The 57,671-nt window shown below is 43.9% G+C and carries 44 protein-coding genes and 1 pseudogene; 39 read left to right on the top strand and 6 right to left on the bottom strand.

The window, feature by feature from the left end; translation table 11 throughout:
* Positions 1–274 precede the first annotated feature (274 nt).
* The 23 genes and pseudogenes from bglS to RF007C_RS17590 all read left to right on the top strand — a co-directional run.
* Positions 275–895: pseudogene (gene bglS / locus RF007C_RS15815) on the top strand (beta-glucanase); the annotation flags it as partial.
* A 133-nt stretch (positions 896–1,028) separates the two neighbouring features.
* Positions 1,029–1,799 carry an HAD family hydrolase gene (locus RF007C_RS15820; RefSeq protein WP_037301623.1) on the top strand — a complete coding sequence of 257 codons (771 nt, stop codon included), beginning with the start codon at positions 1,029–1,031 and terminating at the stop codon, positions 1,797–1,799.
* A 491-nt stretch (positions 1,800–2,290) separates the two neighbouring features.
* Entirely contained in the window at positions 2,291–2,854 is a 564-nt protein-coding gene (locus RF007C_RS15825) for a hypothetical protein (RefSeq protein ID WP_019680444.1), read from the top strand.
* Between the two features lie 35 nt (positions 2,855–2,889).
* Positions 2,890–4,359, top strand: coding sequence for a DUF4474 domain-containing protein (locus tag RF007C_RS15830; protein WP_037301626.1), 1,470 nt, complete (start codon positions 2,890–2,892; stop codon positions 4,357–4,359).
* Between the two features lie 5 nt (positions 4,360–4,364).
* On the top strand, positions 4,365–5,216 hold the full coding sequence (locus RF007C_RS15835) for a DUF5104 domain-containing protein (RefSeq protein WP_037301629.1): 852 nt from the start codon (positions 4,365–4,367) through the stop codon (positions 5,214–5,216).
* A 44-nt stretch (positions 5,217–5,260) separates the two neighbouring features.
* Positions 5,261–6,529 (top strand): hypothetical protein, encoded by a 1,269-nt coding sequence (locus RF007C_RS16775; protein WP_051456737.1) that lies wholly within the window; start codon positions 5,261–5,263, stop codon positions 6,527–6,529.
* Positions 6,530–6,544: 15 nt separating this feature from the next.
* Positions 6,545–7,324, top strand: a complete 780-nt coding sequence (locus RF007C_RS15845) for a hypothetical protein (protein WP_037301632.1) — start codon at positions 6,545–6,547, stop codon at positions 7,322–7,324.
* 70 nt (positions 7,325–7,394) lie between these two features.
* Positions 7,395–8,459 carry a hypothetical protein gene (locus RF007C_RS16780; RefSeq protein ID WP_051456738.1) on the top strand — a complete coding sequence of 355 codons (1,065 nt, stop codon included), beginning with the start codon at positions 7,395–7,397 and terminating at the stop codon, positions 8,457–8,459.
* Between the two features lie 11 nt (positions 8,460–8,470).
* Positions 8,471–8,950 (top strand): hypothetical protein, encoded by a 480-nt coding sequence (locus RF007C_RS15855; RefSeq protein WP_019680438.1) that lies wholly within the window; start codon positions 8,471–8,473, stop codon positions 8,948–8,950.
* A gap of 101 nt (positions 8,951–9,051) precedes the next feature.
* Positions 9,052–10,803, top strand: coding sequence for a polymorphic toxin-type HINT domain-containing protein (locus RF007C_RS15860; protein WP_152537185.1), 1,752 nt, complete (start codon positions 9,052–9,054; stop codon positions 10,801–10,803).
* Positions 10,804–10,805: 2 nt separating this feature from the next.
* Positions 10,806–11,231 carry a hypothetical protein gene (locus RF007C_RS15865; RefSeq protein ID WP_037301635.1) on the top strand — a complete coding sequence of 142 codons (426 nt, stop codon included), beginning with the start codon at positions 10,806–10,808 and terminating at the stop codon, positions 11,229–11,231.
* Positions 11,232–11,435: 204 nt separating this feature from the next.
* Positions 11,436–12,956: a tetratricopeptide repeat protein gene (locus RF007C_RS15870; protein ID WP_037301637.1), complete on the top strand. Its 1,521-nt coding sequence runs from the start codon at positions 11,436–11,438 to the stop codon at positions 12,954–12,956.
* Complete coding sequence (locus tag RF007C_RS15875; RefSeq protein WP_019680434.1) at positions 12,953–13,270, top strand: hypothetical protein; 318 nt, start codon at positions 12,953–12,955, stop codon at positions 13,268–13,270. The genes RF007C_RS15870 and RF007C_RS15875 overlap by 4 nt, the downstream gene beginning before the upstream one ends.
* A gap of 19 nt (positions 13,271–13,289) precedes the next feature.
* Positions 13,290–13,619 (top strand): WXG100 family type VII secretion target, encoded by a 330-nt coding sequence (locus tag RF007C_RS15880; protein ID WP_019680433.1) that lies wholly within the window; start codon positions 13,290–13,292, stop codon positions 13,617–13,619.
* Between the two features lie 24 nt (positions 13,620–13,643).
* Positions 13,644–13,940: a hypothetical protein gene (locus RF007C_RS15885; RefSeq protein ID WP_019680432.1), complete on the top strand. Its 297-nt coding sequence runs from the start codon at positions 13,644–13,646 to the stop codon at positions 13,938–13,940.
* A gap of 76 nt (positions 13,941–14,016) precedes the next feature.
* Complete coding sequence (locus RF007C_RS15890) at positions 14,017–15,489, top strand: hypothetical protein (protein WP_019680431.1); 1,473 nt, start codon at positions 14,017–14,019, stop codon at positions 15,487–15,489.
* The gene (locus RF007C_RS15895; RefSeq protein WP_037301640.1) at positions 15,486–18,740 is read left to right on the top strand and encodes an FtsK/SpoIIIE domain-containing protein; all 3,255 of its coding nucleotides are present in this window, start codon (positions 15,486–15,488) and stop codon (positions 18,738–18,740) included. Before RF007C_RS15890 ends, RF007C_RS15895 begins: the two co-directional genes overlap by 4 nt.
* The gene (locus RF007C_RS15900; RefSeq protein WP_037301642.1) at positions 18,737–20,476 is read left to right on the top strand and encodes an FtsK/SpoIIIE domain-containing protein; all 1,740 of its coding nucleotides are present in this window, start codon (positions 18,737–18,739) and stop codon (positions 20,474–20,476) included. The genes RF007C_RS15895 and RF007C_RS15900 overlap by 4 nt, the downstream gene beginning before the upstream one ends.
* Before the next feature lie 5 nt (positions 20,477–20,481).
* On the top strand, positions 20,482–20,793 hold the full coding sequence (locus tag RF007C_RS15905) for a hypothetical protein (RefSeq protein ID WP_019680428.1): 312 nt from the start codon (positions 20,482–20,484) through the stop codon (positions 20,791–20,793).
* Between the two features lie 6 nt (positions 20,794–20,799).
* Positions 20,800–20,976, top strand: coding sequence for a hypothetical protein (locus RF007C_RS17585; protein ID WP_019680427.1), 177 nt, complete (start codon positions 20,800–20,802; stop codon positions 20,974–20,976).
* The gene (locus tag RF007C_RS15910; protein ID WP_037301646.1) at positions 20,951–22,822 is read left to right on the top strand and encodes a protein kinase domain-containing protein; all 1,872 of its coding nucleotides are present in this window, start codon (positions 20,951–20,953) and stop codon (positions 22,820–22,822) included. The genes RF007C_RS17585 and RF007C_RS15910 overlap by 26 nt, the downstream gene beginning before the upstream one ends.
* A gap of 6 nt (positions 22,823–22,828) precedes the next feature.
* Complete coding sequence (locus tag RF007C_RS15915) at positions 22,829–23,179, top strand: hypothetical protein (RefSeq protein WP_019680425.1); 351 nt, start codon at positions 22,829–22,831, stop codon at positions 23,177–23,179.
* A gap of 60 nt (positions 23,180–23,239) precedes the next feature.
* Positions 23,240–30,676 carry an Ig-like domain repeat protein gene (locus RF007C_RS17590; protein WP_082316806.1) on the top strand — a complete coding sequence of 2,479 codons (7,437 nt, stop codon included), beginning with the start codon at positions 23,240–23,242 and terminating at the stop codon, positions 30,674–30,676.
* A 75-nt stretch (positions 30,677–30,751) separates the two neighbouring features.
* Here RF007C_RS17590 and RF007C_RS15930 read toward each other — a convergent pair whose 3' ends face one another.
* Positions 30,752–32,029 (bottom strand): hypothetical protein, encoded by a 1,278-nt coding sequence (locus tag RF007C_RS15930; protein ID WP_037301655.1) that lies wholly within the window; start codon positions 32,027–32,029, stop codon positions 30,752–30,754.
* A 234-nt stretch (positions 32,030–32,263) separates the two neighbouring features.
* Between RF007C_RS15930 and RF007C_RS15935 the strand changes: the two genes are divergently transcribed.
* The 9 genes from RF007C_RS15935 (at position 32,264) to RF007C_RS15975 (ending at position 41,164) form a co-directional block, all read left to right on the top strand.
* Positions 32,264–34,684, top strand: coding sequence for an ABC transporter permease (locus RF007C_RS15935; protein ID WP_037301658.1), 2,421 nt, complete (start codon positions 32,264–32,266; stop codon positions 34,682–34,684).
* Between the two features lie 13 nt (positions 34,685–34,697).
* Positions 34,698–35,456, top strand: a complete 759-nt coding sequence (locus tag RF007C_RS15940) for an ABC transporter ATP-binding protein (RefSeq protein ID WP_037301660.1) — start codon at positions 34,698–34,700, stop codon at positions 35,454–35,456.
* A gap of 15 nt (positions 35,457–35,471) precedes the next feature.
* Positions 35,472–36,863, top strand: coding sequence for a C45 family autoproteolytic acyltransferase/hydolase (locus RF007C_RS15945; RefSeq protein ID WP_152537186.1), 1,392 nt, complete (start codon positions 35,472–35,474; stop codon positions 36,861–36,863).
* A gap of 18 nt (positions 36,864–36,881) precedes the next feature.
* Complete coding sequence (locus RF007C_RS15950) at positions 36,882–37,562, top strand: response regulator transcription factor (protein ID WP_037301667.1); 681 nt, start codon at positions 36,882–36,884, stop codon at positions 37,560–37,562.
* Positions 37,559–38,863: a sensor histidine kinase gene (locus RF007C_RS15955; RefSeq protein WP_037301669.1), complete on the top strand. Its 1,305-nt coding sequence runs from the start codon at positions 37,559–37,561 to the stop codon at positions 38,861–38,863. Before RF007C_RS15950 ends, RF007C_RS15955 begins: the two co-directional genes overlap by 4 nt.
* A 254-nt stretch (positions 38,864–39,117) precedes the next feature.
* The gene (locus RF007C_RS15960; RefSeq protein ID WP_019680417.1) at positions 39,118–39,450 is read left to right on the top strand and encodes a PadR family transcriptional regulator; all 333 of its coding nucleotides are present in this window, start codon (positions 39,118–39,120) and stop codon (positions 39,448–39,450) included.
* Positions 39,437–40,090 (top strand): DUF1700 domain-containing protein, encoded by a 654-nt coding sequence (locus tag RF007C_RS15965; RefSeq protein WP_037301673.1) that lies wholly within the window; start codon positions 39,437–39,439, stop codon positions 40,088–40,090. The genes RF007C_RS15960 and RF007C_RS15965 overlap by 14 nt, the downstream gene beginning before the upstream one ends.
* Positions 40,083–40,958: a DUF4097 family beta strand repeat-containing protein gene (locus RF007C_RS15970; protein ID WP_037301675.1), complete on the top strand. Its 876-nt coding sequence runs from the start codon at positions 40,083–40,085 to the stop codon at positions 40,956–40,958. The genes RF007C_RS15965 and RF007C_RS15970 overlap by 8 nt, the downstream gene beginning before the upstream one ends.
* A 5-nt stretch (positions 40,959–40,963) precedes the next feature.
* Positions 40,964–41,164 carry a hypothetical protein gene (locus RF007C_RS15975; RefSeq protein WP_019680414.1) on the top strand — a complete coding sequence of 67 codons (201 nt, stop codon included), beginning with the start codon at positions 40,964–40,966 and terminating at the stop codon, positions 41,162–41,164.
* Between the two features lie 153 nt (positions 41,165–41,317).
* Here RF007C_RS15975 and RF007C_RS15980 read toward each other — a convergent pair whose 3' ends face one another.
* Positions 41,318–42,622, bottom strand: a complete 1,305-nt coding sequence (locus tag RF007C_RS15980; protein ID WP_430344454.1) for a GGDEF domain-containing protein — start codon at positions 42,620–42,622, stop codon at positions 41,318–41,320.
* A 284-nt stretch (positions 42,623–42,906) separates the two neighbouring features.
* Here RF007C_RS15980 and RF007C_RS15985 point away from each other — a divergent pair, with 284 nt between their 5' ends.
* The 6 genes from RF007C_RS15985 (at position 42,907) to RF007C_RS16010 (ending at position 51,381) form a co-directional block, all read left to right on the top strand.
* Positions 42,907–43,734: an NUDIX hydrolase gene (locus tag RF007C_RS15985; protein WP_051456739.1), complete on the top strand. Its 828-nt coding sequence runs from the start codon at positions 42,907–42,909 to the stop codon at positions 43,732–43,734.
* 22 nt (positions 43,735–43,756) lie between these two features.
* Positions 43,757–44,281, top strand: a complete 525-nt coding sequence (locus RF007C_RS15990; RefSeq protein WP_019680411.1) for a cysteine hydrolase family protein — start codon at positions 43,757–43,759, stop codon at positions 44,279–44,281.
* Between the two features lie 41 nt (positions 44,282–44,322).
* Positions 44,323–45,525: a nicotinate phosphoribosyltransferase gene (gene pncB, locus RF007C_RS15995; RefSeq protein WP_037301679.1), complete on the top strand. Its 1,203-nt coding sequence runs from the start codon at positions 44,323–44,325 to the stop codon at positions 45,523–45,525.
* A gap of 174 nt (positions 45,526–45,699) precedes the next feature.
* Positions 45,700–47,427 carry a dockerin type I repeat-containing protein gene (locus tag RF007C_RS16000; RefSeq protein ID WP_037301681.1) on the top strand — a complete coding sequence of 576 codons (1,728 nt, stop codon included), beginning with the start codon at positions 45,700–45,702 and terminating at the stop codon, positions 47,425–47,427.
* A gap of 196 nt (positions 47,428–47,623) precedes the next feature.
* Complete coding sequence (locus RF007C_RS16005) at positions 47,624–48,214, top strand: helix-turn-helix domain-containing protein (RefSeq protein ID WP_037301684.1); 591 nt, start codon at positions 47,624–47,626, stop codon at positions 48,212–48,214.
* Positions 48,215–48,384: 170 nt separating this feature from the next.
* Positions 48,385–51,381 (top strand): glycoside hydrolase family 9 protein, encoded by a 2,997-nt coding sequence (locus tag RF007C_RS16010; RefSeq protein WP_051456740.1) that lies wholly within the window; start codon positions 48,385–48,387, stop codon positions 51,379–51,381.
* A gap of 50 nt (positions 51,382–51,431) precedes the next feature.
* Here the strand turns inward: RF007C_RS16010 and RF007C_RS16015 are convergent, their stop codons facing one another.
* The 4 genes from RF007C_RS16015 to RF007C_RS16030 are packed head-to-tail and all read right to left on the bottom strand — an operon-like array spanning position 51,432 to position 56,067.
* Positions 51,432–52,460: a DNA polymerase beta superfamily protein gene (locus RF007C_RS16015; protein ID WP_051456741.1), complete on the bottom strand. Its 1,029-nt coding sequence runs from the start codon at positions 52,458–52,460 to the stop codon at positions 51,432–51,434.
* 5 nt (positions 52,461–52,465) lie between these two features.
* Complete coding sequence (locus RF007C_RS16020) at positions 52,466–53,818, bottom strand: CCA tRNA nucleotidyltransferase (RefSeq protein ID WP_037301687.1); 1,353 nt, start codon at positions 53,816–53,818, stop codon at positions 52,466–52,468.
* 1 nt (position 53,819) lies between these two features.
* Positions 53,820–54,809, bottom strand: coding sequence for a WYL domain-containing protein (locus RF007C_RS16025; protein ID WP_037301690.1), 990 nt, complete (start codon positions 54,807–54,809; stop codon positions 53,820–53,822).
* Positions 54,793–56,067, bottom strand: coding sequence for a WYL domain-containing protein (locus RF007C_RS16030; RefSeq protein WP_037301692.1), 1,275 nt, complete (start codon positions 56,065–56,067; stop codon positions 54,793–54,795). The genes RF007C_RS16025 and RF007C_RS16030 overlap by 17 nt, the downstream gene beginning before the upstream one ends.
* 148 nt (positions 56,068–56,215) lie before the next feature.
* On the opposite strand from RF007C_RS16030, the gene RF007C_RS16035 reads away from it, so the two are divergent.
* A complete protein-coding gene (locus RF007C_RS16035; protein ID WP_037301695.1) occupies positions 56,216–57,451 on the top strand; it encodes an RtcB family protein in 1,236 nt (411 codons plus the stop codon).
* The last annotated feature ends 220 nt before the right edge of the window (positions 57,452–57,671 follow it).

Genomic DNA, 57,671 nt, shown 5'->3' on the forward strand with positions numbered 1-57,671 from the left:
GTGGAACAACCAGAACAATGACTGGAATCAGTGGAACAACCAGAACCAGAACAATGACTGGAACCAGTGGAACAATCAGAACCAGAACAATGACTGGAACCAGTGGAACAACCAGAACCAGAACTATGACTGGAACAACCAGAATAACAACCAGCAGAACGCATGGAACGGCTGGGACAATAACAACAACTGGAACCAGTGGGATCAGAACAATAACCAGCAGAATCAGAACAACAATCAGCAGAACAACAATTCCTCAAATGCATCTGCTACAATGTTCGATGATTTCAGAACAGGCTCATCACGTTACTTCATAGCTTCAGACGGCTGGGAGAACGGCGATCCCTTTGACTGCGGCTGGTATAAGTCACAGACAGCTTTCAGAAACGGAGCTCTTGAACTTACTATCGACAAGGATAACACAGGCAAGTATCACTATGCAGGTGCTGAGTACAGAACAACTGATTTCTACGGATTCGGCTACTATGAGACATCTATGAAGCCTATCAAGAACGTTGGTGTAAACTCATCATTCTTTACATATACAGGTGCTTCTGACAATAATCCCTGGGATGAGATCGATATCGAGTTCCTCTGCAAGGATACAACAAAGGTACAGTTCAATTACTATACCAACGGACAGGGCAACCATGAGAAGATCTATGACCTTGGCTTCGATGCTTCACAGAGCTACCACACCTATGGCTTTGACTGGCAGCGTGACCATATAACATGGTATGTTGACGGAAAGGCTGTATACACAGCTTACAATAATATCCCACAGACTCCCGGAAAGATCATGATGAATGTTTGGCCCGGAAGAGGCGTTGATGAGTGGCTTGGTCACTATGACGGAAAGACTCCTCTTACCGCAAGCTATCAGTGGGTAAAGTACAACAAGCAGTAAAATATCATAAATGATATATGCTTTATCGCGTCCCGTATTCCGGGGCGCGATTTTTTTCTTGACAACCGCAGGATACAGTGGTATAATCTTTCTTATTATAATAAGAAAGGTGAGTGATCATATGAAAGAAAAGGTACTGCTTTTTGATTTGGACGGTACTTTGCTGACCGGTGAAAAAACAATTTCTCCGCGTACACTGGACGAGCTGCGCAGATGCAGGGAGAAAGGCTATATCATAGGCGTGGCCACATCAAGGAGCGCAGGCAATTCCACCCGCTTTACCGTGGCACTTTCACCCGATCTGGTCATCTCCGACGGCGGTGCTTTGGTCAGAGAGAATGGCAGAGTTATAATATGCGAGGCCTTTTCGGGAGAGGAGACATCAGGCATAATCGCCTGCGTAAGGGAAGTATGCGGCAATGTGTCTATTACTGTGGATACCCGTGAAGGTGAGCATCTGCGCAATTATGTGCCCGAGCAGGACGCTCTCGAAGCGAGCTGGGGACAAAGCAGCTTCAATGACTTTTCGGACTTTGCGGAGAGCTCTCTGAAGATATGCGCAGAGGTTTTCGATGAAGCTGATGCTGCGAAAATGGCTGAGGCTCTGCCCCAGTGCGATTGTATACGCTTTACGGACGGTTTCTGGTACAAGCTGACAAGAGCAGGAGTCAACAAGGAAAGCGCTGTTATAAGGCTCTGTGAGCATATGGGGATAACTCCTGCGGACATTGCAGCCTTCGGAGACGATCTGGCGGATATAGGTATGCTCAGACTCTGCGGCAGAGGGATAGCTATGGGTAACAGCTGTGACGAGGTAAAACAGATTGCTGATGAGGTTATAGGTTCCAATGACGAGGACGGCATTGCGGACTTCTTACATAAATATATATAAAGGACATTTGAGAGGAAAAATGTCCTTTTTCTGTTTATTGCGATGTTTTTTGGTCAAAAAAGTGATGTAAAAAACAGCAATCAAGAGGGTAAGATACAGCTTTTTGAGTGGTAAAAAACAGCAGGAATTTTTTTATGTGCCGTTATACCGTTGTTTGCGTAAGGTGCTATGATCTATAATACTTAAAATATAAAGTTTGTCATCTTTTTCAGAGCCGTTTTTCGGGTTGTGGTATAATATATACATATTAAAACCAAGGACGAAAGACAGCAAAAATTGGTCTTTGAAATTTATTTATTGACTTGACTAACAGAAAGAAGTGTGGTAAAATATATAGGGAATAATTTGGAAAAGTGCTGAAAAAGGCAGAACTTGTTCAGTATTTTTGATCTTAATTGTCAAAAGAATGAAATGTAAATATTTACAGCGGCGGTCCTGCGGACGCAGCGGCTGTATTAAATGTATATAAAGTTTTATCAGGAGGTATGTGCATGGACTACGAAAGCTGCTATAACCAAGCAAGAGATCGTTATTATAATGCTTGTGACGATATAAATTACTATGAAAACCATATCGAAGATCTCAAAAGCCAGAAGTCCGAAAAGGTTTCCGAGCTCAATGATCTCAAGGTTCAGCTCAGAAAATTCCGTCAGGCTTCACGTGATCTGAAAAATCTCATCAGACGTGAGGATGATCTTATAACATGCTATAACAGCGTTGAGGAGGATATGGACGATGCTTCCGAGAACTTCAGCAGCATGGCTGATTCGTCGGATTCCTCTTCGGTAACTATCAATGACGCTTTCAGCGATGAGATGACCGATACAAAGAATATCATCAGAGATGCGATAGATGAGTTCAAGGATAAAAAGAGAGCTGTCGATGACACCATCGAAGAGCTCGAAGACGAGATCCGAAGGGTACAACAGGAGATCGATGATATTAAGGACGAGATCGCAAGATCACGCAATAATCTCAGCGATGCCCGCAGCGCTAAATGGAGCGCTTCCTGTGATATGAACTACTATAAGAGAAGAATGCAGGAAGACGATTGACGATAAACCAAGGCTTTTAGCAAAGGAGAAGCTTTATGGCTACCATTACCTTATATGCGCGCAGAGTCAATAAGATGCCGTCTCTTATGAGGGCACTCAGGCGTTCCATTGGTTCTCTGTCAGATGAAATTGACAGCGTGAGACTCAGTGCACTCGGTATTGACAGCGATGTCTGTGACCTTGAGGACGTAATAAGTTCACTCAGAGCATCTTCGGATACTCAGGATGACCTTGTGGAGTTCTGGGAAAACGTTCAGGAGACTGCCGAGGAGTTTATTGAAGACGTTGCCGAGATAGATGAGGAAGTTTCGGAGCTGATCGAAACAGCTGAAGAGGATTTCTACTCAATGTATGAATACCTCAGACCCGAGGCTGAATCGTGGCTCGATGCCGTAGGCGATTTCTTTGGCAGCCTGTGGGATTCGGCAAGCGATTTCTTTGAGGCTGTATGGGAAGAGATCGCAGGCTTCTGCCAGTCTGTTACAGAATGGATCAGAGATCACAGAGATCTGGTAGCTCTCGGATGCAGGCTGCTGGCTTCGGTAATTGAAGCTTTCGGCGATCTGATCATAACAATTTGCCCCTGGATGCCGGCTGCGTTTGCACTTCTGAAAGAAGGAGCGTCACTGTTGTATGAATATGTGCTTGCTCCCCTCGGAACGCTCATAATGAATTCTCCTCTGGGAGATCTTATAAACAGTGCGGCTACAAGGTTTATAAGTGCCGTAGGTAAAATAATCGCCACGGAATGGTTCGGTGATATAGTTGACGGCTTCATAACACTTTTCGGTCCCTTCATTGAGATCGGTAAGATCTGGACAGCTGAAAAGCTTCCGGGTGCTGATTTTGTAGTAGGACTTATCGGTGCTGTCGATCCTGACGGTGACGGCGTTTACCACATCAAGCAGGATACATGGCAGGGCTGGGGACCCGTTGGTTATAACACCGGTTATGACAATGTATTCAACAGAGGAGTCAGTGCAAACGGTAACAGTATTGATGTTTACCAGACATATGATTTCGAGTTTGACGGACAGCAGTTCGTTATCTGGGCTTGGAAGGGCGATTATATGAACCTCGGCGCAGGTACCGAAACTGGTATATATATAAATTCAGGTGATAATTCACACTATGTCACCGGCAGAGAGTATGCACTTGATATGAGTCTGGTGCTTGAATATGACGATGACGGAAACTGGGACAACGGCGGCAACGAAGTGCTCTTCAATTACAATCCGTTTACTGATAATTCTCAGAACGGTGGTAATGACTGGTGGAACGGCGGACGTCAGTGGTGGGTAAACGGTTTTGATACCAATCACCAGAATGTTCAGGCAGATCAGCTCCGTGCAACGACAACTATCAGATTTGACAGTCTTGATAACGGTGCGGAAATGTATGAGGCACTGAAGAAAAGTGTCGGCGTGACAGGTACTGTTTCACGCGAAGGCAGCGGTCACTGGGAATTTGACGATGAAACTCATGTTGCAACACTTGTATGGTAATATAAATGAAAAAAATCCTTTTGATCTGTCTGTCGGCAGTAATGCTGAGTACGGTTTCGTGTTCAAAGCTGTCACTGCTGGAAGATAGCGTAAAAAAACAGAGAAAAGCCATGAAGGATTTCGAAAGCAAATTCTTTCAGGCACTTGAGAATAAAGATGCTGAGCTTCTGAAAAGCTGCTTTTCAGAAAGAGCTGTTGAAAGAGCTCCTGATCTTGACAAGGGAATAGCTTATGTGCTCGACCTTTACAGGGACGGAAAAGCGACTATTTCGGATGATAACCAGTCTTGCTACTCTCATTACGGTGAGAACAGGGATTACACTGTTATGCACTGCTACTGTGAGTTCTATGCCGGAGAAAACAACTATAAGGTCATGTGGACTGACTGGCTCAGCAATAAAGCAGATCCTTCAATGGTGGGCGTGTACAGCGTTGAACTGTTTGAAGGCACAGGCAATGACAAAGAGTATTTTGATATAGCTGGGATAGCTTATCCCGAAAGAGAGTTTCTTGATAATTCCATAAGTACACTGTTCGATTATAACGGAGTACAGGAAGATACATACGATATTTTTTCAGAGGATGTACTGAAAAATTCAAGCAAAGTCCAGCTTGATGCTCTGGAGCGTTTTATAGACGATAATCAGAGCAAATCCTTTGATAAGATGTGGATCAGCACGGAGGACGGCGGATATACGGCTTATGCGGACGTAAGATTTGCGCTTGACTATTATGTGCTCGGTCTGAAGTATAACGATGACAAGAAGATCACGGCAATGTCCATGGGAAAGGACATCAGTCGTCTGGATCTTGATGAGCCTGCGATAACAGGCATAAGCGAGATCATCGATCAGTAATATACATTTGTTTATGACAGAATAAGAGTAAAGGGGGAAGGATCATGTCAACGATAACTTTATATGCACGTAAAGTAAATCGTATGCCGTCACTGATAAGAGATGTCAGATCATCGGTAAGAGAGTTCAGATCCGAAGTTGAAGATCTGCGGAACAGCACTATGTCAATCGACAGCAGTGTCTGCAATCTTGACGATGTTATAGCTTCTCTTCGGGCTTCGTCCAATACTCAGGAGGAAAAGCTTGAAAAGCTTGAAGACATAAAAGAAGAAGTTGAGGAATTTATTGATGACGTAGTGAGCATCGATGAGGACGCTGCGGAGGCAATAAATCAGAGCAAGGATGATTTCTACGATGAGTACTATTACCTGAAGCCCGACTGCGAAAAGAGCGGCTGGGAAAAATTCAAGGATGGTCTCAAGGATTTCGGTAACTGGTGTAAGGAACACTGGAAGCAGATAGTAATCACAGCTGTTATAATAATAGGAGCTGTTATAACTATAGTTGCAGTTGTTGCGACAGGAGGTCTGGCACTCGTGCCACTGCTTACTGCATTGGGTATTTCAGCATCTACGGCTGCAATAATAAGTGGAGTGATCGGCGTAGCGGCCATAGCGTTTGCAGGATTATCTGCTATAGTAAATGTGGTCGATGTATGGAATCCGCTGGAAGGCTTCTGGAAGGGTGCTCAAACCGTTTTGAACTGGGGAAATCTCATTTTTGGTGGTCTGTATAACATTGGAAGTATTTACAATGCCTTTAATGGTATAACTACCGCACAGCTCAGGGCATTCGGTCAGGCGCTGAGAAGACCTGAATTTGTAGAAGCTCTGAAGGGCGCACAGTCGTACAGAACAATATTCAGCGGAGCTAAAATGGCTAAAGACGGTTCGATGCTCTGGGCAGGTCTTGGAACAGACGGTGCCAATGTCTCGGCTGGTCTGGCAGGAACTTCACGCGAAACACTTGGTCAGCTGATGGCAAGAGCAGGTGTTGCAGAGAGTTCCGTTACTAATTGGGCGTCACCTTCTGTGGCTTATGTTCTTGAATCTTCCGGACAGGTTACTGCTTATATCGGTTCTGAAACAGGAATGGTTCTTTCCAATGGATCTGTTGTGGGAAATATCTTCCTTAATTATGAGAGGATAGTTGCTCCGATAACCCCCGGAATAACAGGCCTGACGATAATGAATCAGACAGCCTCTGGTTGGGCTGTGGCTGCAGGTGGTTTTTCAAGAGTAGTACAGATTTCACCTATGTTAAACAATGGACTTGCATTTTTGGAAAAACTGCGTGAAGTGTTCTGTCACTGAAAATAGGAGCCTTAAATGAATATCAAAGGTACAAAGTGCTATGTGGATATAGAATCGGAAGGTAATACCGGACGATTCGGCGGAGAGCTCGGCGTTGACGGTTTCTATGCTGATACAAGTGATTTCAGCTGGATAAGTCACAATGGCGAAGCTTCCGATGCTGAACGCATAAAGCTCATTTACGATACAGTAAAACACTGTGAGAACAGTCAGTTCAAGGTTCTGTTCCTCCGGTCATCAAGCATAACGCTTAAGCTTCAGGGTGATTTCATCGTACTGGGTTCGCCGGCGCGTGACAGACTGGAGCTGATATACAAGGGCAGAATGCTTACACTCTGTGGGGAATGCGGAGGTTCATACAGATTCGCGGCGTACACCGAGAAGATGTATTGGGCTGACGGACAGTATCTTACCGCTGAAGAAAAGCTTGAGCTTATCATTGCAGCATATAACGTTTTTTCAGGCCGTGAAGAGATATGCTTCATTGACGATGAAAGAAAGGGCATATTCACAGACTGGCGCGGAAAGCCTTTGGTACATATTGAAAACGGCAGGATCATAGCACAGAAATTCGACTGTCCCTGCGGATGGATACCGCAGCATCTTCAGCTGAAGGATACCGCAGAACAGAAAAGTTTTAAAGATAAGATAATTATTAGTACAAATAATGGATTGCTGCTGAAAAAGTCTTCATTTTTCGGCAGGAAGAAAGAGTATGAATGTCGCTACTGTGGTTCGAGCTGGTCTGTACAGGACGGCGCGGACGGTCTTATCTGGAAAAAGAATATAAAATGATTATTATCATTTAGAAAAGAGATGATAGAAAATGTCGACCATAACTTTATATTCACGGAAGGTAAACCGTATGCCTTCACTGATAAGAAATGCAAAGAGATCGGTTAAGGAGCTCAAATCCGAAATAAACGATCTCAGAAAAACAACGGCAAATATCGACAGTAGCGTCTGCAACCTTGATGATGTAATAGCTTCACTCAGGTCTTCTACTTCCACACAGGAGGAAAAGATCGAAAAGCTTCAGGAGATCAAGGAAGAAGTTGAGGATTTCATCGACGATGTCGTTGAAATAGATGAAGAGGCTGCTGAGGCTATAAATCAGAGCAAAGATGATTTCTATGATGACTATTACTATCTCAAGCCCGATAGTGAAAAGAGCGGCTGGGAGAAATTCAAGGACGGCTGCAAGAAGGTCGGCGAATGGTGTAAGGAACACTGGAAGGTCATCGTAACAGTAGTACTTGTTGTTGCTGCTGTAGTTTGCCTCTTTATCCCCGGCGTCAACGCTGCTGTTGCAGGTCTGGCATTTGGAAAGCTTATACTTGATCTGGCAGCGGGTGTGCTGATCGGAGCTGTGATAGGCGGAACCATCGGAGGTGTGATAGGTGCTATATCACCTAACAGCACATTCCTTGAGGGACTTGAAAACGGTGCCTTCGGCGGTGCTGTCGGCGGTCTGATAACAGGCGGTCTCGGAGGTGTTGTATCATCATTCACAGGAGCTGAGCTTACTCTGGCACAGTCGATGCTTGTAGGCGGCGGCGGTGATGCAATTACATCGATCATAACAGATCTTGGTGACATTGCCTTCAAGGGAGATAATATATCATTCTCTACGATCGTTTGCAACGCTTTGTTCTCATTCGGTACAGGTGCACTCTTCTCGGGTCTTAGTGGTAAGTTGGGTGAACTTCTCCCTATAAAGATAAGAGGACTGAACAAGGGAAGAGACAGCTGGAAGTTCACATGGAATTACGAGCTGGCTAATGTGGGAAGAAACAGAATAAGCTTAAAGGCGATATTCAAGGGCATTGGAGCCAAATTTATAGACGACCTCTGGGATAACACGATTGAAATCTTCAAGGGCGGAACCGGCGAAGGCTGGGAGAGCTACAAAAAGGCAGTATCTGCATAATATAAGGCTTTATGAAGGATATATTTACAGTAAGATACTATAAATCGGATCTTCTTCTCACTTACCTTAGTGTGGCTGCATTGATGGCATTTTTCTTCTTTATACTGATATTTACTTCCAATAAAGCTTTGGCTGTGCTGATGATAGTCCTGCTTGCAGCAACGGCTGTGGTAATGACTGTTCCTACCTTCCTTTTCTATCTGAAGGTGGATAACGATAAAATGTATGTACGTTCAAGGTCCGGAAAAACATATGATTTTTCCCTGAACGATATACAGAATGTCGAGCATATACAGCAAAGCCGTGGAAAATACGGTTCAAGGTTTTTCCTCAGGATAAAAACAGCTGATAATGAGGTCATTCTTCATCGCAGCATGAAAGGTTTCAAAGAGCTTGCAGCGTATCTGCTGAACAAATACGATTCAGGCGAGATAAGTACTTCGGTAATTTCGAAAAACTGCATTAAAAGCTTGAAGCAGTATATTCAATAAGACAGATATTCATTAAAAAATAACTGTATAAAAATTTGTTGCAGAAAAGAGATGATAACAGATTGTCTACAATAACTTTATACGCAAATAAGGTCAATAAAATGCCTGATCTTATAAAAACTGCAAAAAGTTCGGTCAAGTCATTAAAAAGTGAATTAAGTGCATTGCGTAGCAGTGCACGTGGCATAGACAGCAGTGTCTGTGATCTTGAAGCTGTCATTGGTTCAATCAAAAGTTCATCGGACACTCAGGAAGAAAAGATCGAGAAACTCGAAGAGCTCAGAGATGAGATCGAAGAATTTATCGATGACGTAGTCGAAATTGATGAAGATGCGGCGGAAGCCATTAATCAGAGCAAGGAAGACTTCTACGATGAGTACTATTACCTGAAACCCGAATGTGAGAAGAGCACATGGGAGAAGTTCAAGGATGGTCTCAAGAAGGTGGGCGAATGGTGTAAGGAACACTGGAAGCTTATCGTTACTATAGTTATTGTTGTCGCAGCTATTGTTTGCCTCTTCGTTCCGGGTGTCAATGCTGCAATAGCAGGTCTTGTATTCGGAAAGATCATACTCGGAGCGGCGGCAGGCGCCTTGATGGGCGCCATATCGGGAGGCCTCCTTGGAGGCATCATGAGTGCTCTGACCGGCGGCTCGTTCTTCGAAGGTTTTGAAGACGGTGCATTCTCGGGAGCACTTACAGGAGCTCTTATGGGCGGACTTGGCGGAGCAGGTGAAATACTCGGTCAGTCAATTAAGTGCGTAAGTACTCTTGGAAAGGCAGTAAAGATTACCGCTAAGGTTTCAGCTGTTCTTTCAGGTGGTATGGGATTATTCGATATGTCAGCAATGGTCATTGGAATGTTTGATCCCAACAATGCTTTTGTACGCTTCAATCAGAGGCTCCATGAAAGCAAGCTTTACAACGGATTCCAGTTCGGTGTTGATGCACTTGCTGCTCTTACAGGCGGAATGACCAAGACTATGAAGTGCTTCGTTGCAGGAACCATGATAGCAACAGCTTCAGGACTTGTAGCAATCGAAAACATCAGAGTTGGCGACAGGGTTATGGCAACTGATCCGGAGACAGGTATTACTGCTGAAAAGTCAGTTCTTGAGACCTATATAAGAGAAGCAACTAAACTTATTCATATCGTTGTTAACGGTGATGAAATAATAACGACTGAAACTCATCCATTCTTCGTAAAGGGACGCGGTTTTGTAGATGCCGAAGAATTAATTGAAGGGGACGAACTTCAGGATATTAACGGTAAGGTTGCTGTTATCGAGCATATTGAAATTGAGGAAACAGAACCTACGAAGGTATATAACTTCCAGGTTGAGGATTTCCATACATATCATGTCGGCGAGAATGGTATACTTGTTCATAATGCCGAGTATCCAAGCCATATGAATGCTGACGGAACATTGAAGCCTAATACTGAATATACAACGGGTGAGTATGATTACACATATAGAACCAATGCTGATGGTTATATTGAAAGTGTTCATGCAGATGAATTACATCTTAAGAATCATGAAGGACGACTTCATCATAATTCACATACTCCAGGTAAAATTTCCGGAGACCATGCAGGACATCTTATCGCTGATCAATTTGGTGGTTCACCAAAGCTGGATAATTTAGTTTCTCAAAATGGTTTTTTGAATACACACGAATATAGAGCTATGGAGAGAGAATGGGCTAGTGCTTTAAGTAATGGTGGATCCGTTACAAATGTTGATATAAAGCTTAATTATTCGAATGGTTCCTCAAGACCAACATCATATAACATATCATATATGATTGATGGAATAAAGAATACAATTGAATTTATTAATGGAGGTACTTAAAATTGATTATTGGATTTGAAGATGCTTTTACAGATATACAATCAGAATACATATCATTGTGTTTAGAATATGTTAATAATGATGTAGATGAAGTATTTGCGTATATATATCAGACGAGAAGTATGAAAATGTTCAATGCTTTTTTCAAAAAAGACGGTAAAATCCTTTCGGCAGGTCAACTTGGAACTGAAGAAGCATCGGATGAGTTTTTAGAGGTCGGACGTGATGATATTTCTAAAATAGTAGATGTTTGTGATAAATATGAGCATAAGTGTCCTAATGAATTAAAGTTGGTTTATAATGTTAAAACTAAAAAATTTGATGCTGAATTAGGATATGAAGACTATTCCGAAAAAGAAAAAGTAACACCGTTTGAAGTGTTTTTAAATTGGTTCCGTGCTGAGAAAGCAAAGTGCAGTAAAAGCTGATAAGAAAAAAAGTGATACAAATTTAAACCGAAAGGCTTCAAATAAAGGGAAATTCTTTCAGATGCTGAAACAAAGTATCTTGGATTATTGCTCCACTTATATAAAAGTGTAAGGTTAAAATTGTAAAATGTATGGGTAAAAAAGAAATCTAATTATTATTTTTTGAAGAGTTAAGTTCAATTTAAACCGAAAGGAGTCGAATAAATGACATCAAATCAGGAAAGAGCACAGCAGCTCATGGCCGATTCACGCTTTGCATTTATGAACGGCCAGAACCGTGAAGCTCTAAATTTAGCAAAGGAAGCAATACAACTCGCTTCAAAGGATCCCGACGCATATCAGTGCGCTGGTAACGCTTGTATGTCTCTGGGGGATTACGAAAACGCTATTGACTATTACAAAAAGGCGGTAAAACTTGAGCCGAACAACGGCAACAGGTACTTCAACATAGGTTATGCCTATGCTTCCGCCGAAAAGGCAGGCGAGGCTGTAAAGAACCTTGCCAAGGCTGAGGAGCTCGGTTGTACACCGGAGAATACGGTTCAGCTTTACAATCTCCTCGGAATTATATGCTTTGACATCGGCCGATACAACGATGCTCTTGTAAACCTTAACAAGGCTGAGGCGATCATCGGCATTGACATGGACATCATGCGCCGAAAGGCTATCATCTACGGTATGAAGGGCGAGATCAAGAAGGGACTTGAGGTCTGCAATCAGATGAAGCTCATCGCACCGTCAGAGTATATAGGTTATCAGTACGCGTTCAAGCTGCTGTGCCAGGCGAACAGACTGGATGCTGCAAAGCGCGAACTTGAGATAGCAGGAAAGTTCTCTGCGCCTTCCATGGATTACTATATGGACTGCGTATCATTTGAACTTCAGAATTATGAAAGAGACAAGGATAAGGAACATCTTAAGAAGTCCCTTGGATTGCTTGTCAGCGGTCTTGACAGGCTTGAACCTTCTGTCAGGGAGGTAGCCGAGACATATATCAGCTCAGCAGAGCTCTGGCTCCAGCTCGAGGATGCAGACAGAACTATTGAGTGCCTCAATGCGGCACAGAACCCTGCTTCATCCTACAATAACGAATTCGAGATCGTTCCTCTGGATCACAGCGGTAAAAAGCTTACCGAGTACGATATAGAGGATATGCTCGAAGCGGATAATATCCGCATCGAAAATGAGCTTGGCGAATACGGAGTGGATGAGCTTGCCGAAAGCATAGAGCCTGATGAGAATGGACAGAGAGATTATCTCACTGTCATAGACGAGGGTGAGGAAGAACCCAAGGATAGGTATACTCTTGACGAAAGTGAAGAGTTCGAGCTTACCGCGGATAACAACGATCAGATCAACAGACTCTACGTTGGCGCTTACACTCTCAAGAATGACTTCAAGAAAGTCATTGACTATGCAAGAAAATTACAGAGCAGCGAAAGCACTCATAACAAATATATCGGTATTTACAGCGAGACCAATGCTTACAAGAAGCTTGGATCAGACGAGGCGGCTAAGAAGTATGAAGAGACCATCAAGTTCTTCAGAAACGCTATGATCAAGGATCCCAGCGATATTGCAGCAGTGACCTTCCGTATTCAGTGTTATACCGACATTGAACAGTATGGGGAAGCAGAACAGCTTTGTAATTTGCTTACACCCGAGATCAAGAAATCTTTCCTCGCTAAGATTAACGAGGCCAAAGGCGGAGGTGATAATTATTGAGTTTGGATCAGGATATCAAACTTGACAGTGAAGCTTTTAACACTGCTGCGGCTGATATGGCTGCACTGAAGACAAGAGCGGAAAATCTCAAGGACAAGCTGGAAAAGATGTACGAAGACATTACAACAGCACTTGACACTCCCGCAGGTCATGCGATCGAGATAACAGCTAAAGATGTGCTGTTGCAGCCGATCGAAGATCTTATTCTTGTGATCGACCAGATGTCAAAAACGCTTGATGATATAATTTCTACACCGTATTATCAGAGCGTATTCGACAAATATGATGAGCTTGTAGAAAGCATCAATTTTTAATTAACAGGAGGAAAAAATTATGGCAATGGGAAGTACTGGTACAGTAAACATTACACCCGAAATGATCAGCGCTGCATTAAGCGCAGTTGAAGAGTATGAGGCAACATCACAGAGCCTCTATCAGAGACTTGACACAGAAGTTAACAACCTTATCCCCGGAAGCTTCAGCGGTAGTGCTGCTTCAGGTTTCCAGACATTCTATACAAATCAGATAGAGCCTATCACAGGTAAGGCTGTAACAGATATCATCGAGCTTCTGAGAAACATCCTCAACGGCATCAACGACGCTATCCCGAAGGACGGCGACGGTCTTGATGATCAGCTCGGAACACAGAATGGCCAGGGTTAATTATATACAGGAGGTAAAGTAAAAATGGCAGGTTGTAGAATAGTAAATGAGGCTGTAGTAAGCGCAGTATCAGAGATCAATAACATTTCATCAGCATATCAGGATGCAGGTGACGCTCTTATCAGCGGACTCACCAGCGCTCTTGCCGACATGGAAGGCGAGGCTAAGGATGCATTACAGACTCTTATCGATGGTGATATAAAGAGCTTCGTAGCAGAGAGCCTTTCTGCTGCAGTTAAGGGTATGGCTGATCTTCTCGAGCAGAACAGAGAGCAGTTCGAGAACGTTGACGCACAGATCGCTGCAAGCATTAGCGGCTGATAAACTCGTATGTGCAGTCCCGGAATAAGTCATGCAAACTTCGGGACTGCACTTATTACGTTACGGGAGGTAGACCATGGCTTTCAGAATACTGAATGAAGAAGAAAAGCTTTTTTTAAACGAAAAGCAGCTTGAGAATTACGAAAAGGAACTCAGACGCTATAAGGAACGCCTTGCATTTGTTGAAAAGATCGAAAAGATCGAAAATGCAGAAATAAAGAAGTATTCTCCGTCAATGCGTACTGTAGGAACAGTTGATGCTCCTGAGATGGCTCCCTTCAGGAATGAAGGCATAGGCAGAATAGAGCTCAGGAAAGCACCTAAGGCTTCTTTTGATGCAGAGCGATTTGCGGTAGAGGGTATTTCCTCGACAGACATTACAGGCTTTATAAATGCGAGCAGCCCTATCAAGGAACGCATATCTCTTGGCAAGGAGCTCAGCGGAGGTCTGTCTGAGAAGATCGGCGGTCTCAATGAGTTTGGCGGAAGAAAATACAGTGTCAGAAAGGCCGGTAAGCCTGTTGTTGTAAGTAAGAGCTTTGACAGCTCTTCAGCTGATATCAATGTTTCACTTGTGAAGAAGCCAATTGCACAGTTTGCTCCCAAGAGCTTTGAAATGCCTGAAAGAAAGCCTCTCGCACTTACAAAGAAGACTGTAGATCCAATGGCGGCAGCAAGAGAATTCTTACAGCCTGAGCTGGCGTCTGTAAAGCTCAGCGTACCCAGAAAAGCAAGAACAGCATCAGCAAGCTTCAAGATGCCTGCGATGAATGCAGTAAAGCTGCACGTTCCTGCAAAGGCAGATACGCTGTCAGCCGAATTCAGACTGGCGGCTACAGGCGCACCTTCGCTTATGAAGCCGGAGATAAGAAGCTTTGGTAAAAAGGGCTTCGATATGCCGTCTCTGAGCAAGCCTGCTCTGAGGACAGTATCAGCATCCGCTCCGAGATCAAGACGATTCAGCAATCCAGAAGTCAAGATAGGCAAGCGTCCGGACATTGCTATGCCTGAAATGAAGAAGAGCAGCTTCCGCAAGCCTGAGGTAAAGGCAGGAAAGCGACCTGACATCGCTGTACCCGAACTTAAACTCAGCAGCTTCAACAGACCCGACAGGGCACAGGTAAAGCTCAGAAAGAGAGCTGTTCCCGAAATGCTGCACGCTGAATTCTCTATGCCTGAGATGAATGCTCCCAAGGTAAATAAGAAGGGCGTCGTAAGAGTAATCGCTAAGAATTTCGAGGCTCCCGAGATGCCTGGTATCAGACTCAAGATAAATGCCAAGGCGGCAGTTCCACAGCACAATGTAGGAAATATGCCCGACGGAAGAGCAAATATCAGAAAGCCTGATATAATCAAGGTAGAGGATACCGAGCGTATCAAGCAGAATCTCAGCGGAATTGTAATAAATAACGACGGTATAACACAGGACGGTATAACTCAGGAGGATATATGTGCCGTTACTGAAAAGATAAGATCCTTTGATGCAAAAAGTGCACAGGATAGTATCCTTTCAATGTTCAAAAATGAATACAAAGGAACAGGAATATGAAAAACAATGAGATAATGATCTCGGCAAGGTTTGAATTCAGTGACGAGAACAAGAACAGAGAACTGTCATTTCTTGTACTGAAGGATATTACCCTTAAAGCATTCATCGAGTCGTTATACTACGGATTGAAAAAATCACAGGACCTGGAAGAATGCTCCGAGCTTTTCGAGATGTATATCAAGAAACGCAAGGAGCTTCAGGTGCTGTATACGGCAAAAGGAAAACACAGCGTCATAGATTTCACCGATACTGTAGGGAAGGGCGATGAAAAGACGAGAATATTCGATCTCGGACTTGACAAGCTCGGCTTTGTTACTTCCAGCTGCGTCCTTATAACTATGGACAGAAATGTAAGGACCACATCCCTCTTCAAGGATGAAGAGAGCAGCTACATCCTCAAGGAGAAGGATTCGCTGGAATACAATATCAGTACCAGACGACTCAACGTTATAGAATCGTCGGTAGTTGATATTATCCCTCCTAATGAAATGCCTCAGAAGGATAAATCGTCGCTGCTCGACGTTATTATCCCAACAGTGCTTTCAACAGGCGGTATGGTAGGCGCACGTTTTCTCATAATGAAGTTTGCCAGAGGCTCGGCTGCCATGGGTAATACCATGCTCCTTATGTCAGGAGCCATGGGTGTTGTTTCTCTTGTTACCACGCTTTACAATTATATCAAAAAGCGCAGAGAGTACAAGAAGAACATTGCCGAGTGGAAGGAGAACTACGAGAATTATATCTCGCGTATAATCCACACCATCAAGGAATGGCAGGAGAGCGATATCGTTTACCTCAACAGTGTTTACCCGGGTATGGAAAAGCTTTTCAAAAACACTGCTGAGATCAATGGTATAATTTTCTCGCGTTCTCAGAACGATAATGACTTCATGATGATCTCTCTCGGTACTTCCGATGAGGTAAAGCCTCTGTTTGAGATCAAAGCAGAGAAAAAAGACAATATCTATTATGATATTTATTATAAGATGAAAAAGGGCAGGGATGAGATCGAGATACTTATCCCCAATGCAAAGAACGACAGGAAGCTTAAAAAGATGTCTCCGGAGGAGATAGTTGCGCGCGACAGAAATAAGTTCCTGTTGACTGATCTTGCCTATAACTTTGCAAATAAGGGCGTTGACAGCAAGAACGGCGATGAAGTACTTGGCTTCAACTACCTCAGGAGCGATACAGGCAAGAAGCCTCCTCTCCTCATAGACCTGAAGGATTGCGGAGCTCTCGGCGTGATTTCGAATAACGCTGAGACCTCACACAGCTTTATCCAGCACGTTGTCTTTGAGCTGGCTTACTATCATTCCCCTGAGGATCTGCAGTTTGTCTTCTTCTTTGATAAGGAAAAAGACATAAACAGGCAGAACGAGATATTAAACAATTATAAATACCTGCCTCATACCAATGAGCTTTTCGACGGACTGTCACAGTTCGTTTTCGATAAGGAAAGCTCGGGACTTGTATTCGGACAGCTTCTCAGTCTTATGAATGAAAGAAATCAGGTAAAGACCGAAAGCGATGATTCAGCTCCCGATAACTCAAAGCTCACTCAGGTAGTATGCGTAGTCTTCTATGATTACGACATCAAGGAAACAGGTTTTTCAAAATTCCTTCCCGAGGTTCCGAAGGAGGGCGAGCCCTACGTGAATGCACTGGGGCTTACATTCATATTCATACAGTCCGTAAAGGACAAGCTGCCGAAATACTGCGGCAACATCATCAATATCGACCACGACAACGAGCGTGAGAGAAAGGTAAGTCTCCGTTACAATATCCTCAGCCGTGAAACGCTTAACGTTCTCAGTGAGGATAATAACGACCGCACAAAGGTGAATGATACCGATAATCTTATCGAGTATAAGTATTTCCAGAACAAATTCATCTTCGGCCCGGAGAGTTACGATGACTCTTTTGCTCTGGCATACAAACAGCTCAGTGCTATCTACTATACACGTATAGCTGAAAACGGTAAGGTACCTTCCATGGTAACACTTTTCGAGCTCTACGGGTATAACTCCGAAAAAGTCGAAAACGGCGAGGTAAAGGAGAGCATAAGAGAGAGCTGGCAGGACGTTGACAAGAACGACGTAACAAGAAATCTCAGGATACCCATAGGAAAGAACGAGCACGGCGCTATGTGCCTCGACCTTTACGAAAAGGCCGATGGACCGCATATGCTTGTTGCGGGAACTACCGGTTCCGGTAAGTCGGAGACCATCATTACCTATCTTATCGGACTGTGTATGAAGTATTCGCCTATGGATCTCAACCTCATGCTTGTTGATATGAAGGGCGGCGGCTTCTCCGACCGTCTCGGCGGACTTCCTCACTGTGTGGGCGTTGTTACCGATACAGCAGGTGAGGACGAGGGAACCTCTGCGGCATATATGCTCAAGCGATTCCTTGAGACTCTGAATGCAGAGATAAAGAAGCGTAAGCTCCTGCTTTCAAGCTTCGGCGTAGATACTGCGGATGCTTACATAAGAGCGTTGCGTCTTATAAGAAAGATCAAGGCTCTTGAGGACAATCCTGAAAACAGTGAGAAGATCGAGAGCATGAAGAAAAAGCTCAACGATAAACAGAAGGAAATGCTTAAAAAGGAAGTTTCCGAGCTGCCTTCACTGTCGCATCTGGTACTTGTCGTTGACGAGTTTACCGAGCTGAAGCGTTTCTCCAGCGAGAGCGACGACGTTGACTTTATTGCAGAGATCACTACTATCGCCCGTGTAGGACGTACACTGGGCTTCCATATCATACTGGTATCTCAGAATATCGAGGGTGCTATCACCGACGATATCCGAGTAAACTCAAAGGCGAGAATATGTCTTAAGGTCGCTACAAAGCAGGCTTCAAAGGAAATGCTGGGAAGTCCTGCGGCTGCGGCTCCGACTATGCCTCTTAACGGCCGTGCTTACCTGCTGGTAGGTACCGGAAGCAGATTCGAGTATTTCCAGTCCGCATATACGGGCGCAAACAAGAATCTGAACATCGAGCCTGCGGTAAATGTTACTCAGGTACCCAATTCGGGACGCTTCAACAAGGATTTCTACTCCTCAAAGAAGGACAATATCCTTGAAAAGAAGAAGAGCGCAAATGTCAGTGAGCATGATACTCAGCTTGCTTTCATTGTAAATACAATAATCGACATCGGCAGAAATATGGAGAAGCCGAGGCAGATCTTCCTGCCGCCGCTTCCGACTGTCATAATGGAGAGTTCGGAATGGGAGGGAACTGAGTGAGCAGAAAGAAAATAGTTTGCACGCTGGGAAAGTTCGACATCCCGATAATACAGCTCCAGCCCGATTTTGACGTTGATCTTCTCGATTCTAATGTCATGGTCTTCGGAGCTTCCATGAGCGGTAAGACAACTTTTCTGAAAACACTGATAAACATTCTCCATAAGCATATGAACGAAAAGGAAGAGAGGATTTTTATTCTCGATTTCGGCGGCGCACTGTCAGAGTACAGGGATATGCCGCTGGTATCAGCCTATTTCGACAATTCCAATGAGGAGTATGTAAAACGTGTTTTCAAGATAATGGATAATATCCTTAAAGAGAACATAAAGATACTCAACGGTAAGAATTACCGTGAAGCAGGCGATGAACAGCCTGTACACACCACATTTATCATCGACAACCTAAATGCCTTTACCGAAGAGGCACGCTATACGGCATATCAGGAAAAGCTTGCAAAGCTCTGCCGTGACGGACTCTCAAAGGGCATTACGGTAGTAGTAACAGCAGGCGACACCAAGGGACTGAATTCCTATACGGGCAGTTTCCGACAGAAAGTGGCATTTGAGATGCCTGTTGACAAATATATGGAGGTATTCAACCAGAAGGTCGGTTCTATAGGAAACAATCCGGGCCACGGCTTTACCAATGTAACGATAAAGCCGGCGGGCATCACGGGAACCTTCAAAATGAATGAGCCGTATGAGGTACAGTGCTTCAAGGCTCAGACAATGGCGGATCCCGACGGAAAGAACGGATCCTTCGGCCAGGCACTCCAAAAGAAGTATGCTTTCAACAGCGAGACGAATGAATACGAAAAGAGGGTAAAGCGACATCTTACCTTCCCAAAGGAGCTTACACCGGACGAATACGAAAAGCTTGCACAAAAGCCGGAACGTGAAGAGTCTTATCTCTGTCCTGTAAGCGTGGGACTCGATTACGTTGATTTCTGTCCCGTTACTGTTGATCTTGCAAAAACTCATACCGTTGCGATATACGGTAAAAAAGAGTTCGGAAAGACAAACCTGTTAAGGATACTTCTTCACGGACTTGCAAGCCAGGCGGAGGAGCTGAGAATGGTTTTCCTTGATGACGGACGAAATCAGCTTAAGGAGTTTTATGATACGTACAGCACAGAGTGCGATTGCGTTATGATAAACAGCTTTGAGAAGATGGATCTGGAAATGAAGGACGGCTCAGTTTTAGAGAACCGCAAGCTTTCGCCACTCCAGCAGTTCTTCCTGTACCTTAACAGGAATTATATCGAGCTGGATAAGAGATTCCTTGCGGGAATATACGGAGTCAGCGACACCCTCAAGAGGGAAATGGAGAATATCCCCGACTGTAAAGCGGAGGAAAATCCCTTTACGGTATTCGTTATTCAGAGCAAGCAGGTTTACCTGAATACTCCCGAGGGAAAGAGATTTATCAATTCTATACTCCCTCAGCTGACGGCAGTTGCGGAGGAAAGGGGACTTCTGTTTATTTTCTCCGATGTCCAGAAGATAAGCGACGGAGAACAGAATTCCTTCTTCAACAATAATATTTCCGCAGCGTTCCTGCTGGATAATATCGCAGAATTTGCGGCCGAAAGAGGACAAAAGACCATATTCGGCAATATGGACGTAAAGACTCTCAAGGAGGATTACGCAAAGTGCGAGCTGGGTGACGGCTACAGCTACGATATTGAAGCTGATAAGCTCATGAAGCTTAAATATATAAAATACGGAAAGGAATGAGATATATGGCAGGATTTGTATCAGCCGATATTGAAAAATTCGTTCAGTTTGAAACTCAGGCACAGGAGGCAATTAATGAATTTGATTCCATAAAGGATAAATTTGATGACATCAATTCCACTCTCCTCAGAAAGTGGAAGGGTGAGGGAAAGGACGCTTATAAGCAGGAATCCGACCACATCATGGAGAATGTAGGCGGTATCAAGACTATACTTGATACTATCTGCGACAGTGTTATCAAGGACGTCAAGGAGGCTTACCTTAATCTTGATGAAGAGCTGAAAGCATTCAATGAAAATCCTTCTGAAGGAGCATAATAAAAAATGGGAAAACCAAGCGTCGGTGAGATAAATACCGACAGCAAAGAGAAAAAGAAGCAGAGTATCAGCGTACTCAGCGAAGTTCCCGAAACATCCGACAAGACTATATTCAACCTGATTTTTTCTGATAAAGATAACAAGGAAATGGTGAATAATGAGCCGAGAGATAAGAGGAACTGATTTTAAATTCACGGTGGATACGTCCTACGGGCTCAATAAGGACGGATTTATCGCGATTGGTACTGAGAGTATTGTATATAAGGGACTAAAAACGGCTAATGAAGGCGGTCTGCAGTTTTCATGCGTACTTAAATTCAAGCCGAAATATGTAAAAGAAAACGGTGTAACCGTTGACAGGCTGAAGAAATTCAGAGATGAGGAGCTCAGCATATTCGATGAGCTCCAGGAATGCAGATCTATCGTGCGTATATTTGACGTTATTGAGGACATCGGTGACTTCAGTATGCCCTGCGATAAGATCGCAAGCAAGGTAATTAACAGTGACGGATATTTCTGCGTAGTTGAAGAGTATATCGACGGATGGTCTCTTGAGGAGTACTGCCGTGAGGTAAGCTGGAAACTGCGCAGAGCCGAACAGCTGGAAAACGGACTGAGCAAGGTCGTTAACTATCATGACTATTCCGAAGCGGAACGCAGAAGTATCGACCTTAGCTATAAGAACTATGAAAATGTAATAAAATATCAGGGTGAGATAATACAGTTCATGATAAATCTCTGTGAGATACTTGAATTTGTTACCGAGAAGAAGAATATACTTCACCTCGACCTTAAACCTGAGAATATCATGGTCACAAAGTACGGCAAAGAGCTGGTGCTCATTGACTTCGGACGTGCAAAGCGCATAACAAAGGCAGACAGATTTGCAAAGGTAAAGCTCATGCCTGTGGATTACAGCTCGAATGAGACTGTTGAGAGAATGTTCCAGTACGGAACTCTCGGATATGCTGCGCCGGAATGCTATGCAGAAGCCGTTGAGGGCACACGGTTCCCGTTCGATCAGCCCGTTGAGAAGGGAAGGCTTTCTATCGAGAGCGATATATTCTCCTTCGGCGCTACTTTCTGGGAGTGCCTCAATATATTTGAGCTCGTAACGGGAAACAAGCGCTTTTCCACTGACAGCCACGATTTCTATAAGGAGAACTTCCTTACGGATGACGCGTACTGCACCAGAGACCTTTCGTTTACATCTCTGCGTTATCATAAAAAGCTTGAAAAGATAATCCGTAACTGTACAAGAGCCCGTAACGGAAATTATCTGTATATCGACGATCATGATTATTATCATTCGTATGCTGTTCTTAAAAAGGATATAGAAGAGGCAAGGAACTCTGCTCCTACCCTGGTGCGTGCGGAAAATCTCAAGGTAAGGAATGCCTTTGGTATGTTCGGCGTGACTCTTGCGGTTGCGTTCTCCTTCCTTCTGATGGTAGTGCTTTACCGATTGGTAGGTTACGGTGTTGCCACCGATAAATGGAATGTCCTTATCTCGGATTATAATGTTACAAAGTTCTACAAGCTCGATACGTTGTCGAATGACCTTATCAAAACAGCATCGAGCAGTAAACAGGACAGCACATACAGAATGATCTCAGCTTTTACGTATCAGGACGGAGATATAGATGACAAGGAAGCCGAGCTGCTCGTCAAGCTCCTTAAGAGAATGAAGAACAGCACTCAGCTGGATGAACATATCGATGAGATCATGCAGCACGGCAATTCCAAGAACTTCAAGGAAATAACCTCGGCTATTATGACCATAGAAACAGAGTCACAGAGCGAGGGCTATCTGATCGCAAGATCAATATATAATGCCGAAGTCGGAAAGACAGGCTTTATCGAAGCTTTCAACGTGCTTGAAAAATACAAGGATGATCGCAGATATAAAAATGCCATCATTAAGCTGAAAAACGTACTCGACAACGATGATACGATAAGGCTCCTTGCAGATAACAGGGGCGTTGAACGTTCTGAGATACAGGAATTTCTCGGTGGGATAGGAGGCTGATTGATTATGGGTAGATTTGGCTTTACTGACTCATTCAGGAAATTCATGGAAAAAAGACTGCTTTTGCAGTACATTATGCGGGCTTTCCTGAGGGTAATGCTCGGAATGATAGTGGGAACAGCAGTATTATTCGGTATATTCCAGCTTTTCGGGTGGTATCCGAAGCTTGAAAGAAGACTTGACCTGAAATATGATTCACCATGGCTTCTGGTACCGATGGCTGCTGCGGCAGCATTGGCACTGTTGGCTTTTGTTATCGGACTTATCCTTTATTTCTATAAATATAAAAGAAGCAGGATTAAGAGCCGTTTCAATGATGCCTTACAGGGCGTGATAATTGAGAAAAAGAAGGACTGAATATTTTTCAGTCAAAAGCTTTTATTTTAATTGTCCTTATACAAGATTGGAGTGTTTATTGTGAAGAAAAAGCTTCTGTCAGTTATTATGGTGGCGTTGATGGTATTCAACGCTGTCCCGTATACAACCTTTGCGGAAGCGGGGGAAAATACAACGACAACTTCGGCAGTTTCTGAAAAGAACGGTAATGGATCTGAAGACCCCGGTGCTGCCGAAAATACGACAACAGCAACTACAACAACGTCCGCAACGACAAAGAAAACGACAACAACGTCTGCGACGACAAAGAAAACAACGACAACAACAACGACAACAACAACGACAACTACCACTACAACCACCAAGCCTAAGGAAAAAATTGACTTGAGAAGTAACTCTCCTACACTTGTGGTTGTTGAAGAGAATGAAGAATTCTCGATAAAGTCATTGTCAGTAGAATATAAAAACAAAGTTATTCCTCTTTCAGCAGAACTCGAAGTTTTGGAAGAAGATAAGGTCTATACTGTACATGTAAAGCTGACTGATATAAAGTTCAAAAATGAATCTGATAATCAGGAGTATGAACTTATCCATAAAACAGATTATGATAAAACCTATTTAGAAAAGTGGGGAGTTCCAGTCAGTCATATTGTTAAGGTCGATCCTAAAGTGAAAAGCATCACATGGGGAAATGAGGTGCCTAAAAGTATTGATTGTGAGCTAAAAACCAGCAAGAAAAAATATCTTGAGGAAGGTGTTACCTTCACCTGTGAAGTAGATGCAAATGCATCTTCAGGTATTGGTAAATATAATTTTATAAATTTTAAATCTTCGAAAAGTGATATTTATTCTTTTAAATTGGCTAAAAATGGTGAGCAGTTTGAGATAAAAGGTGCTGATTTCAGTATCGATGATCTTGACTTTATTCCAAAGACGACTGAGAAGGTTTATTTTAAAGAGGATCGTGTAATCAAGAGTAATAATAAAGATTATAAGCTTTGCCTTACATCAGATGGTGATTATCATAGTAAAATAACTATAGAGCGTAAAGATGGCGAAATTAATAAAGAAAAGGCTGTAAAATATTACTTGAAAAAAACTGAAAATGGCGAAAGTCAGATTATGGAACTTGAATACAGTTATATACCGTGTAATCCTTCTGAAGTAAAAAGTGCAACGATTTACACTCCCGAAAAAACTGAGAGTGTTACCGATAGTGAAAAGGAAAAAAACCATTCTATCGTCGGTGACAGTTATTTTACAAAAACGAATTCTGTAATCAAGGTATTATTTACCAGAAAAGAGAATGTTGACGTATCAGGGATAAGCCTTCAGCTGAATCGCAAGAAAGGTAAAACAACTGAAGTTGTGACGATCCCATGCAATACCAGTATTAATACAGGTATCAATATATGGAAGATGATCACTACAACTACCACCACAACAACAGCTGCCGCTACGACCAAAGCTGATGCTACAACCAAAGTTGATGCTTCGGGAACAACAACTGCTGCTGCGACCACCACAACAACTACTACAATTCCTAAGACGGAATGCACCAATGGTGTGTACACCATGGTGGACAAGAATGGCCTGCATTACTACTATGCTGAGTTCCCCATTGATGTCCCCGCTGAAAACGCTGATGTATACACTTACAGTGACCCTGTACTTATAGTTAGTGACGGACACCCTGAGGATGAGGAACAGAAGATCAATATCAAGGCTATAGATAATGAATCATCCGACTATAAGGAAATCAAGGATTTTACTCTTGAACAAATCAAGCCAAAGGCTGTAGTCGGCGAAGGTAAATATCCTAATGATGCATGGTACAAAGTTGATTTCGATAATGTAGAAAATGATACGAAAAAATCTCATATCGTTTTGACTGGAACAGTCAATGATGCCGAAAGCGGTATACGTAGTGTAAGATGTAAATGGGATTTCCAACCCTCATATAAACCTGCAGGTAGTACAGTAGTAAAGAACGCTAACGGTACGATAGAGTTTACATATGCAGTTGAATATCCTTCTGAAAACGATTCGAACATAAAAAATGAAAATTTTGCATTTTCTGTTATATTGACAGATAATGCAGGAAATGTGGTTGAACTGGAGCCGGTAAGTGTAGAATCACATATTGACACTGTGCCTCCTGAGGTGAAACTGTCATGGTTCTATATCGATAACGAAAACGATAAAAAACCTGATATCAATGGTATCAATGTTTTACCCTACGGAAATTATACAAATCAAAATTATAAGCTTGCTTTTATCATTAAGGATAATACTAACGGAGCACATTCGTCAGGTATAAGAGAAGTTAAAGTCAATAATACTAATTATTCTGCAAAGCTTTATCCTATTACAGATAATGATGGAAGCGTAATTGATAGCCTTGAAGCTTTTTTAAACAGCTTGAAAGAAACGGATGCAGACTTTATATATAAGGATGAAAATGCTCTCAGTTATCTTGATAGCATCATAAAAAATTATGCTGATAAATCTGCTGAAATAGGCAGTGAAGATTATGTACTTGCTATCGTTGATGTTAAAGAACTTTCAGCTGTATCTGAGGTCGAATTCCTGATCAATGATCAGGAAAATATGACTTACCCTGTTAAACTTGGTGATCTGTGCAAGGAACTGGAGACCAGGCTTGATAAGCTGGGTTCAGACAGCGATATAAATAAAGTCAGCAGTAAATTTGTATATGATGATAAAAAGCCAGAGTGCGATATTTTCTTTATAAACAAAGACGGTAAGGCGAATCAGAGGATTAAGGACGGTGGAACTTACTGGGCTTCAAGGACATCTGACCGTACATGGCTCAATGGAAAAGATAGATTCATTGAACTCAGGTTCTCTGATACGAATAACGCCGGTAATAATGGCGCTATAAGTCAGATAATAATTAAAGCGAAAAAAGATAACGGAGAGCAAACGACCTACACATATTCTCCGTTCAAAACTGAATCATCAAATCATACAATACGCATTCCTCTTCATAAAGATGCAACAGTTACGGATAACGGAAAGCCAATTACAGATCTCGATAAAGCAGGCCTTGGAAACGGACGCTACGAATTCCAGATTTATGTAGTTGACACAGCAGGAAATGTGACTTCTTATGAAAACAGAGAAAAAGAATTAAAGAAGCAGCAGGATAAGTATAACAAGTATCTCCTCAAAGTCGGTGTATTCAAGCACGGCGACCCAAATAAAGAGGAAGAACCACCTCTGGAAACTGTTCTTAATGAAGATGATAATCTTATCAAATTGACACGTAATATTTATGAAGAAACTAACGGTTTGAATTCTGAACGTAAAATAACTGGAACCGAGAACGACTATTGGCTTAAAGAAACTGACGATGCTGTTTTGCGCGTAACAGTCAAGGATAATTATGCCGGTATCAGAAAGGACGCAATTAAAGAGGTTCAGATTAACGGTTTTGAAGCTGAATGGTCATTTGAGAAGGAATCGGATAATGATGATGATGCTCAGAGTGTAAATACTGTCATTGAGATTAAGCTTATTGATAAAGTTACTAAGCAAAAGATAAACTTAAAACAAGATAAGACTTATTGGCTGCACATCAGTGGACAAGACAATGCAAGACATGATATTAAATTAGATCAGGTCATTCATGTTGACACAAAAGCTCCTTCGATAAAAAATGTTACAGCATGGCCTACAAAATCAATAGACGTTCAAACTCTGGCATTCTTTGAGTTTGGTGTTTGTTCAAATGATGCCGTATTGATCAGGGTAGATGTAGATGAGCCAAAGAATGACAGTGGTATCGAGTCATTGGAATTCACCTACGTTGACAGCTCAGGAGAAAAGGTAACAAATGCTATAGATTATGAAGAGTATAGCGGACCGCATACTTCTGAAGGTAAAGCGTATTTCTTCACACTTCATCTTTCCGATAACGACGTTTTATTTGATGATCTGCAGGTAATTATCAAGGATTTCTGCGGCAAGGAAAATGAAGGTAAGAGTTTCAGCTTTTATACGGAAGATAAAGAATTAACACCTAAGAATTTTGTTATTGTTGAAAACAATGCACCTGAAATAGCGATCGGTTTCCCCATAAGCGACAAGCTGACCACAGAAAGTACGGAATCCGCTGATAACAATGAAGAAAACGGCGAAAATACCGAGAGCCTCAGTGAGGAAACAGCCGAAGCATTTGAAAGCTGTTCTCTCCATGTAAGAAGCAATGAGGAATTTGAAAATTACATAAAGTCTATTGAAGATGATATTTGGTATGCTAAGAACAAGCATTTTATTGTCAAGATCGGTGATCTTCAGTCCGGTATCAACAATATTACTTTTGAGTTGGCTTTCAATAATAACGGTAAGGAAGAATCGCTTGTATTAACACCTGAAAACTTCAAGAAATTTGAGATCTTCCCGGTTGAAAGAGAAAGAAATAATAATGATTATTATTTCGGTATCGACACTGATGAGCTTAAGAAGGCTATTGAAGCCAGCGATATGTCACAGCCTCTGGATGGAAAGTACACGCTGAAAATCAAAGCTGTTGATAACTCCGGAAACAAGGCAGAGACACTTAAATTCACATATTATCTGGACGATATAGATCCCGTTATACGTAATTTCATATTTAATCCTAAGACTTCGGATGAAATAGGCGAATCAAGTGAAGGCGGAGTAATCGATATTCTGGATGATTTTAGGTATGGATACTTCTTTAAGGAAGAGTTCTATACAATATTCAAGTTAACTGATGCAGCTCCGTCCTCAGGATTGAGCAGAGTTGATTATGAACTCAGACCTTACATTGAGGGTGCGTCTACAGATGAAGGCGCTGAAACTGGAAGCAAGACAGTATTTTCAGCTGAAGAAATGCCCGAAGAAGGATCTGAGGAATATGAATTCTTCAAGTTTGTTCTGGAAAAGTCCGGAGTTGAGGTCACACCGGGTACTAATATTATTGATAAGATGAAAGAACTCTATGTCAATAATGAACAGAAAGTAATGGATGATCAGACTAACCAGGATGGTCAGACCAACCAGGATGATCAGACCAACCAGGATGATCAGACCAACCAGGATGATCAGACCAACCAGGATGATCAGACCAATCAGGATGATCAGACCAATCAGGATGATCAGAACAACCAGAGCGCTCAGAATGGACAGCTTGATCGGGATAAGCAGAATGAAAATGTTGGTTTTGCTTGTCTTAAGATCCCCCAGAACTTTAAGGGAAGAATCTATACAACAGTATACGATAAGGTTGGACATTCTTCAGAAAGAAAGACCACAGATGCTTATGTAACTGATAATACTCCTCCCGAGCTTTCTATCTCGGGCATAAACGACACAAGATTCTCTGATGCAAGAAACAATAAGCTCTATGCGTCAGATGTAACTGCAGAAGTAGTAATCAAGGACAACCTCTCAGGTATCCGCGTGGTTAACTACAATGTAACCAGTGATACCGGCAGGCTTGAAAGTGAATGCGGCAGCTTTAATCTCAGCGATTATACAAACCTCGGAGTCGGCGATAAGATAAATGATAACTGGGTAGTCGTAAAGAAGGAAAACAATATCTTTATGGAGATTAAGGGAACATTTACAATTGACGATGATTATAATGACGTTGTTATAACAGTAAATGCTGATGATAATTCAAGAAACACTGCTGACACATTGCAGAGTGAGGAATTCACCGTTGACAAGACTGATCCTGTAATTGAGGTCGATATAAACGATGGAATCGATAACACCAATTACTACAGTCCGCAGAATCCTCCCGTTATCAATATCAAAGTCACAGAGCGCAACTTCGATGAAGCTCTTATTAATACAACAATAAGAAATACATTTGGCGATTCAGTGCCTGCTGTACACTTTGAAGATGTTCAGGGTTCCAAAACCGAGCACGTTGCAAGACTTCAGTTCGGTGAGGGTGACTTTACTTTTGAGATCAGAGGAACAGACAGAGCAGGTCACAGGGCAGAAGTCAAAATGGACCGCGGCAAGGTCGGAAAGTTCTATGTTGACGGTACAGCACCTGTAGTTACTAACAACTTTGATAAGTTTACTGATAAAAAGACAGGAAACTATCTCAGCAGTGCAAGCAATATCGAGATCACTATTGTCGAGCACAACTTTGATCCCGACAGAACAGGCCTCAGGATCTGGCATAAGGATCCCGGTTCAGAACACGACAACACAGGATTTGAAGACGTAACATATTCAGTAATATCTCACGGCGACTGGAAGTCTGACAACGATACCCATAAGCTTTCTGCAAGACTCAGAAAGGACGGCGTATACAGGATAGAGGTAGCACCTACCGATCCTTCAGGCAACAGTGCAGCTTTACAGAGCACAGAGATATTTGAGCTTGATACTACAAAGCCCGAGGTCAAGGAAAAGAACGGCAAGAGAGTTGACAGTTCAAATGCTCAGAAATTCCTTGATGTATATCCTTCATCGAGGAAGGATGCAGAGAAGCCCAGCGTAGAATTCATGGACGCTAACTTCGACCATCTCAAGTATATCCTGACAGTATACGCTCCGCAGTATAAGAACGGTAAGGAACTGGCAGATATCAGACCTGAGTATATGTATCTTCCCGAAGATAAGGACAAGACAGGAACCATAAAGAGCACAAAGTTTGCTCTCCCCGAATTTGACAAGGACGGTGTATACGCACTGGAGCTCATAGCAGTCGATAAGGCAGGCAATGAGAGCCCGCTCAACTCGAATACTTATATGAGACTTGTCGATACTGATGTACTTGCTTATATTCCTAACAGCAGCATTGTAAGAAAGAGCGGCTGGTACTCGTTCCAGTATGAGAACGGAGATCCTATAAGCAAGAGACCTGATAACTTCAGTGATATCGAGATCGTGGTATTCTCTGAAAAGGATTCTGATGTAAAGATCGTACTCAGGGACTACAACGGCGATGAAAAGGTAACGAACCTCAAATCAAATGATGATGCAAGTATGTACGGGGTAAATATCTCGAGATTCATTCTCGGTTCAGATTACTTCAAGAAGAACTTCCAGGACGATACCGATACAGAGCTTTATCTGTCGGTAAAGAACAAGAATTCAAGAATAGACCTTGGAAGACTCCATATCGATAACATCGAGCCCAGCTGTACACTTCCCAAGACATTCAAGTCATGGAAGTGGTTTATCGGAAGCAAGCCGCGTACAATAACTGTAAGCAACATTGACGAGCAGCTCGAGATGGAGAACTGTAAGGTATATGATAACGGCAAGGAGATCCCATTTGATTATTCTTCTGATAACAAGAGCCTTTCCTTCGAACTTGAAAAGGGCTGGCACAGTGTTGGCGTCAAGCTTGAGGATGAAGCAGGAAACGTTTACAGTATACAGGAGATAGATAATCTTTATATCGGATATTTCTGGCTGTGGATCATAATAGCTTCAGCCGCACTTCTTGCAGCAATTATAGCATTCATCATAATAAGGATCAGAAAGAAGAAACTTTACTGATAAAAAAGCACCTGTTTTTACAGGTGCTTTTCCTTTGCAAAAAAATTCCCCGCTTGTGCGGGGAATTCCGATATATTATTTCTTTTCCGAGGGCTTGGTGTATTTTCCTTCTTTGAGAGCCTTTATATTCTCCTCGGTAACATCGTTATCGAGTCCGAGAACATAGGCCTTGCCCTTTTTGCTTTCCTTTACTGTCTTTTCATAAGTGCTCTTATCTGTTTCTTCACCGTTGATCTTGTATACAACAGTAACATTCTCATCCTGTTTCTTGCTGTTTTCGTTGTTGCCGTAGCTTATACCCGCTTCGAATTTGTATACATTATTGAAGGAATAGAAGCTTCCTGCGGAATAGCTCGGATTATCGTATTCTGTAAGGAGCAGGTTCTTTTCGGGATAGTACAGGATAGTTCCGTCTGTACCGAAGCTGCCGACGGGAACAGGACATCCGTTCCATGCGTAAACGTCAACATACGGTGCATAGGGAGCGCCGCCCGAAACGAAGAGCTCGGGAATTTCATCACCGTTTATGTCCATAAGTGAGTAGAAGTTATTATCATATTTCTTCTTGTATTTGAGGTAGTCTGTAAGTACGGCGCAGAACGCTTCCTTCCAGTCGTCCATTTCGCCTAAAGCAGCATTTATTATGTCGTCATCGAAGCTGTGGTCTGTACCCATTGATTTGATGAAGCCGTCAAAGAGATTGTTGTATTCTTCATTGTACTGATTATCGGAAACGACCTGACCGTTGACCTTGCACTCATTGCTTGTCATCTGGAAGGTATATACATTGGCAAGCTTTGAATTCTTGAGGCGGTAGACCTGAACGTCCTGTACCTGGTTTTCATAATCATACTTATAGGTTGCCAGCAGGCTTCTTTTCATGCCGTAGAGAAGATCACCGCATTTGGTGATAGGTTCGAATTCGGTGTATGTATTGTCAATATTCAGACTTCTTATAAGATAGGTCTTATCGTCTGAAGAACCGTATGATATTATGAGCTCAGGTATCTTGTCATCGTTTATATCGTAGATACTGAAGCGTGCTGTTTCACCGAAATTTTCCGACTTCTTGAAATCATTCAGAGCGGAACGGTAAAGAGAGCTCCAGCTGACATTCTCCACGTTGCTCATATCTATCTCATTGCCAATCACGGGAGCCTCATAGGATGTATCTATACCCTGCTCGCCGGTGGCCTCGGGTATAATATCGTCAGTTGTGGCTTCTGTAGCAGCATTGTTGCCTGATGCCTGATTATTCACAGCAGAGCCACCCGATGAGCTTTTGCTGTTGTTTTTATCTGAACAACCGCATAAAAGAGCGGTTATGCACACAAGTGCAAGAATTTTTTTCATAGTTAGACCTCCGAAAAATGATCTATAAAATAATAATTCTTTATACATTATAGCATATTAAAATGAGTTTGTCATCACACTTCTTGCGATTTTCGCTAATTTTTCACTTTCCTAACGCCTTGAATACAAAAGGTCAGTATGATATAATTTAATAAAAATAGTTTTTTTTAAAGACTTTTTAATCTTCTGTGTGATATTATATTATCAGTGAAACGAACATCGGAGGGAAATGATATGTTTTTCAAGATGCTGAAAAACGACCTGAAATGCAAAAAAGGTCTTAATATTATAATATTTCTGTTCATAGCAATAGCATCTGTACTGGTATTCGTGGGTTCCGTGCAGATATACTCCAACCTTGCACGCAGCACCACTGCGGAGAAAATGTGCAGGCCTTCGGATTTCATTCTCGGTGCAGTGAATTATTATTCGGATAATGAAGACGATTATAAAAGCATAGAGCCATTCCTTGACACCCATGACAATGTAAAGGAATGGACAAAGACGAGAATGTTCAGGGTTAACAGCCGCAGCGTTGATTTCCCAGATTTTGATGAGGAGAAGGGATACTCTGAAAAAAGCACCAGTTTTTTTTCGATGCTTCCGCGTGATTTTGATCTGGTGTATGATCTGAATGACAAGCCCTTTTATGTGCCCAACGGCTGTATAGCGTTGTCTGTATCAACGAGGGACGAGACAGGCGTAAAGATCGGCGATAAGGTCAGGTATACCTCGGAAACGGGAAATATCTATGAGCTTGAGGTCTGCAATTTCTTCAAGAATAACAGTATAAAATATCTGGAACGTTTTATCGTATCTGACGATGATTATGAGGTGCTCAGCGCAGGCAAAGTCAATTCGGACACAGTTTACTGCATCAGGATGAATAAATGCGATTACGGCAGGATAGAGGCACTTTTCAGGGATATGGAAAACGATGAGAGTATTAAAGCCGGATATTACGGCATAGCAAATGCCATTACTTTCAGCGATGAGCTTATGATCACGGAGTTAATCTCCTTATTCGTTATAATAACCAGTATCTTCCTTATAACCATTATCTTCATGACTATCCGCTTTACTATGGTTGCAGAACTGAAGAATGAAGAGAAGGAGATAGGTATGATGAAGGCTCTCGGAGTGGATTCTCTCCGCTTCCGCTGGCTGTTTGCAGCCAAGTATATAGCCTTCGCCGCTGTCGGTGGCATCATAGGCATAGCAGCGGGACTGCCGCTGTCGTCGAATGTAGTGAATATGTTCGGTCCGGACTGTATCCTTCCCGAGCGCTGGCAGATGATACTCATAGGCGTAGTATCGGTATCTGTTATTATATTACTGATGATATTTTTCTCACTGCTGGTAATGCGCAGGATAAATAAAATATCAGTAATAGATGCCATACACGGTGAGAACCACGGCGAACGCTTCAGCAAGAGCGCTCCCATGTTCCTTCACAGGCGCAAAAGAATGTCGGTGCCTCTTTTTCTCGGACTCAGCGATGTTCTGGGACGCTTCAAGAGGTACATATTCCTTGTGATAGCCTATACTCTGGGAGCTGCCATCGTACTGCTCGTATTCAATGTGCGCAACAGCTGTATTTCCGTTGAATATACAAAGACATGGCTTATCCATACTCTGGATTTTGAGCTGGATCTGTCAAATGATTTTTATGATGATATCAGTAAAGAAGCAGACAAGAACGGAGAAAACATCAGTGATGTACTGAACAGGAGAATGGCCGAAAACAATATACCTGCACATATTGAGTACTTTTATGCGACCGACGGCGAAATGGAGTATAAGGACACCATAAAGTCCTTCAATGTATTATGGCAGAAAGGACAGCCCGAAAAGTTCGATTACAGGAAGGGCGGAAGAGCTCCGAAGCTGGCAAATGAAGCGGCAATGAGTGCCTTTACCGCAGAAAAACTGGGCGTTCAGATCGGTGATGTGCTTAAGATAAAAATAGAAGAGAACAATGAGGATAAAACAGGTTTGGAGCTCAAAGAAAAGGAGATCGTTATCACGGGAATATTTGATTATATGGAAAACGGATACCCTGTACTGATAATGGGCGACGAATACGATGAAGGCTACAAGTATGGAACAAACTGGACAGGCTGGGTCATAGACGCTCCGAGATCCGAGCATCCTGCCGTACTGGATCAGCTCCGTGAGGTATTCGGCAGCGAGATCGTAATGGATCAGAGGCAGGCTTTACTGAACTCAATGGATAGGTTTGACAAGCTCTTTGAAGTCCTCGAAAAGGTGATGACTTCGGTTGTTGTGTTCGTACTTATACTGATCACTTATCTTTATGTGAATATATTCATATCCGAAGAGGCATCCGAGACCGCCTTGCTCAAGAGTATGGGCTTCCTCGGAGGAACAGTGAAGAGAGCATATATTATAAGAATGGCTGTGCTGGTGGTGATCTCCGTAATACTTGGAGAGATCATAATCTGGAGCCTGGGCTCAAAGCTTTTCAATCTTTTCCTGAGACAGTATGACGCTACAGGAATGAAATTCTTCTTTGAGTTTCCAATAAGCTTTGTTCTGATACCTGCGCTCATTGCGGGAACTGTGCTCCTGACGACATGGGCGACCTCAAGGGGAGTACGCAATATCGAAATATGGAAAATATCCGAGGAATAAGGGAGATCAAAAGATGAGTACGATTTTATCCGTAAAGGAGCTATGCAAGACCTATATCATAAAGAAATACAGCAACAATGTGCTTAGAAATGTCAGCTTTGAGCTTGAAGAGGGAGATTTTATCACCGTTATGGGCCCAAGCGGAAGCGGTAAATCCACTCTTCTCTATACTGTCAGCGGCATGGACAGCATGACCTCGGGCAAGGTGGAGTTTAACGGCAGGGATATAGGTTCCATGAACCGCAAGGACCTTGCAAAGCTCAGACTGAACGAAATGGGATTCATTTTCCAGCAGATGTATATGATGAAGAAGCTGTGCGTTTTTGACAATATCGTGCTTCCTGCATATCAGGCGGGAACGGATCATAAGGAAGCCAACAAACGTGCGGAGGGGCTCATGCGCAGCCTTGACATCATAGACATATCCGAGCACAGCATCAACGAGGTCTCCGGCGGACAGCTCCAGAGAGCCTGCCTTTGCAGGGCGTTGATAAATTCTCCGAAGCTGCTGTTCGCAGACGAGCCCACAGGCGCTCTTAACTCAAAAGCCGCAGCAGATGTTATGAACCAGCTGGTAAATGCCAATCGCAGCGGCGCAAGTATAATGATGGTATCTCACAGTATCAAGGTTGCTGCTATGAGCGATAAGGTCATATACCTTATGGACGGTGATATTCAGGGCGAACTCGAGTTGGGCAAGCTCCTGGATGACGGTGAGCTGGTTTCAAGAGAGCGCAGACTGAGCAGCTGGCTCATGGAGCAGGGCTGGTAAGGAAGTGATATGGGTATGAAAAGGATATTATCTTCCGCTGCGTCTCTGATAATGGCGGCAGCGGTATTGACCGGCTGCGGAAGGACAAACGGCTATGAGGGATTTACCGTGCCCGACCAGGGAGGAAGCACTCTTCAGCCTGTGGATACCTGCTTTATGGAGAACCATTATGAGGGAGTCCCGCCTAAGAAGGAAAAGGTCACGAGAAGTGTTAGCTCCGCGGACGGACTGTGCAGGATAGACTGCATGGAGAGTTACTATGATGTTACTCTCGATTACGAAAAGGGAAGCAGCAAGGAGGTCGGCGCAGCCTATGCAGAGGCTCTGCTGGCTGTATACCCTGATTATCAGCAGATGTGCGAGTCTTATATCTATGAGAATATCAAGGCGGAATTTAACGACCTCAAGGGGGATTATTCAGCGATCGGACAGAGAGTCGAGAACTTCTACAATGCTCTCTGCCATGATTACAGGCAGGAGCTTGACGGCTTTGCCGAAGGGATCAGTGGGGATTCACAGGGATTAAAGGAGGATGGTATCATCAGCCACGACGAAGCGATACTGATGCAGTTTATACCTGATGTGCTCAGGGTAACTTCATGCAGTGCGCTGTCGGCTGACGGTAAGACCACAGCGACAGGTGAACGCATAACCTGCCGTGTGCTGGAATGGATGTTGGGGAGCGACAATCAGATATGCCGTGCTCATGCGCTGGTACATATGAAAAACGGGGATAAAAGCTATGTATCGGTAACATACCTCGGCTTTATGACTATACTGACTGCGGTGAACGAAGACGGGCTCATGTTGGGGGAGCTTGACGTAGGCAGTAAAAAGATGGTAAAATATATCTGTGAGGGCAGGAAGAGCTACACATATGATATGAGATATGCCATTGAGAATTTTACGAATGCACGTGAGGCGGCTGAATACCTTACGGCCAATGCAGAAAAGTATCCATACTGTGTGAATATTCTTGCCACTGACAAAAAAGACGCTTTCGTGGCTGAGCTTTGCGTTACCGATGAGGACGGAACTTCCGTTGTACGTGACAGTTCCACAGAGCTGAACAATGGAGTAAAATGGGACGATCCGAATTACCTCTGCGCGGTAAACTCCTTTGCGGCTAAGGGAAATGCCGACGAGCTGGTCTTTATCAAGAACAACAGGATAAGATGGGACAGATACAATCAGCTTTTCAGCGGGCAGAAGGATATAACTATCGGCCGCTTCAAGGAGCTGATGACCTGTGAGAAGACGGACAATGTGATAACACGCATAAGAAGTAAAGGCATGGTGCATATGGTCATTGCCGATTATTCCACAGATACATTGCAGGCTGTACTCACAGGTAAGGACGGAGTTGTTGCAAGTCCTGAGTTCATTGACCTCGGTTCATGGAAGTGATATACACAGGAGAAAATAATGGCAGATATTCTTATAGTTGAAGACGATCCCGAGATGGGGCGGCTCGTAACGGATTTCATGGAGAAGGAGGGCTTTTCGGTCAGGCTGTGCAGAGCCGCCGAAGATGCCCTGGAGCTGTTTGATAAAGAGCACTTCGGAATGGTGCTGCTGGATGTTATGCTGCCTAAGATGAACGGGTTCGAGACCTGTGCGGAGATACGAAAAAAGCAGGATATACCAATACTTATGATGAGCGCTATGACAGACGAGGAGAGCAAGCTGCTTGGATACGAAACAGGTGCGGACGATTATATCGACAAGCCCTTTTCTGTAAGGGTGCTGACAGCTAAGGTAAGAGCACTTATGAAGCGCAACAGGACTGACGAACAGGGGGATATTATCAGCGGTCAGGGCATTACTCTTGATGCGGTATCGAGGCGTGTCACCAAGGACGGAAAAGAGCTGAAGCTGAATGCCAAGGAATATGAACTGCTTTACTATTTCATGCAGCATCAGGGCGAGGCACTGTCAAAGGAGGATCTTTTCAATGCAGTATGGGGCTGTGACTGCTTTACCGAACCAAGCACGGTAAGCGTTCATATACGCTGGCTGAGAGAAAAGATAGAGAACGATCCAAATTCTCCCGGTATCATAAAGACCGTATGGAAGGTCGGATACAGGTTCGGTGAGCAGAAATGAAGAGATTTTTGTCTGTATTTCTTATATTTACACTGGTTTTCGTTGCCGTTGCAACAGGCTTCAATATAATATGCAGAAGACTGTCCGAAAAGCGCGTGACCAGCTGTAATGTTGCCGTCAACAGGATAAACAGCGAAATAACCGCTGCCTATGACGGAAAGGCAGAATCCTGCGAGGAGTTCATATCCAAGCATATGCAGGGATGGGAAAAGACCTACGGCAAGGACGCTCCGGATAGTATAAGCTTTATTGCGGCCGATGAAAAAAGCGGCGTTTTCCGTTCGGCAGCAGGCAAAAACAGTGCGGTCTGCGCTGTATATGACAGCAAGGGCGATGTCTGCGGATTTGTGGAGTATACCTACAACGAAAGAGTTTTCCCCGAGATCTTATGGTTGGTAAACGGCTTGATGGTGCTCTGCTATCTGCTAATGATCGCAGTGCTTTCATATGTAAGCTTCGCCATCCTGAAGCCCTTCCGCAAATTCTCGGAATACCCCGAGAAACTGGCGCGTCTGCGCGATATACAGAAGCTTCCCGAGAGCAGGAGCCGCTATTTCGGCAGATACATATGGGGAATGAATATGCTCTCAGATGTTCTGGCAGCAGGCGGAAAAAGGATAAACACCCTGGAGGGCGAGCATCAGAAGCTGGTTACCTCCATAGCCCACGGAGTAAAAACTCCTCTGGCCAATATAAAGCTTTATACCGATGCTGTCCGCACGGGGCTGTATTCGGATAAGGGCATGACAGAGGATATTGCGGATAAGATCGATTTCAATGCGGAAAAGATCGAGGCTATGGCCGAGGAACTCATGGCGGCTTCAAATTCTTCCCTGGGCGGCTATGACATAGAGATAGAGCGTTTCCCGGTCAATGAGCTGGCTGATCTTATAAGAGAAGAGTTTTCGGACAGAATGGCACTTAAAAGGATACCATTTAATGTGGAATGTACTACTCAGGCAATAATGGAAAGCGACAAATACGCCCTTTTCAGAGCTGTAAGCCAGCTTCTGGAGAATGCTGTGAAGTATGGTGACGGAAGCGGTATTTATGTAAATATCATGCGTCAGGACGACGGTTTCAGTATATCAGTAAAGGACAGGGGAGTGCTTCTGCCGGAAAATGAGATACCTTATGTGTTCAGGAGCTACTGGCGCGGCTCAAATGCTGCCGATGTGGAGGGCAGCGGTATAGGTCTGTATGTGGTGCATGAGACTGTCAAGGCACTGGGCGGAAGCGTTCATGCACGTATTATAGATGAGACCTCCGAAATGGAGTTCGTTATATACATAGAGAATTGATAAAGAACAAAGAAGTGATATACACCACCGCAGGATACGTGATCCTGCGGTTTTTTATTGGTATGATCAGAAGATGTTGGTAAAAAATACCAATGACAACGTGCAGTGATAAGGCACCGATTGTGCAGATATACAATTCTCTACAAAAACCACAATATTGTATTGACAACTAATATTATACGTCGTATAATATTATCAGAAACTAAATATTACAACTCATAAAATACTATATAGTTTCAGAAAGGAGCGTAAATATGGGTTTTTCAATCAACGCAGGCCTTCTCGATGCCATGGTCCTGTCGATAGTGCAGAATAATGACACCTACGGCTACGAGATTACTCAGTACCTGCGCAGAGCGGTGGACATTTCCGAATCTACCCTTTATCCGGTACTGAGACGATTGCAGAAAGGTGAAATGCTCGAAACCTATGATAAGGAGTTTATGGGCAGAAACCGACGATATTACCGCATTACCACAAAGGGGAACGATTCTCTGGAGGAGTACAGAGAGGAATGGCGGAACCATAAGAAAAAAATAGACAGTATTTTATTGAATGAGGGAGCTGAAAACCATGAACAAGCTTGAATTTCTTACCCGTCTCAGAAATAGTCTGGAAAGAGGCGGTCTTAATCCTGATGACATTAACGATGCGCTTTCATATTACGAAGAGGTTTTTCTTGATGCAGGCTTCGGTAATGAAGAGGAGACAGCTGCTTCTATGGGTTCGCCTGAGGAAGTCGCTGTAAATATCCTCCGTGAAAGCGGTATACACGTAGGCGGTGCGCCTGTTATGCCTCCCCAGAGACAGGGAGCTCCTCAGCAGCAGGGATCTTACGATAACGGTTACGTCCCTCCCAAAAAGAAGGCTTCCGGCGGGGCAATCGCACTCGGAGTTATCCTTGGTATACTCACATTCCCGATATGGCTGCCTGTACTCATTATAGTTGTAGTCGTACTCTTTACGGCTATCATAGTACTGGCTTCACTGATCTTTGCTATCATCGCAGCAGCTGTTGGCCTTATCATCGGCGGAATTGTTACATTGTTTGAATTCCCTGCTTTAGGTATGATAGCTCTCGGCCTCGGGCTGGTGCTTACAGGTATTGTAATGCTTATCTGCAAGCCTGCTTTCGGCGCAGCAATACCTGCAATGGGCAGAGGTATAAAGAGATTCTGCGGCTGGCTTGCAGGTCTTTTCAAAAAAGGAGGAAAAGAAAATGTCTGATAACAATAACAACATTGTACAGGGACAGGCTGACACAGCAGTAAAGAAGTCAAACGGAAGCCTCTGGGCAGCATTGATATGTATCATTCTTGGCCTTGTCATAGCCCTTGTGGGATATATAATGCTCAGGAATACCGATACCAAGAAATACTATAAATTCAAGGATTACAGCAACAGCTTCAGCGCAGAGACTGTAAAAAACCTGGATCTGGATATAGAATGGGCAGATCTTATCGTGGAAGCAAGTCCTGACAACAATATAAATATCGAGGCCAAGGATGTTCCCGAGAAATTCGAGGCGTCCGTATCGGGAGACACCTTCAGGGTGACCTTCGGTTCATCAAGAGTGAATTTCATTCCGTTTTCTACTGTTTTCAGCAGCAGCAAGGTAGATCCCGTCATAAGATTACAGCTGCCTGCTCAGGCTTATGAGAGCTTTAAGCTTGATCTTGGCGCAGGGGATAACAAGATCAGCGGCATCAATTGTAATGATCTGAAAATAGAATGCGGTGCAGGAGAAGTTACTGTCAGTCAGATACGCTGTAAGAACGCAAATATCGACTGCGGTGCGGGAAGCTTCAATATTATCGCCATGAACTGCGAGGACAAGCTGGATATTGACGGCGGAGCAGGCGAGATCAGAATACTTGAGACTGTTCTCGGCGGTCTCGACCTCGATCAGGGCGTTGGCGAGTTTTCATTCAGGGGTACTATCAACGGCGATATTGACGCTGACGGCGGAGTTGGAGAGATGACCTTCAACCTTACGAATCCTGCCGGAGATTTTGAGGGCAAAAACAGTAAGTACAAGTTGGATATTGACACAGGTATAGGCTCAAAGACTGTAAACTATGATGTTTCAGAATAAATGCCATGCTTGACCATACTGAGATAAAAAAAGGCGACAGAGTCCGTCATCGCCTTTTCGGAAAAGGGACTGTGACGGATACACTTTCGCTGGGGGATGATACGGTGGTTACCATAGAGTTCGACAGCGGAGTCACAAAAAAACTGTGCGTTGTCGTGTCAGACCTTGAGTATGCCGACGATATGCCTGAACAAAAGAATTCTTAATACATGATATAGTTTAAATATTGGAGCCGCAGGACAAAGGACTGCGGCTCTTTGGGTACAAGCGCGGGATACAGACAAGCCCCGGAGTGTTTTATTATTACACTCCGGGGCTTATCCTTTATATATGCAATATCCTTTGTATCGTTAATGATTTCATAATACAGATCTGACACAGTTCCTGCCTGCTGATTTCGCTGCATACAGAGCTTTGTCCATACGGTCAAAGGTGGAATTGAAATCGTCGGAATCTGTTACAGATGTAACTCCTATGCTGCAGGTTATATGTCCGATCTTACTGAATGTCTCTTCGGAGATCTTTTCTTTCAGGGCTTCTGCTATGCGTATGCTCTCGTCATGGTCGGTTCCGTAAAATACCACAACGAATTCCTCACCGCCCCATCTGCCTGCAACTGCGGTATAATCCTTGACGAAGGCTGATACCGTATCTGCAAAGTGTACAAGGGTGACATCTCCGACAGAATGGCCGAATTCGTCGTTTACACGCTTGAAAAAGTCTATATCCAGTATCATCATGGATATTTCCTGATTGTTCTTTTTCCTGTTTTCTATGGCGTTGCACATCTCTGTCTCTATGCGTCCGTGATTGAAAAGTGATGTGAGCGGATCCTTTGAGGCGAGCTCTTCGTATTTCTTCAGTGTGGACATGAGTTCCTGTGCATTTTCGTGTATATCCTGCACCATGAATACAAATCGGAAGTCGTCCTCATTGCTGGTCTCTGCACGGCTGAATATGAGCTTTACCCATATGTACTTGCCTTCGAGGTTCATCATAAGACAGTCGAAGGAAGCAGTACGTCCCGGAGCGAGGTTCTTCTTCAGGTACTCGGGATCTGTACGCTCGAGAAATACGGGCTGATCGTCAGGCCATATCATGTTTACTATCATCATGCGCCATTCCGAGTATTTCAGCTGCTGGTTCATTACGTCGTCGGAGATCTCTGTAATGCTTATGCTGTTGGTGGTATCCCTGACTATATCGACGTACATTGAGAAGAGGTATGTGTTCTGGATAGTATGTACCTTTTTGTTGGTGAGAGTCTCATCTACATACTGGCTGCTGTCGAGTTCATCGAGTATGAATATATAGAGGTTATCCTTGTTCAGGGGATATATTGTCATCTGTACAACATGAGTTATATCATCGCGTATGATATTTATTCTCTTGCTGTATTTTCCGACAAATTTTCCGAAGGTCGGGATAAATACCTGATAGTCCTCGATAACCGTCTCTTCACTGTTGTTAAGGTGAAACCAGAGTCTTTTTATGAGGTTCTTGTAGCTTCCTTCGTCATTTATATAATCAGCAAAAAGACCGCGTTTGGCAAGCGCTCTGTACTTGTCGGCATCTCCGTCGATAACAATAACGGCGTCAACAGTATCGCCTATATACGACATTACATCTTCAAACGTGAATTGTTCGTAAGACTTGTTATTCACAATCATTCCTCCCAATATGTTTATAGATAATTATATGATAACATATATGGGGTGATAAAATGAGAATATTTTGTTAACTGAAGGGCGCTTTACAGATTATTTGTATTATCCTACAATGTTCGATATGCTTAATTGTGAAAAATGACAGTTGTTCCCCGATCGGTTGGAGAAAACAAACTATGTTACAGTATGAAAAATTTTTTTGAGAAATTACTGAAAAGTACTTGACATCTTATTGCTTTTGTGTTATTATCATAATAGAAATAACAGAGAGGAGAGATGCAATGGTTACTGAAAATGAATTCCTTGCGGAGTATAAGCTCAGCGATTACGAAAGACCTTCCGTGACGGCCGATGTAGCGGCTTTCATGATAAGGTCCGGAGAAAAGACCAGCTACCGCAAAGATCCCGAACATAAGCTTTCGCTTCTGCTTATCAGGAGAGGCGGACACCCGTATAAGGGTATGTGGGCTCTGCCCGGAGGCTTTATGCAGTCAGATGAGACTGTGGAGGAGTGTGCTCTCAGAGAGATCATGGAGGAAACTTCTGTCAGACCTGTCTCTATAATGCCCGTGGGTATATTCAGTCAACCGGGACGCGATCCGAGAGGCTGGATAATCTCAAGCGCCTACGTTTCCATTATCAGCGAGGAGTCAGTAAAGCAGGTGGCCTGCGACGACGCATCTGACGCACAATGGTTCAATGTGAGCTTTGAAGAGGAGGAAGACGGTATCTTCCGTCTCAGTCTCAGCTACGAGGATATTGTCCTGAATGCCGTACTTGCAGAAAAGTCCGCAAGCTTCGGAAGGACCATGTTCGACATAGTGGACAGCGGCTCTCTTGCATTCGATCATGCAGCTATCATCGCTGCCGCTCTTATGGCTCTGAGATCGGCCGCAAAGAGCTTCGAAACCGTCTTTGATTTCCTTCCCGATAAGTTCACGCTGAGCGCTCTTCAGAAGGTGCAGGAAACTATTATGAACGTGTCAATGCTTCCCGCAAATTTCAGGCGTATGGTCAGCAAATACGTGGAGGAAACAGGCGAGTATCTCCGCGGCGACGGCCATAGACCAGCAATGCTTTTCAGACGCCGAAAAACACCTGTAAAATAATATTATCGGAGGAGATGATCTTATGAAAAAGTTTTTGATCGTAGTGGATATGCAGAAGGATTTCATTGACGGAGCTCTTGGCTCTGCGGAAGCCTGCGCAATAGTTCCCGCAGCTGTAAAAAAGATAGCTGAATTTGACGGCGAGATCTTTGCAACTCTTGATACTCACTTTGAGAATTATATGGAAACTGCCGAGGGCAAAAAGCTCCCTGTTCCTCACTGTATAAAGGGTACTGAGGGCTGGAAGCTCAATAAGGAGATCGCTCTTGCCCTTGAGGGGAGAAATTATACGGCAGTTGAGAAGAATACCTTCGGTTCTGTAAAGCTTCCCGAGCTGGTGAAAGCTGCCGCAGGTGATGAAGAAATGTACATTGAGCTCATCGGCCTCTGCACGGATATATGCGTTGTCAGCAACGCTCTGCTGCTGAAGGCAAATTTCCCGGAGACTGCCATTGCAGTGGACGCAGCCTGCTGTGCAGGTGTAACTCCCGCCAAGCACGAGGCAGCACTTGAAACAATGAGAAGCTGCCAGATAGACGTTATCTGAAATAATGACCGGCATATGCCGTTAAGAAAGGAATAAATGCTATGAAGCTTGAACCTATTGTTGTTTCCCTCCTTGATACTGATCTGTACAAATTCAATATGGATCAGGTAATATTCCATAAGCACACAGATCTCTGCGGTCAGTACTACTTCAAATGCCGCAACAAGGGCGTTGTTTTCACTCCGGAAATGGTGCAGGAGATAAACGACCAGATAGATCATCTTTGTTCACTCACCTTCAAAAAGGAAGAGCTGGACTATCTGCGCTCCATACGTTTCATAAAGGACGACTATGTTGAGTTCCTGAGATTATGGCACCCTATCCGCGATTACGTTACAGCCGAGCTTGACGCAAACGGCGAGCTGAATATCGTTGTGGACGGACCTCTGTTCTCGGCTATGCAGTTCGAGATATATCTCCTTGAAATAGTCAACGAGGTATACTTCCGCATGAAGTTCGATTACGAAAAGCTGAGAAAGTCTGCCGAGGAAAGACTTGATGCAAAGATAAAGGCACTGAATGACGGTACCTATACCTTCAAGTTCGCTGAATTCGGCTGCCGCAGAAGACTTTCCCGAGAATGGGAGGACGTTGTGGTAAAGCGTCTTGTTACAGAGACAAAGAGCTGCGTGGGAACTTCAAATGTTTACCTTGCAATGAAGTATAATGTTACTCCGATCGGTACATATGCCCATGAGTTCGTTCAGATGTACCAGGGAATCGATTCCATTCCTCTTGCTTATACAAATCACTATGCCATGAAGGACTGGTATGATGAATATGACGGTGATAACGGTACAGCTCTGACGGATACTATCACGACTGATCTTTTCCTGAAGGATTTCAATCGTTCCATGGTAAATAACTATACGGGAGTCCGCCATGACAGCGGTGATCCCTATGAGTGGGGAGAGAAGATAATCGCACATTACAGAAAGTACGGCGTCGATCCCGCCACAAAACTGCTGCTGTTCAGTGACAGTCTTGATTTTGACAGGGCTCAGAAGCTCCACGAGTATTTCTGCAGCAAGTCAAAGGTATCCTTCGGTATAGGTACATTCTGCTCCAATGATACAGAGGAGGACGCTCTCAACATCGTCATCAAGCTGCAGTATGTAAACGGACGTCCGGTAGCAAAGCTTTCGGATACTCCCGGAAAGGCTATGTGCAGAGATGAAGAGTACCTCGAGTACCTCAAGAGTTCTGTGGAGTTCAGACTGAAAAGAGAACAAGACAAAAAATAATTTATAGCTGGTTAAATCCTTTACCCGCCCGAAGCAGTTCTGCACTGCTTCGGGGCATACTTATACCTGCATATCGTAGAGTTAACAGAATATTTACAATCTTATCCGCACCTTTTGTGCTCTGATACGTTATAATTAATATCAGAAAAAATATTCCGAAAAGGAGGATGATTTATGAAACTGAAGACAAAGCTGCTGACCATTCTGACAGAGGCTGTAATGATTACTTCCGCAGCAGCTCCGTCCCTCACGGAGGCTTATGCTGAGGAAATTTCCACAGGCAATATCCGTGCGGCGGATTATACGGAAGACTACAGCGTGGATAGTTTTCCCGACTGGGTGCCATCAGACTTCGCATCGGCTGTTGAATTCGGTAATAAATACGGTGAAGTGCTGATCAAGGACGGTTATATCTGCTGTGTTCACAGAATGAAGGATAACGGTCGGGGCCTTACGAAAAGTATAAGTTCTGTCAATACGGTCAATTACAATGAGCAGGAAAACTTTCAGGTTCTTGATAAAACATTATGTTTCCCGACTTATGATGAGAATACGGAAGGCTCCTACGAAGAATATCTTGCACAGCTGAAAAAGCTTGGTGTGAGTGAAAGAGATATGGAATATGTTGATAAGAGTATCTGTTACGGTGTCGATGTATTCAAGCCCGCGAATTCTATATTAATCAACCTTGCATGGACTGACGATATTGATTCGCCTTATACGGCAAATGCTGATAATTGCAGAAGTTTCATATTTATCTGTGATGAAAACGGAGACATCACAGAGAAGGACGAGTGGGGATGGATTCCAGACAGCATTACCGAGGCAAGGGAATACATAGAAAACAATGGAGTGGTTTCGATACACGGTAAATACATCGTTTTCTGTTTCGTTACAAGCGCCTGCAGCTTTGAGACTTCTCAGGAGGGAGTTCCCGAGATCCGCAAGAGCAAGGAGTATAATATTGGCTCTCATGCGGTAATGCCTATGCTGGGTGAAAAAAATGCAAGGATAATCCTATATGAAGCTTCAAAGCCCGGAACAGCTACTTTGAAGTTGAATTACAGTGGCGGTGCAAGCAAGTACGAGCCTCAGAGAGAGAACGAGTATTCATTCAGCTTTGATGTTGATCTTATGCCAAGCTTCATCGGTAAGGAGGAATGTGACAAGCCCGTTCTTGGAGACTGCAATGGCGACGGTGTATTCGGTATTTCCGACGTTGTGCATTTCCAGAAGTGGATGATCGGCGCAGTTTCTCTTAAAAAAGCTGAAAATGCTGATATGAATAAGGACGGAGAGCTTGACATATTCGATCTTATAAATATGAAAAAGCAGCTCATAAACGGAACCTCTGAGTTCAGCGGCATAGTGGCTGATCCGAAGCCGATGCTTGCTGTAATCTACTTAAACCGTGCCTGGGGGCTGAGCAGGCGAGTAACTGTATACGATGAGAACGGAACAGGCTATTCATTGGATCAGACAGCTTTTTCAAAGAATTCCGAAATTGATTTCGACGATTTTTACCCTGTAATGGGAGATAATACCGATTGGTACGACAAAATGAAGGCTGTTATGGAGTCGCCTTATGCTAAGAAGACAAGAATATCTGATGAGAGCACCATCAGGGCAAGAAAGATGTCTGCTGATATAGATAAATACGTTGGCAGTGAACTGGGCGAATTCATGGGAATGTACAATGATTACGGAATGAACCAATATTATCTTATCGGCAGCGGGAAGAATGGCGATCCTGAGTTTGTGAATTTCTTTGCTTACGGTGATATGGCGGGTATAAGCACTAATAAGGAGCTTAAGGATTTTGCAAAGTATCTCGGTTATTCAAATGATATTATTGAATCATACCAGCTGACTTTTTTTAAATATAACAGCGCTGTAACATAATTACATATTCATTTTCAAACAGGATTTTTCCATGATCTGAAAGCATATGCAGGCAGTACTTCGTTAAGAGGTGCTGCCTGCACTTTTTATACTGTGTCTGACTCTACGGAACGTGGATTGACTCAGGGACTGCTGTGGGTTATAATAGAGGTATGAGGTGCACGGGAGCAGGATAAATACTATCAGAGGTGATATTATGGATCAGATCAGAACAGGAGAGCTTATCAGACGGTTAAGAATGGAAATGAAGCTCACTCAGAAGGAGCTTGCTGAAAAACTGAGTGTAAGTGACAAGGCTGTATCAAAGTGGGAAAGCGGAAAGGGCTGCCCTGATATATCACTGCTTTACGGTCTTGCGGAGATATTTGGCACCGACATAAATGTGCTGCTTTCAGGAGAGCTGGAAAAAAATGAAAGTGAGAAAGGAAATATGAAAAAACTGAGATTTTATATATGCAGAAAATGCGGAAATATCATAACCTCTACATCAGAGGCGGCGGTTACCTGCTGCGGCAGCAGGCTTACTGCGGAGGAGCCCAGAAAAGCTGACGAGAACGATGCCCTGGTGCTGGAGGACATAGGCGGAGAATGGGCTGTATCTTCATCTCATCCAATGACCAAGGAGCATTATATCTCCTTTGTGGCCTATGTCAGGGACAGCGCCGCAATGATATATAAGATGTATCCCGAGTGGGATCTTCAGTTTATCATGCCGATGTACCGTTCGGGAAGGCTGCTGTGGTTCTGTACAGAGCACGGCCTGCTGTACCGTGATATAAAGCCGTGAAGATCAAACAGCACTGAAAGGCACTTCTGATATTCAGAAGTGTCTTTTTATCTGAAAAAGTATATTGACCTTTATCCTGTAATCGTTTATAATGTATTTGAACGGGGCGCACTGCGCGTATATTCCGTTGATATTCAGCTGACAAAACGTCAGGAACAGGAGGGAACAGTATGAAAAAAGCTTCATTGAAGCATCTTGAGCGCAGAATAATTGCTGCTTCCACAGCTGCAATAAGCATTGCAGCTTTTTCTCCGTCAATTGCAAATGCCGATTGTCTCGGGCAGAATGATTTTGATAATGATGTGGGACTGCCGTGGCACATTGAATGCTCAGCACCCGCAGAGCAGAATTTCAATATCAGCGGCGGAAGCTATAATGTCACTATACTTAATCCCGGAGGAAGCAGCAGAGGCGGAGTTTCAAGAGGGGACTGCTCTTTTGCTCACAGGAATATCCATATTGAAAAGAATCATAAATACAGGATACACTGGGAGGTAGAGGCTTCATGTGCGGGAGAGCTACATACCGAGATCAATTGTGCGGGTACGGATTACGGTGCGGATGAAGATGATTATTTTGAGGGCGTATGGCAGAACAACAGCGAATCATGGAATAGGGGCTGGGATAATGTCAGGATCAACAAGGGGAAAAACTCTTTTGACTGTGAATTTGTTGCCGAAAAGACATTGGAAAATGCAGAATGGGTATTCCATTACGGCGGAGCAGGCACCTATCAGTCCATGGATTGTTTCCCCGAGGGTACAAGTCTTAAATTCGATAATCTTACCTTGGAATGTGATACCTGCGGAGATACATTCAAGAGCAGAAAGGTCACTCCGTGTCTGTGGAATCCATCAACTGATCTGGGTATAGTTAAGCCGAAGAACAATATCAGGCTGAATCATTTGGGTTATTATCCCACATCTCAGAAAAATGCCACATATGCCGTATCGGAGATGCTGTCAGATCCTGTTGATTTCTTCATTGAGGACGGATACGGAATGGTCGTTTACAGAGGCAAGGGCAAGCCCCTTGGATTTGACAAGGAGGCAGGGGAATATTGTCAGATACTGGATTTTTCAGAACTGAAAACTCCGGGAAGGTATTATATTTTTGTGGGAGATGGTGAAGGGAATATAGGTGGTTTTGCGAATATCAGCCATGAATTCACCATAGGCAATGATATTTATGACGGTCTACTCAGAGATGCGATGAATTACTACTATCAGAACCGTTCTGGAATGGATGTTAAAAAGCAGTACATCACATCGGATACTTCAGATAACAAACTTTATCATAAAGCCTTCAATGAAAAGGACGAGGCTTTTGTGCAGGAGAGCTGGCAAAGGTCGTATGATAAACGGTATAACGGTTCGAAGCTGTGTAATATAGACGTTACGGGAGGCTGGTATACAAGTTCCAACTTCTCAAAGAACGTGATAACAGGTGCAAATGCTGTCTGGCTTCTTCAGAATATGTACGAGAGATCAAAGGTAAAGGGTATGGACAGCAAATGGAAGGACAATCAGTCCATGCTGATACCTCAGGAGTATGATGTATACGACAGCGGAATAAACGGTACTGGGACTCCCGATGTTCTTGACGAGGCAAGATACGAGCTTGAATGGATGTTCGGGATGATAGTTGATCCGGAAAAGGATAAAATATGGGGAGATACCTGTGCGGATATGGTATATCACGAGGTAAACGATCACAGATACTGCGGAGTGTATGATATTGATCCCTTGTCATATCAGAATGATGAGGAGATAGTCCGCATAGTAAGACCGCCCACATATGCTGCTACCTTTGATATGATAGCCTGTGCAGCACAGGCTTCACGTCTGTGGAATGGTATTGACGACGCATTTGCGGACAGGTGTCTTGAACAAGCTGAAAAGTCATGGAAGGCATTATTTGAAAAACGCAGTAAATGGTATATGGTCAGAAATTCCTGGGAACGAGATCCTCAGTTTGCGCCCGATATGTTTTATGTATACAGCGAAGTATATGGCGATACCGATGTTATGGATGAGGCATACCGTGCAGCCTGCGAGCTGTTCTCCACCACAGGTAATAAGGAATACTATGACTTCCTGAAGGATTACGACGCAAACGGCGAGGATAATGAACACAAAAAGGCCTTTGATATTCGACTGGCTGATGAAAAATCAAATTCTCATTTCAATGCTTTTGATAATACCAGCATCTCGTCTATGGGCACACTGACTCTTATGCTCAGTGATAATACACCTGCTGAGGACAAGAAAGTTATCTCGGAAAATATCCGTAAAGCAGCAGATATGCTGATCAGCAGGGAAAACAGTTCTGCAAACGCTATGGGTGTTCCGTATCGGCAGTTTTTTAAGGATGAAACTACCGGTATCGGAGAAGGTTTTTGCGGGTATGAATACGGTTCAAATTCTTTAGTTGCAGATAATGCCGTTATAATGGCCTATGCTTACGATCTGGACAGAGATGTGAAGTACATGAACGGCGTTACTGCGGCTATGGACTATCTCTTTGGCAGGAACGGTCTCGGTGTATCCTATATCACGGGATACGGTCCGTACAATGTAAGCAATCCTGCTCACAGATACTGGAAAAAAGAGATAGATCATTCTTATCCCAAGGCTCCCGCAGGCGTAATGGTAGGCGGTCCGAATTCAGGAGTCGAAGACGTTTATGTGGGCGGTCTGGGGATTAGAAGAGGGGATCTGGCTCCACAGAAATGCTATGTCGATTCTGTGGAAGCGTGGTCTGTTAATGAGACTTCTCCTTTCTGGCAGGCAGCCCTCGTATGGAATGTATCCTTCCTTGATGACGAAATGAGCGGAGAAACTCCCGTAACAACAACTTCCGTCACTACAGTCACATCAACGGCCATAACTGTCACAACGACTTCTTCCACCCATGGATCTGCTGTAAAGTACGGCGACGCCAACTGCGACGGAAATGTTGATTTGTCCGATGCTATCCTTATAATGCAGGCACTCGCAAATCCCGATAAATACGGTATCGGCGGCACTGCGGAAAAGGCTCTTACCGATCAGGGGAGACTCAATGCAGATGTGGATCCTTCCGTCAGCGGACTTACAGGAGATGATGCTCTGCGTATCCAGCTTTTCCTCATAAATAAGGTCAGCTCACTTTATCCCGAAGCATAAATACAACGTATAGTAAAAAGCCGTTATTGCAGAATAACGGCTTTTTCTTGTCATATTTCTTCTTTTACGGCTTTTTCGTTCACGTATATAGTGAATTCTCTTATTGCCTTATAGTCAGGGAGCTCAGGGAGATCTGTGTGTTCTCTGGCATAATCCAGCCGCTTTCGGTAATATTCGGTCAGCTCGGAAAATTCGGCAGCAGGCTGCCCGTTATCGTCAAGAAAGGCACCGTTACGTATTTTCATCAGCAGATCGTGCTCTTCAGCTCTGTATGTTATTATCTCGCCCTTTTCAAGGATGTCTGTACACATCATGTAAAGTCTTACAAGGTGCATCATATGTTTGCCAAGCTTATTGTGGACGACCGCATTATGGTTGCGCTTGCTGAGCTTTGCGTAATCGCGGACTATATCCGACATTTGCCTCCACATATCCTTATAATCGCGGAGCGGATAGTGTCTGAGGTTTATATCCATGAAGATCTCGGTATCGAGCTCCGTATTGTCAGCTGTGTCTATGTAAAGCTTTATTGCGTCGTCAGGATAGTTGAAATACAGCTCCCTGAATCTCTCGGAAGCAAGCTCTATGCTGTTGAGTATATGCTGCTCCTGTATATTCTGTTCCGCAAGTCTTGCTGATTTGTTTTCGAGACGCCTTAACTGTGAATCAGCATAGCCGCTGAAGGAGATCACGGCTCTTCTGGATAGAAACATTTTCCGCCTTTCAAGCAGCTCCCTTCCAATATCTGTAAGGTACAGATAATGCTCAGGCTTCAGTCCAAGTATCTCAATGGTATTCGGGTTGCAGCCGGTGAGGAGCTTTATAAGCTTGGTGAAGGAATATACTGTGGTATCGGTTATTATATTGGTTACCTGTTCAAAGTTTTCTCCGCAGAGTATCTCGCTTTTGCTGTTGAGCGCACAGCCGCGTATATCAAGATCTGAGTTATCGGTCTCGGTGCCGTAGGCATGGGAGCCTCCCAGACCGAGAAGTATTATATTTCTGCCGAGATGCTCGTTATTGCGCAGGAAATCATACTCAGAACCCTTTATTTTTTCTTTTATCTCTTCAAGCTTCATTATCATTACCCCTTTATTTTCAAAACAGCTCTTGCGTAAGCAAGGCTCTGACGAAGCTGATCGTCTTTATCCAGTCCCGCCAGTCGGAGCTTATGTGCATAGCAGAGTATCTCCGAGAAGTCCTTTGAGGGCTTCAGACCTGCTTCAACGAGGTCTCTTCCCATAAGAAAGGGACGCTCCATTATCTCGCGGAATTTAGTATACCTCTGCATGAGAAATTCCTCTGTGTCGTCGCATTTAGGCAGCTTTCCCAGTCCGTCGCAGAGAGCAAGCTGTATGAGGTCGAAGGGCTCAGCCGAAGTATCAAAGAGCTTGTTTGTCTTTTTTAGTCTGGATCTTGCCCTTGCCATAGTATTAGGCTCCATGTGGAGCTCTGTCATGTTCAGAACATAGTCTATTAGCTTCGTTTCTGTTGTTATGCGTTCAAGAAATGCACGAACCACAGGCAGACCTGCGGTCTCGTGTTCGTATGAATGGACAGTACCGTCCTCCGATACTGTGGTACAAACCGACTTGCCGAGGTCGTGGCAGAGCGCAGACATCATGAAGCCAAGAGGATATATGACCTTACTGCGCCTTTTGGCAGCTTCATCAAGCACCATCATCGTATGCGTCCATGCGTCGCCTTCCAGATGATACTCACGGTTCTGCTGAACACCGATAAGAGCTTTTACTTCGGGAAACCAGCAGTCAAGCTGTCCCATACGGCGAAGCTGCTCAAAGAATACCGACGGCCTTTCGGATCTGAGCAGGGCTTTTTCTGTTTCAATCATTATCCTTTCGGGAGCTATTGCTGAAATATCCGTATTGCGGCAAAGGCTTAAAGTCCCGGCCGCTATGTCAAATCCGAACCGTGCCGCAAACTGAGCTGCACGGAGCACTCTCAGGGGATCCTCCGCAAAGGTATTATCGTCAATATGACGTATGGTTTTGGAACGTATATCATCAAGGCCTCCGAAATGGTCGGTGATCTCGCCTGTGATAACGTCCTTCATTAGGGAGTTCACAGTAAAGTCCCTGTGTCTGGCAGCCTCATATGTTCCCATGAACGGGTCGGAATTAATCGTAAGATCTCCGTGTACGCAGTCTGTTTTTCGTTCGGTTCTCGGAAGAGCGATATCAAGATCCAGTCCGCTCAGCCCGTATATCCCGAAGCTTTTTCCGTATTCCTGGCGCTTTCCAACAGAGTCGAGTATTTCTTCGGCTTTTTCCGCAGATATACCGTGTATCTCTATGTCGATGTCCTTATTCTCTGTTCCGAGAATTTCATCACGGACACATCCGCCCACAAAATATACTTTTCCGCCCAGCTTTTCCACCCTTTCAGCTATCAGCCTTGCGGCTTCAGGATCTGTCATATTACTCCTCCTCTCTGTATTTTTCAAGCAGCTCTGCCTGTCGTTCTATGCGCCTCTTAGCCTGTTCTCTCAGTTGCTGAGGCCCCATTATCTCTATTACGGGACCGAAACTCAGCAAACGTATGAGCATTTCCGTTTCGTCCTGTGTGTCATACCAGAGTTTAACGGTATACTGTCCCGTTTCAAGGTCGCGGACGGTGTGCTTTTCGTATGAAGCGAACTCCAGCATAAAGCGTTCAACGCCGTTTCGCTCCGTTGTTACCTTTATGACCGCAGGCGAGCTGCATTTCCTGCCGGAAAAATATTCTTCCATAGAAACAGGAGTGCGGAAAAACCGCCCGGTATCTATGATATTGGTTATTCGACCGATATTTATGATACCGCTGCTTCTTATCCTGTCATTTCGCAGCAGGTAGCAGTACACGCGGAATTTGTCATTTTTGGGAGAATACTCCATTTTCAGCAGCGCAAATTTACCGCTCATTCGCTTACCGTGTCCCGAAACGAATTCGATATATACTATTTTTCGGTTTTTGACTGCTTCAAGGACAATGCGGAAATTTTTTATGTATTTTTCGTCGTAAAAATCGTCGCTGTCGGAAAAACGGTCGATAAACCTGAACTGCTCTCTTCTGTAAAGCGGCTCAGTGTCCGAAAGCCTTTTGTCAAGGGCTCTGAGTGTTTCGTCATCCATGAAAAGTCTTATCCTCGGATCGGAGAGCTTTGCTTTAAGCCACATTTTTTGCAGCTTTGTCAGCACCTTTACAGGTGCTTTTTTTGTTATGCGGCAGAGTGTATTGTTTTCACCGCGTCTGAACAGTCCCCAGTCCTCTCCGCCCGGGATAAGCTTCTGAGGGAGAAACAGCACCGAATCGCGGAAACCCTCATGCTTTACGGTCTCACGGACGGTCTTTTCGTCGGTAACCTTGTTTCCCAGCAGCTTTGCAGCAATACGGAAATATGTACCGTATATCTCACTGAATATGTTCATCTTCATCACCGCCGTACATTTTTTGCATTCGTGATACATCATTGTAAAAACGCTGTCTTACGGTATCTGTGCCGCCTTCTATGCGGGCTATCCTGCCGATGAAGGTCTTCGCCCAGTGCATCAGCTCATTGGGATCGAAAACATCGGCAGTCAGCGTATACAGGTGCTCTCCTGTTTTTTCAACGGAACAGCAGCGCTTCTCCCGCTCAAGACGTTCGATTATGTAGCCTTCCTTCTCCTCATCGGCAAAGAAGGTTATCTTCATGGGAGTGACTGTACCGGTTTCTTTGCGCATACCGAATGAAACACCGAAGCAATGGGAGATATTGCGGCTGAATTTGGCTCTGACAGCGTCATAATTCTCGCAGATATCACCTTTTTTTACTGTTTTCATATAGTCAAGGCGAAATGCCGAAAACCTTTTCAGTCCGGGGATATATGCTGCAAGATAGCGCCTTCCTGTCTGAACGGAAACAAGTATCTGCATGGGGATCACATTGTTTTCTGTTCCCGAAAGGTCGCCTTCTTTGAGTCTTTTTGCAGAAAAGGTACGGAAGCAGACGCAGCGCTTCTCATCCATTGCCGAAAGTATATCGGGGATAAGTATATCTTCAAGGGTATGGATAATGTAATTGTGCTTTATAAAGAAGAGGTCGTTTTTCAGTCTCCGCATTTTCAGTATGCTGTTGCCGATTATGCCGAAATGCTGGGTTTCGGAGAAAAACTTCAGGGCGTCGTCAAGTCCTCTGAAGCTGTTTATAAAGTCATCGGCAGTATCTGACGACAGTGAATAGCATAGGGTCTTGCCCTGTTTTTCTGCAATTATCATTCCTTCGTCGACGTATTCCCTGAGCTTGTTGCGGACTGTCTGATCGTCAAAAAGCTGCTCATATTCGCTGTTCAGAGTATCGTTCAGCTCTCTGAGAGTGCGGCTCTTGCCATCCTGCAATATATCTGTAAGGAGAAAGTGCAGCTTTATATCGTTATCTGTGAAGCTTTTTGAGTAGTATGCGTTATACAGCGGGTTTTCAGGAATATGTCCGCTGTCGACGGATATTGAAACGCTCCTGCCGCGGACTGAATCGTCATAGCGCATATAATCGCCCATCCAGCTCTCCACACGTCGTTTTTCATCACCGTATGTACGGACACTCTTGCGGTCAAAGTCGCTTCTGACCTTACAGCCGTATATGAAAAAATCACGTACATAATCACGCGTTTTATCGAAATTCTTTATAAGTTCGGAAAAACCTGCCATATTTTTCAGCTCCTTTCTACATTTATATATTAGCAGAATTTTTTCTCCTTTGCAATACGGCAGAGAGTGTGTGCAGAAAAATTTATATGATTATTTCCAATTCCTGTGGTATACTAAAGTCAAGCTAAAGGAAAGAGAAGTGAAGAAAATGTTCGTACATTACAACAAGAACGAAAAAATGCTCCCGATAAAGATATGGCAGACAGATATGGAAGCTGTCGGTGAGAAGTGTATCGAACAGGCGGAGCACCTTGCGAAGTTACCCTTCGCACACAAGTGGATAGCACTTATGCCCGACACTCATGCAGGAAAGGGTATGCCCATAGGCGGAGTTATCGCCTGCGAGGACGTTGTTATCCCCAACGCGGTAGGAGTTGATATAGGCTGCGGCATGGCTTATGTCCAGACTGATATCCCTGTATCGTTTCTCCGTGAAACAGTAACAGGCAGCGGCAACCTTGTGCAGACTATCTGCGGCGATATCCTGAGAAATATTCCCACAGGCTTCGCGCATTACAAGACAGCTCAGGCATCTGAGGTCCTGGACCGTGCAAAGGCTGAAATGGGACAGTATGAGGCTGATAAGGAGCTTATCCCTCAGATAGAGGAGGGATACTTTCAGGCAGGTACTCTCGGCGGCGGAAATCACTTCATCGAGCTCCAGCAGGACGACGACGGAATTTGCGGTATCATGCTCCATTCTGGAAGCCGTCACTTCGGAAATATCGTGGGACAGTACTTCAATAAGATAGCTCACGGGCTCAATGACAAGTGGTTCTCACAGGTGCCCAATGAGTGGAATTTACCGTTCTTACCTGTGGATACAGATGAAGGTAAGCGTTATCTTGCATGGATGCAGCTCTGTATGGATTTCGCCTATGAGAACCGTGCTATCATGCTGGGAAAGATCAAGGAGATATTCGCAAAGCACATCGAGAAGCATACAGGCATAGCTCCTGTATTCTCAGGTGAGATAAACTGCCACCACAACTACGCAGCACTTGAAAATCACTTTGGCAAGAATGTATGGGTACACAGAAAGGGTGCTATCCGTGCAGGCGAGGGTGAAATGGGCATTATTCCCGGAGCTATGGGCTCATACAGCTATATAGTACGCGGCAAGGGCAATCCCGACAGCTTTATGTCCTCGTCTCACGGCGCAGGCAGAGCTTACTCCAGAACCGCAGCAAAGGATACATTCTCCGTAGAGTCCGTAATGGTCGACCTGAAGGAAAAGAATGTAGTTCTTGCCAAGAATAATAAGAACGATGTAGCTGAGGAAGCTCGTTTTGCATACAAGAATATCGACGATGTAATGGCAAATCAGCAGGATCTTACAGAGCCTGTAAAGAAGTTATTTACCGTCGGAGTAGTAAAGGGTTAATTTTTCGCCGCTTACAGCAATCGAGGCGGTTCATTCAAGAACGGGTTCAACTCCCACGGCAACGAGTTTTAAGACACTGACAGCAAATTTTTAATGAAAATGGATTATTCATACGGTGTCTTGATATTATATTTTTATTGATCTAAGGCACAAACAGCAATTATCATTATCCTGTCACGATAAAATGTGCCTTGATAAGACGCACACAGCAATAGTTTAT

The sequence above is a fragment of the Ruminococcus flavefaciens 007c genome (assembly GCF_000571935.1).
In the GTDB taxonomy this organism is placed as follows: Bacteria; Bacillota; Clostridia; order Oscillospirales; family Ruminococcaceae; genus Ruminococcus; species Ruminococcus flavefaciens_F.

Bases quoted from the DNA above. Each gene is read 5' to 3' on its own strand.
- RF007C_RS17585 (WP_019680427.1), top strand. From the start codon at position 20,800: ATGGGAAAACCAAGCGTCGGTGAGATAAATACCGACAGCAAAGAGAAA.
- RF007C_RS15960 (WP_019680417.1), top strand. From the start codon at position 39,118: ATGGGTTTTTCAATCAACGCAGGCCTTCTCGATGCCATGGTCCTGTCG.
- RF007C_RS15950 (WP_037301667.1), top strand. From the start codon at position 36,882: ATGGCAGATATTCTTATAGTTGAAGACGATCCCGAGATGGGGCGGCTC.
- RF007C_RS15945 (WP_152537186.1), top strand. From the start codon at position 35,472: ATGAAAAGGATATTATCTTCCGCTGCGTCTCTGATAATGGCGGCAGCG.
- RF007C_RS15880 (WP_019680433.1), top strand. From the start codon at position 13,290: ATGGCAATGGGAAGTACTGGTACAGTAAACATTACACCCGAAATGATC.
- RF007C_RS15885 (WP_019680432.1), top strand. From the start codon at position 13,644: ATGGCAGGTTGTAGAATAGTAAATGAGGCTGTAGTAAGCGCAGTATCA.
- RF007C_RS15915 (WP_019680425.1), top strand. From the start codon at position 22,829: ATGGGTAGATTTGGCTTTACTGACTCATTCAGGAAATTCATGGAAAAA.
- RF007C_RS15830 (WP_037301626.1), top strand. From the start codon at position 2,890: ATGGCTACCATTACCTTATATGCGCGCAGAGTCAATAAGATGCCGTCT.
- RF007C_RS15930 (WP_037301655.1), bottom strand. From the start codon at position 32,029: ATGAAAAAAATTCTTGCACTTGTGTGCATAACCGCTCTTTTATGCGGT.
- RF007C_RS16025 (WP_037301690.1), bottom strand. From the start codon at position 54,809: ATGAACATATTCAGTGAGATATACGGTACATATTTCCGTATTGCTGCA.
- RF007C_RS15935 (WP_037301658.1), top strand. From the start codon at position 32,264: ATGTTTTTCAAGATGCTGAAAAACGACCTGAAATGCAAAAAAGGTCTT.
- RF007C_RS15940 (WP_037301660.1), top strand. From the start codon at position 34,698: ATGAGTACGATTTTATCCGTAAAGGAGCTATGCAAGACCTATATCATA.
- RF007C_RS15835 (WP_037301629.1), top strand. From the start codon at position 4,365: ATGAAAAAAATCCTTTTGATCTGTCTGTCGGCAGTAATGCTGAGTACG.
- RF007C_RS15955 (WP_037301669.1), top strand. From the start codon at position 37,559: ATGAAGAGATTTTTGTCTGTATTTCTTATATTTACACTGGTTTTCGTT.
- RF007C_RS15870 (WP_037301637.1), top strand. From the start codon at position 11,436: ATGACATCAAATCAGGAAAGAGCACAGCAGCTCATGGCCGATTCACGC.
- RF007C_RS15895 (WP_037301640.1), top strand. From the start codon at position 15,486: ATGAAAAACAATGAGATAATGATCTCGGCAAGGTTTGAATTCAGTGAC.
- RF007C_RS15890 (WP_019680431.1), top strand. From the start codon at position 14,017: ATGGCTTTCAGAATACTGAATGAAGAAGAAAAGCTTTTTTTAAACGAA.
- RF007C_RS15845 (WP_037301632.1), top strand. From the start codon at position 6,545: ATGAATATCAAAGGTACAAAGTGCTATGTGGATATAGAATCGGAAGGT.
- RF007C_RS16030 (WP_037301692.1), bottom strand. From the start codon at position 56,067: ATGGCAGGTTTTTCCGAACTTATAAAGAATTTCGATAAAACGCGTGAT.
- RF007C_RS15975 (WP_019680414.1), top strand. From the start codon at position 40,964: ATGCTTGACCATACTGAGATAAAAAAAGGCGACAGAGTCCGTCATCGC.
- RF007C_RS16775 (WP_051456737.1), top strand. From the start codon at position 5,261: ATGTCAACGATAACTTTATATGCACGTAAAGTAAATCGTATGCCGTCA.
- pncB (WP_037301679.1), top strand. From the start codon at position 44,323: ATGAAGCTTGAACCTATTGTTGTTTCCCTCCTTGATACTGATCTGTAC.
- RF007C_RS15910 (WP_037301646.1), top strand. From the start codon at position 20,951: ATGAGCCGAGAGATAAGAGGAACTGATTTTAAATTCACGGTGGATACG.
- RF007C_RS16020 (WP_037301687.1), bottom strand. From the start codon at position 53,818: ATGACAGATCCTGAAGCCGCAAGGCTGATAGCTGAAAGGGTGGAAAAG.
- RF007C_RS15985 (WP_051456739.1), top strand. From the start codon at position 42,907: ATGGTTACTGAAAATGAATTCCTTGCGGAGTATAAGCTCAGCGATTAC.
- RF007C_RS16015 (WP_051456741.1), bottom strand. From the start codon at position 52,460: ATGAAGCTTGAAGAGATAAAAGAAAAAATAAAGGGTTCTGAGTATGAT.
- RF007C_RS16035 (WP_037301695.1), top strand. From the start codon at position 56,216: ATGTTCGTACATTACAACAAGAACGAAAAAATGCTCCCGATAAAGATA.
- RF007C_RS15825 (WP_019680444.1), top strand. From the start codon at position 2,291: ATGGACTACGAAAGCTGCTATAACCAAGCAAGAGATCGTTATTATAAT.
- RF007C_RS15990 (WP_019680411.1), top strand. From the start codon at position 43,757: ATGAAAAAGTTTTTGATCGTAGTGGATATGCAGAAGGATTTCATTGAC.
- RF007C_RS16000 (WP_037301681.1), top strand. From the start codon at position 45,700: ATGAAACTGAAGACAAAGCTGCTGACCATTCTGACAGAGGCTGTAATG.
- RF007C_RS15965 (WP_037301673.1), top strand. From the start codon at position 39,437: ATGAACAAGCTTGAATTTCTTACCCGTCTCAGAAATAGTCTGGAAAGA.
- RF007C_RS15970 (WP_037301675.1), top strand. From the start codon at position 40,083: ATGTCTGATAACAATAACAACATTGTACAGGGACAGGCTGACACAGCA.
- RF007C_RS15855 (WP_019680438.1), top strand. From the start codon at position 8,471: ATGAAGGATATATTTACAGTAAGATACTATAAATCGGATCTTCTTCTC.
- RF007C_RS16780 (WP_051456738.1), top strand. From the start codon at position 7,395: ATGCCTTCACTGATAAGAAATGCAAAGAGATCGGTTAAGGAGCTCAAA.
- RF007C_RS15820 (WP_037301623.1), top strand. From the start codon at position 1,029: ATGAAAGAAAAGGTACTGCTTTTTGATTTGGACGGTACTTTGCTGACC.
- RF007C_RS15860 (WP_152537185.1), top strand. From the start codon at position 9,052: ATGCCTGATCTTATAAAAACTGCAAAAAGTTCGGTCAAGTCATTAAAA.
- RF007C_RS16005 (WP_037301684.1), top strand. From the start codon at position 47,624: ATGGATCAGATCAGAACAGGAGAGCTTATCAGACGGTTAAGAATGGAA.
- RF007C_RS15905 (WP_019680428.1), top strand. From the start codon at position 20,482: ATGGCAGGATTTGTATCAGCCGATATTGAAAAATTCGTTCAGTTTGAA.
- RF007C_RS16010 (WP_051456740.1), top strand. From the start codon at position 48,385: ATGAAAAAAGCTTCATTGAAGCATCTTGAGCGCAGAATAATTGCTGCT.